This window comes from Mucilaginibacter antarcticus, from assembly GCF_042686155.1.
Taxonomy (GTDB): Bacteria; Bacteroidota; Bacteroidia; order Sphingobacteriales; family Sphingobacteriaceae; genus Mucilaginibacter; species Mucilaginibacter antarcticus.
Genome location: NZ_JBHUON010000005.1, coordinates 1 through 52695 on the forward strand (window position 1 = coordinate 1; position 52695 = coordinate 52695).

At 42.7% G+C, this 52695-nt stretch carries 60 protein-coding genes and 1 tRNA gene; 50 read left to right on the forward strand and 11 right to left on the reverse strand.

Annotated elements, in window-relative coordinates; translation table 11 throughout:
* The coding region (locus ACFSYC_RS05695) for a helix-turn-helix domain-containing protein (RefSeq protein WP_377124442.1) at nucleotides 1-466 on the reverse strand (466 nt) is incomplete at its 3' end.
* A 201-nt stretch (nucleotides 467-667) separates the two neighbouring features.
* Here ACFSYC_RS05695 and ACFSYC_RS05700 point away from each other — a divergent pair.
* The 9 genes from ACFSYC_RS05700 to ACFSYC_RS05740 all read left to right on the forward strand — a co-directional run bounded on the left by ACFSYC_RS05700 (nucleotide 668) and on the right by ACFSYC_RS05740 (nucleotide 5648).
* Nucleotides 668-1279 carry an efflux RND transporter permease subunit gene (locus ACFSYC_RS05700; RefSeq protein WP_377124810.1) on the forward strand — a complete coding sequence of 204 codons (612 nt, stop codon included), beginning with the start codon at nucleotides 668-670 and terminating at the stop codon, nucleotides 1277-1279.
* Nucleotides 1276-1581, forward strand: a complete 306-nt coding sequence (locus ACFSYC_RS05705) for a hypothetical protein (RefSeq protein WP_377124444.1) — start codon at nucleotides 1276-1278, stop codon at nucleotides 1579-1581. Before ACFSYC_RS05700 ends, ACFSYC_RS05705 begins: the two co-directional genes overlap by 4 nt.
* A gap of 18 nt (nucleotides 1582-1599) precedes the next feature.
* Nucleotides 1600-1797, forward strand: coding sequence for a YgaP family membrane protein (locus ACFSYC_RS05710; RefSeq protein ID WP_377124446.1), 198 nt, complete (start codon nucleotides 1600-1602; stop codon nucleotides 1795-1797).
* 84 nt (nucleotides 1798-1881) lie between these two features.
* The gene (locus ACFSYC_RS05715) at nucleotides 1882-2118 is read left to right on the forward strand and encodes a hypothetical protein (RefSeq protein WP_377124448.1); all 237 of its coding nucleotides are present in this window, start codon (nucleotides 1882-1884) and stop codon (nucleotides 2116-2118) included.
* Nucleotides 2119-2175: 57 nt separating this feature from the next.
* Nucleotides 2176-2487 (forward strand): rhodanese-like domain-containing protein, encoded by a 312-nt coding sequence (locus ACFSYC_RS05720; protein ID WP_377124450.1) that lies wholly within the window; start codon nucleotides 2176-2178, stop codon nucleotides 2485-2487.
* A gap of 77 nt (nucleotides 2488-2564) precedes the next feature.
* Nucleotides 2565-3200, forward strand: coding sequence for a Crp/Fnr family transcriptional regulator (locus ACFSYC_RS05725; RefSeq protein WP_377124452.1), 636 nt, complete (start codon nucleotides 2565-2567; stop codon nucleotides 3198-3200).
* 454 nt (nucleotides 3201-3654) lie between these two features.
* Entirely contained in the window at nucleotides 3655-4101 is a 447-nt protein-coding gene (locus tag ACFSYC_RS05730) for an OsmC family protein (RefSeq protein ID WP_377124454.1), read from the forward strand.
* 11 nt (nucleotides 4102-4112) lie between these two features.
* Nucleotides 4113-5378, forward strand: a complete 1266-nt coding sequence (locus ACFSYC_RS05735) for an NAD(P)/FAD-dependent oxidoreductase (RefSeq protein ID WP_377124456.1) — start codon at nucleotides 4113-4115, stop codon at nucleotides 5376-5378.
* 60 nt (nucleotides 5379-5438) lie between these two features.
* Nucleotides 5439-5648 carry a YgaP family membrane protein gene (locus tag ACFSYC_RS05740; protein ID WP_377124458.1) on the forward strand — a complete coding sequence of 70 codons (210 nt, stop codon included), beginning with the start codon at nucleotides 5439-5441 and terminating at the stop codon, nucleotides 5646-5648.
* Here the strand turns inward: ACFSYC_RS05740 and ACFSYC_RS05745 are convergent.
* The 3 genes from ACFSYC_RS05745 to ACFSYC_RS05755 all read right to left on the reverse strand — a co-directional run bounded on the left by ACFSYC_RS05745 (nucleotide 5550) and on the right by ACFSYC_RS05755 (nucleotide 7832).
* Nucleotides 5550-6164, reverse strand: a complete 615-nt coding sequence (locus tag ACFSYC_RS05745) for a DUF1016 N-terminal domain-containing protein (RefSeq protein WP_377124460.1) — start codon at nucleotides 6162-6164, stop codon at nucleotides 5550-5552. The two genes, ACFSYC_RS05740 and ACFSYC_RS05745, sit on opposite strands and share 99 nt — an antisense overlap.
* The gene (locus ACFSYC_RS05750; protein WP_377124462.1) at nucleotides 6152-7453 is read right to left on the reverse strand and encodes a site-specific integrase; all 1302 of its coding nucleotides are present in this window, start codon (nucleotides 7451-7453) and stop codon (nucleotides 6152-6154) included. The genes ACFSYC_RS05745 and ACFSYC_RS05750 overlap by 13 nt, the downstream gene beginning before the upstream one ends.
* 305 nt (nucleotides 7454-7758) lie before the next feature.
* Nucleotides 7759-7832 (reverse strand) — tRNA-Ile (locus tag ACFSYC_RS05755).
* A 122-nt stretch (nucleotides 7833-7954) separates the two neighbouring features.
* Here ACFSYC_RS05755 and ACFSYC_RS05760 point away from each other — a divergent pair.
* The 3 genes from ACFSYC_RS05760 to ACFSYC_RS05770 are packed head-to-tail and all read left to right on the forward strand — an operon-like array spanning nucleotide 7955 to nucleotide 9971.
* Nucleotides 7955-8899 (forward strand): sugar phosphate isomerase/epimerase family protein, encoded by a 945-nt coding sequence (locus ACFSYC_RS05760; protein ID WP_377124464.1) that lies wholly within the window; start codon nucleotides 7955-7957, stop codon nucleotides 8897-8899.
* Nucleotides 8900-8902: 3 nt separating this feature from the next.
* The gene (locus tag ACFSYC_RS05765) at nucleotides 8903-9535 is read left to right on the forward strand and encodes an HAD family hydrolase (RefSeq protein ID WP_377124466.1); all 633 of its coding nucleotides are present in this window, start codon (nucleotides 8903-8905) and stop codon (nucleotides 9533-9535) included.
* Between the two features lie 31 nt (nucleotides 9536-9566).
* Nucleotides 9567-9971, forward strand: coding sequence for a hypothetical protein (locus ACFSYC_RS05770; RefSeq protein ID WP_377124468.1), 405 nt, complete (start codon nucleotides 9567-9569; stop codon nucleotides 9969-9971).
* Here the strand turns inward: ACFSYC_RS05770 and ACFSYC_RS05775 are convergent, their stop codons facing one another.
* Complete coding sequence (locus ACFSYC_RS05775; RefSeq protein WP_377124470.1) at nucleotides 9972-11150, reverse strand: proline dehydrogenase family protein; 1179 nt, start codon at nucleotides 11148-11150, stop codon at nucleotides 9972-9974.
* 141 nt (nucleotides 11151-11291) lie between these two features.
* On the opposite strand from ACFSYC_RS05775, the gene ACFSYC_RS05780 reads away from it, so the two are divergent.
* The 9 genes from ACFSYC_RS05780 to ACFSYC_RS05820 all read left to right on the forward strand — a co-directional run bounded on the left by ACFSYC_RS05780 (nucleotide 11292) and on the right by ACFSYC_RS05820 (nucleotide 19482).
* Nucleotides 11292-11498 (forward strand): RNA-binding S4 domain-containing protein, encoded by a 207-nt coding sequence (locus ACFSYC_RS05780; protein ID WP_377124472.1) that lies wholly within the window; start codon nucleotides 11292-11294, stop codon nucleotides 11496-11498.
* Between the two features lie 3 nt (nucleotides 11499-11501).
* Nucleotides 11502-12605, forward strand: coding sequence for a 3-dehydroquinate synthase (gene aroB, locus ACFSYC_RS05785; protein ID WP_377124474.1), 1104 nt, complete (start codon nucleotides 11502-11504; stop codon nucleotides 12603-12605).
* A 299-nt stretch (nucleotides 12606-12904) separates the two neighbouring features.
* Entirely contained in the window at nucleotides 12905-13822 is a 918-nt protein-coding gene (locus ACFSYC_RS05790) for a prephenate dehydratase (protein WP_377124476.1), read from the forward strand.
* 37 nt (nucleotides 13823-13859) lie between these two features.
* The gene (locus tag ACFSYC_RS05795) at nucleotides 13860-14990 is read left to right on the forward strand and encodes a chorismate mutase (RefSeq protein WP_377124478.1); all 1131 of its coding nucleotides are present in this window, start codon (nucleotides 13860-13862) and stop codon (nucleotides 14988-14990) included.
* A gap of 8 nt (nucleotides 14991-14998) precedes the next feature.
* Complete coding sequence (gene aroA / locus ACFSYC_RS05800; protein WP_377124480.1) at nucleotides 14999-16279, forward strand: 3-phosphoshikimate 1-carboxyvinyltransferase; 1281 nt, start codon at nucleotides 14999-15001, stop codon at nucleotides 16277-16279.
* Between the two features lie 94 nt (nucleotides 16280-16373).
* The gene (gene aroC, locus ACFSYC_RS05805; protein ID WP_377124482.1) at nucleotides 16374-17471 is read left to right on the forward strand and encodes a chorismate synthase; all 1098 of its coding nucleotides are present in this window, start codon (nucleotides 16374-16376) and stop codon (nucleotides 17469-17471) included.
* A gap of 11 nt (nucleotides 17472-17482) precedes the next feature.
* The gene (locus tag ACFSYC_RS05810) at nucleotides 17483-18103 is read left to right on the forward strand and encodes an HAD family hydrolase (protein ID WP_377124484.1); all 621 of its coding nucleotides are present in this window, start codon (nucleotides 17483-17485) and stop codon (nucleotides 18101-18103) included.
* Nucleotides 18104-18259: 156 nt separating this feature from the next.
* Nucleotides 18260-18556: a hypothetical protein gene (locus ACFSYC_RS05815; protein WP_377124486.1), complete on the forward strand. Its 297-nt coding sequence runs from the start codon at nucleotides 18260-18262 to the stop codon at nucleotides 18554-18556.
* Nucleotides 18550-19482, forward strand: a complete 933-nt coding sequence (locus ACFSYC_RS05820; RefSeq protein WP_377124488.1) for an MFS transporter — start codon at nucleotides 18550-18552, stop codon at nucleotides 19480-19482. The genes ACFSYC_RS05815 and ACFSYC_RS05820 overlap by 7 nt, the downstream gene beginning before the upstream one ends.
* 6 nt (nucleotides 19483-19488) lie before the next feature.
* Here ACFSYC_RS05820 and ACFSYC_RS05825 read toward each other — a convergent pair whose 3' ends face one another.
* From ACFSYC_RS05825 to ACFSYC_RS05835, 3 genes are read right to left on the reverse strand one after another with little or no spacing between them, the layout of a single operon-like run.
* Nucleotides 19489-19674: a hypothetical protein gene (locus ACFSYC_RS05825; RefSeq protein ID WP_377124490.1), complete on the reverse strand. Its 186-nt coding sequence runs from the start codon at nucleotides 19672-19674 to the stop codon at nucleotides 19489-19491.
* Nucleotides 19675-19725: 51 nt separating this feature from the next.
* Complete coding sequence (locus ACFSYC_RS05830) at nucleotides 19726-20892, reverse strand: MFS transporter (protein ID WP_377124492.1); 1167 nt, start codon at nucleotides 20890-20892, stop codon at nucleotides 19726-19728.
* Nucleotides 20893-20940: 48 nt separating this feature from the next.
* On the reverse strand, nucleotides 20941-21552 hold the full coding sequence (locus tag ACFSYC_RS05835) for a phosphatase PAP2 family protein (protein WP_377124494.1): 612 nt from the start codon (nucleotides 21550-21552) through the stop codon (nucleotides 20941-20943).
* 209 nt (nucleotides 21553-21761) lie between these two features.
* Here ACFSYC_RS05835 and ACFSYC_RS05840 point away from each other — a divergent pair, with 209 nt between their 5' ends.
* The 16 genes from ACFSYC_RS05840 (at nucleotide 21762) to ACFSYC_RS05915 (ending at nucleotide 31837) form a co-directional block, all read left to right on the forward strand.
* The gene (locus ACFSYC_RS05840) at nucleotides 21762-22766 is read left to right on the forward strand and encodes a fatty acid desaturase (protein WP_377124496.1); all 1005 of its coding nucleotides are present in this window, start codon (nucleotides 21762-21764) and stop codon (nucleotides 22764-22766) included.
* Nucleotides 22767-22837: 71 nt separating this feature from the next.
* Nucleotides 22838-23020, forward strand: a complete 183-nt coding sequence (locus tag ACFSYC_RS05845) for a hypothetical protein (RefSeq protein WP_377124498.1) — start codon at nucleotides 22838-22840, stop codon at nucleotides 23018-23020.
* Between the two features lie 3 nt (nucleotides 23021-23023).
* A complete protein-coding gene (locus tag ACFSYC_RS05850; protein ID WP_377124500.1) occupies nucleotides 23024-23509 on the forward strand; it encodes a nucleotidyltransferase in 486 nt (161 codons plus the stop codon).
* Between the two features lie 62 nt (nucleotides 23510-23571).
* A complete protein-coding gene (locus ACFSYC_RS05855; RefSeq protein WP_377124502.1) occupies nucleotides 23572-24474 on the forward strand; it encodes a hypothetical protein in 903 nt (300 codons plus the stop codon).
* 59 nt (nucleotides 24475-24533) lie between these two features.
* Complete coding sequence (locus ACFSYC_RS05860; RefSeq protein WP_377124504.1) at nucleotides 24534-24899, forward strand: hypothetical protein; 366 nt, start codon at nucleotides 24534-24536, stop codon at nucleotides 24897-24899.
* A gap of 127 nt (nucleotides 24900-25026) precedes the next feature.
* Entirely contained in the window at nucleotides 25027-25392 is a 366-nt protein-coding gene (locus ACFSYC_RS05865) for a hypothetical protein (protein WP_377124506.1), read from the forward strand.
* Between the two features lie 148 nt (nucleotides 25393-25540).
* A complete protein-coding gene (locus tag ACFSYC_RS05870; RefSeq protein ID WP_377124508.1) occupies nucleotides 25541-26245 on the forward strand; it encodes a DsbA family oxidoreductase in 705 nt (234 codons plus the stop codon).
* A 199-nt stretch (nucleotides 26246-26444) separates the two neighbouring features.
* Nucleotides 26445-27245, forward strand: a complete 801-nt coding sequence (locus tag ACFSYC_RS05875) for an MlaE family ABC transporter permease (protein ID WP_377124510.1) — start codon at nucleotides 26445-26447, stop codon at nucleotides 27243-27245.
* Between the two features lie 10 nt (nucleotides 27246-27255).
* A complete protein-coding gene (locus tag ACFSYC_RS05880) occupies nucleotides 27256-28029 on the forward strand; it encodes an ABC transporter ATP-binding protein (protein WP_377124512.1) in 774 nt (257 codons plus the stop codon).
* Between the two features lie 18 nt (nucleotides 28030-28047).
* Entirely contained in the window at nucleotides 28048-29043 is a 996-nt protein-coding gene (locus ACFSYC_RS05885) for an MlaD family protein (protein WP_377124514.1), read from the forward strand.
* 178 nt (nucleotides 29044-29221) lie between these two features.
* Nucleotides 29222-29383, forward strand: coding sequence for a hypothetical protein (locus ACFSYC_RS05890; RefSeq protein ID WP_377124516.1), 162 nt, complete (start codon nucleotides 29222-29224; stop codon nucleotides 29381-29383).
* A 51-nt stretch (nucleotides 29384-29434) separates the two neighbouring features.
* Nucleotides 29435-29827 carry a hypothetical protein gene (locus ACFSYC_RS05895; RefSeq protein ID WP_377124518.1) on the forward strand — a complete coding sequence of 131 codons (393 nt, stop codon included), beginning with the start codon at nucleotides 29435-29437 and terminating at the stop codon, nucleotides 29825-29827.
* A 4-nt stretch (nucleotides 29828-29831) separates the two neighbouring features.
* A complete protein-coding gene (locus tag ACFSYC_RS05900) occupies nucleotides 29832-30263 on the forward strand; it encodes a (R)-mandelonitrile lyase (protein WP_377124520.1) in 432 nt (143 codons plus the stop codon).
* A 91-nt stretch (nucleotides 30264-30354) separates the two neighbouring features.
* A complete protein-coding gene (locus ACFSYC_RS05905; protein WP_377124522.1) occupies nucleotides 30355-30888 on the forward strand; it encodes an RNA polymerase sigma factor in 534 nt (177 codons plus the stop codon).
* Nucleotides 30869-31141, forward strand: a complete 273-nt coding sequence (locus tag ACFSYC_RS05910) for a hypothetical protein (RefSeq protein WP_377124524.1) — start codon at nucleotides 30869-30871, stop codon at nucleotides 31139-31141. The genes ACFSYC_RS05905 and ACFSYC_RS05910 overlap by 20 nt, the downstream gene beginning before the upstream one ends.
* 12 nt (nucleotides 31142-31153) lie before the next feature.
* A complete protein-coding gene (locus tag ACFSYC_RS05915) occupies nucleotides 31154-31837 on the forward strand; it encodes an ATP-dependent Clp protease proteolytic subunit (protein WP_377124526.1) in 684 nt (227 codons plus the stop codon).
* A gap of 41 nt (nucleotides 31838-31878) precedes the next feature.
* On the opposite strand, the gene ACFSYC_RS05920 is transcribed toward ACFSYC_RS05915, so the two are convergent.
* Nucleotides 31879-33105, reverse strand: a complete 1227-nt coding sequence (locus ACFSYC_RS05920; RefSeq protein ID WP_377124528.1) for a multidrug effflux MFS transporter — start codon at nucleotides 33103-33105, stop codon at nucleotides 31879-31881.
* A gap of 193 nt (nucleotides 33106-33298) precedes the next feature.
* Here ACFSYC_RS05920 and ACFSYC_RS05925 point away from each other — a divergent pair, with 193 nt between their 5' ends.
* The 4 genes from ACFSYC_RS05925 (at nucleotide 33299) to ACFSYC_RS05940 (ending at nucleotide 36192) form a co-directional block, all read left to right on the forward strand.
* On the forward strand, nucleotides 33299-33631 hold the full coding sequence (locus ACFSYC_RS05925; protein ID WP_377124530.1) for a YMGG-like glycine zipper-containing protein: 333 nt from the start codon (nucleotides 33299-33301) through the stop codon (nucleotides 33629-33631).
* 98 nt (nucleotides 33632-33729) lie between these two features.
* On the forward strand, nucleotides 33730-34950 hold the full coding sequence (locus ACFSYC_RS05930; RefSeq protein ID WP_377124532.1) for a hypothetical protein: 1221 nt from the start codon (nucleotides 33730-33732) through the stop codon (nucleotides 34948-34950).
* Nucleotides 34951-35151: 201 nt separating this feature from the next.
* Entirely contained in the window at nucleotides 35152-35511 is a 360-nt protein-coding gene (locus ACFSYC_RS05935) for a response regulator (protein WP_377124534.1), read from the forward strand.
* A gap of 168 nt (nucleotides 35512-35679) precedes the next feature.
* Nucleotides 35680-36192: an RNA recognition motif domain-containing protein gene (locus tag ACFSYC_RS05940; RefSeq protein ID WP_377124536.1), complete on the forward strand. Its 513-nt coding sequence runs from the start codon at nucleotides 35680-35682 to the stop codon at nucleotides 36190-36192.
* 62 nt (nucleotides 36193-36254) lie between these two features.
* Here ACFSYC_RS05940 and ACFSYC_RS05945 read toward each other — a convergent pair whose 3' ends face one another.
* Nucleotides 36255-36917, reverse strand: coding sequence for a porin family protein (locus ACFSYC_RS05945; RefSeq protein WP_377124538.1), 663 nt, complete (start codon nucleotides 36915-36917; stop codon nucleotides 36255-36257).
* Between the two features lie 225 nt (nucleotides 36918-37142).
* On the opposite strand from ACFSYC_RS05945, the gene ACFSYC_RS05950 reads away from it, so the two are divergent.
* The 8 genes from ACFSYC_RS05950 to ACFSYC_RS05985 all read left to right on the forward strand — a co-directional run bounded on the left by ACFSYC_RS05950 (nucleotide 37143) and on the right by ACFSYC_RS05985 (nucleotide 49489).
* Nucleotides 37143-40079 carry a M16 family metallopeptidase gene (locus ACFSYC_RS05950; RefSeq protein ID WP_377124540.1) on the forward strand — a complete coding sequence of 979 codons (2937 nt, stop codon included), beginning with the start codon at nucleotides 37143-37145 and terminating at the stop codon, nucleotides 40077-40079.
* A 180-nt stretch (nucleotides 40080-40259) separates the two neighbouring features.
* Complete coding sequence (locus ACFSYC_RS05955) at nucleotides 40260-40622, forward strand: response regulator (protein ID WP_377124542.1); 363 nt, start codon at nucleotides 40260-40262, stop codon at nucleotides 40620-40622.
* Between the two features lie 261 nt (nucleotides 40623-40883).
* On the forward strand, nucleotides 40884-43982 hold the full coding sequence (locus ACFSYC_RS05960) for a tetratricopeptide repeat protein (protein ID WP_377124544.1): 3099 nt from the start codon (nucleotides 40884-40886) through the stop codon (nucleotides 43980-43982).
* A 25-nt stretch (nucleotides 43983-44007) separates the two neighbouring features.
* Nucleotides 44008-45867 carry a hypothetical protein gene (locus ACFSYC_RS05965; protein ID WP_377124546.1) on the forward strand — a complete coding sequence of 620 codons (1860 nt, stop codon included), beginning with the start codon at nucleotides 44008-44010 and terminating at the stop codon, nucleotides 45865-45867.
* A gap of 132 nt (nucleotides 45868-45999) precedes the next feature.
* Nucleotides 46000-47481, forward strand: a complete 1482-nt coding sequence (locus tag ACFSYC_RS05970; protein ID WP_377124548.1) for an SPOR domain-containing protein — start codon at nucleotides 46000-46002, stop codon at nucleotides 47479-47481.
* 15 nt (nucleotides 47482-47496) lie between these two features.
* Nucleotides 47497-48198, forward strand: a complete 702-nt coding sequence (locus ACFSYC_RS05975) for a MotA/TolQ/ExbB proton channel family protein (protein ID WP_377124550.1) — start codon at nucleotides 47497-47499, stop codon at nucleotides 48196-48198.
* Nucleotides 48198-48599, forward strand: coding sequence for an ExbD/TolR family protein (locus ACFSYC_RS05980; protein WP_377124552.1), 402 nt, complete (start codon nucleotides 48198-48200; stop codon nucleotides 48597-48599). The genes ACFSYC_RS05975 and ACFSYC_RS05980 overlap by 1 nt, the downstream gene beginning before the upstream one ends.
* Before the next feature lie 80 nt (nucleotides 48600-48679).
* The gene (locus tag ACFSYC_RS05985) at nucleotides 48680-49489 is read left to right on the forward strand and encodes an energy transducer TonB (RefSeq protein ID WP_377124554.1); all 810 of its coding nucleotides are present in this window, start codon (nucleotides 48680-48682) and stop codon (nucleotides 49487-49489) included.
* A 479-nt stretch (nucleotides 49490-49968) separates the two neighbouring features.
* Here the strand turns inward: ACFSYC_RS05985 and ACFSYC_RS05990 are convergent, their stop codons facing one another.
* Entirely contained in the window at nucleotides 49969-51903 is a 1935-nt protein-coding gene (locus tag ACFSYC_RS05990) for a glycosyl hydrolase family 95 catalytic domain-containing protein (RefSeq protein WP_377124556.1), read from the reverse strand.
* Nucleotides 51904-52180: 277 nt separating this feature from the next.
* Between ACFSYC_RS05990 and ACFSYC_RS05995 the strand changes: the two genes are divergently transcribed.
* On the forward strand, nucleotides 52181-52695 hold a 515-nt coding region (locus ACFSYC_RS05995; RefSeq protein WP_377124558.1), incomplete at its 3' end, for an REP-associated tyrosine transposase.

A 52695-nucleotide genomic window follows, 5' to 3' on the forward strand; every position in this document is an offset into this window, starting at 1 on the left:
CGCCGGTCTCCTTATCGGTAATGCTAAGCTTTTGCCCTGCAAAGTCCACATACAGCTTATCACCTGCTTTGTGATCCATATGCATGGTCGGGTTGACCCGAGCCTTCCACTGAGTATAATAGAAGCAAAACTGGCTGTACTGATAGCCATCAGGGAACTCTTTATAATACTCTCCCCATAATATATGGCGGTTTACACCGGTACGCTTAAGTTCTTTATCTACGTGTGGAAAGCACCGCAGCATAGATTGCATACGGCCTGTAGGAGGCATCTCCCTGCTTTTTCCAAAGAAGTCCTCCAGTTCCTTATCGTTCAGCGCGTCAACCTCCTCAAACGTAAAGCCACTATCCTTAAACGAGGCCAGGTACTTCTTAACGGTATTCCGGGACGTATCAGCCTGGGCAGCTATCGACATGATACTGCGCCCATTGGTGTACATCCTTATTATCTTTCTGATCTTACTCATGCTAATCGTAGTGTTGGCCATGCTTTTGGAGGTTATGTTAAACCTCGTAAAGATGGGTGCTTCTACAGCATTAGCTGATCGTTCGGGGTGGTCAATTTGGCCCGGAATGCCTGGTCAGTTTGCCCCGGAATGGGGTGGTCAATTTGACGCGGAATCAATGGTCACATTCCGCCGGAATCAGGTGGTCAATATCAGCGGTATATCCAGCCCAAGGGGTTCTCTTTAAAAGAAGAATATACCCATCAGCCCGAACTGGAAGATAATTACAGTTTAAAGTGGGACGGCGAATGGCAGATCACTTTCGAGGTTTTCCGCGATTTGGGTATCGCCTTTGCGGTGGTGATTATTATGATCTACATCCTGATCGTTGGCTGGTTCCAGAATTTTATCGTGCCGTTGGTGATGCTGGCTGCCATACCCCTATCCTTGATCGGTATCGTGTTGGGGCATTGGATGCTGCACGCTTATTTTACAGCCACTTCCATGATCGGCTTTATCGCCCTCGCGGGTGTCATGGTCAGGAATTCAGTCTTACTGATCGATTTTATCAATATTCGTCTAAGAGAAGGCATTCCGTTAAAGCAGGCCATTATTGAAGCCGGTGCGGTACGAACAACCCCAATTTTACTAACCGCAGGCGCAGTGGCCCTGGGGGCTGTGATCATTTTGTTTGACCCGATCTTCCAGGGATTGGCTATCTCGTTGATGGGCGGGACGATAACTTCCACCTTCCTAACGCTTATAGTTGTGCCTTTGCTGTACTTTAAAATGATGCGGAAAAATGGCATTGAATCTTTAAAATCTAAATCATGAAACTATTAGTAATAACATGTTTAAAAGAATATTTAAGTGATGTCGCTGAAATATTCAAACAGGGAAATATCGAGGTATTCAGCACTTCTGATATCATTGGTCACCGTAACGGTGCATCGCACAACATTTTGGAGGATTGGTTTGTAAGCGGAGGTGAAAAGGCCGAGTCGATCATCATCTTCACTTTCACGAGCGAGGAGAACGTTGCCATTGGGCTAAAGTTGGTCAAACAATATAATGAAACAACGAAGTCTGACTTCCCGATAAGAGCATTTATAATGCCGGTAGATCAATCTGTTTAACACTTAAAATCATAAATCATGAAAGAAAGAATAGTACGAGCCGTTGCCGGCACTATAGTATTAGTTAGCATCGGTCTTGCTTATTTTGTAAATATCCAATGGCTTTGGTTGGGTGTTTTTGTTGGCGCTAATCTTTTACAGTCATCCTTTACTAAATTCTGTCCGCTGGAAATGATATTGGATTATTTCGGTGTGAAGAGTAACAAAACTGTTTGAGCTTTACAAAAATTGTGTTGGTCTGAATGTAACCTTTGTTACACATGAAGCCCCTGGCCGTAGTTACCTTTGAAAAAGTACAATATGAAAAATAGGATATTTAATAACTGGTCATTTCCGCGTATCATTCGATTGATTATCGGAATAATAATAATTATTGACGCAATTTATTCCAAGGATGTTCTTATTGGGGTATTAGGATTTTTTTTTACTAGTATGGCTGTTTTTAGTCTTGGCTGTTGCGCGGTTGGCGGTTGTTATTCGCCAACAAAAAATGGTTTGGGAAGTGCTGAAAATGTCAACTATGACGAGGTCCATTAAAATAAAGTGGAAAATACGATAAGAGTATTAAAGACTAATTAAGAACATAAACAAAAAATGAACATATTTAAGCAATTATTCGGCAGTGCAGAAACTGTAGATTTGGGAAGCATTATTAAAGAAGGTGCATATTTGGTAGATGTAAGAACAGCGGGCGAATTTGCAGGCGGTCATGTCAAAGGTTCGGTGAATATCCCCTTAGACAGGGTCAATTATGACCTTGCCAAATTCAAGAATAAAAAGAACATCATTGTATTTTGTCAAAGTGGTGCCAGGGCCGGCCAGGCAAAAACGATACTTCAACAAAATGGATTTACAAACGTTGTGAACGGTGGAGGTTGGAATAGTGTAAGCCAGCTTGTAAAATAGGGCAATTAATATTTAATAATCGGGTTAAATAACTCTTTATCTTAGGTTGAATATACATTTTCAGCTAAATTAATAATATGGATATACTGCCCCAATTTGAATCAATATTTGAGCCTGCGCTGATGAAAGAAATTCAGGAATTTGGCGTATTGAAGCCTTTTAAGGAAGGCGACATCATTATGGATTATGGTAGGTATATTAAGATGATGCCTTTGGTTATCCGCGGATCATTAAAGGTGCTAAAAAAAGATGAGCGTGGTAAAGAGATCTTGCTGTATTACCTTTCCAGCAGTGAAAGTTGTTCTATGGCTTATAGCTGTTGCCTTGAGGCCAAAAAAAGTGAGGTAAAAGCTATTGCGGAAGAGGATGGTGAACTAATCGCTATCCCGCATGATAAACTGGACGAATGGCTGTGCAAATACCCCAGCTGGAAAAACTACATCATGCGCAGTTTTAATGAGCGGATGTCTGAACTTTTAAAATCTATCGAAAGCATCGCATTTCACAAACTGGACGACAGGTTGATTGCCTACCTCAAAGAAAAGCAGCGGGTTTCCGGTTCCAGCTTAATAAAAAGCTCTCATTACCAAATCGCGGATGAGCTTGCAACCTCCAGAGTGGTCATATCCCGACTACTTAAACAGCTGGAAAATGACGGAAAGATTCTGTTGTATAGAAATGAGATAAAACTCTTGAATGAGTTCGATCATTAGCGCAAATTAATTCCCACATGGTCACTTATTCTTAAAATAATTCCTCTGGTTTCTGATAATCCGGTATGACCTGAAGTGGCGTACCAGCATAAAATTTGCACTTTCATTATGCCTTCCTACGGTGCCGCACAGTTTATAAATATAGCCTGACTGAGTTTTACTTAAAGTTGGGCCATCCCACGCTGCTCTTCGGGCAAAAAGTTAGAGCATATCTTACAAGATTTGGATATTGATAAGCGTCATATATTTTACTGACCGTAATCATACCCTATCTGATCTATTGTCGGCACCTTGCCAAATATAAACCAGGATGTGCGCCGTATGAATTATCAATCAATTATAGAGAAAATAGAGGAATGATATCTATCGCTGAATAGTTCAAATAAAGGATGAAGGCAAAGCATAGTAGCCTTCGTAACCCCGAATAGGCAAATGGAAACAGAAAACAATCAATATGGAAGAAATACATCAATATGAAGTTAATCTTCAATGGAACCACGACAGGAAAGGTACTTTAAGCTCGTCGGATCTACCCCAACAGATCGAGGTGGTTACGCCGCCGGATTTTTATAAGGGCATCCCTGGATTTTGGTCACCTGAACACTTATTTGTGGCCTCAGTTGTCAGTTGTTTTATGACCACTTTTTTAGGTATCGCTGAAAACTCCAAACTGGAATGCACTAATCTCGAAATACAAGCGAGCGGTGTAGTAGACAAGGTAGAAGGCAAGTTCCAGGTAACAGAGATCATACTCAAACCGACCGCAACCATACCTTCTAATATGAGCACCGAAAAGGCAACACGGGTAATTGAAATGGCGGAGAAGAACTGCCTGATTGCCAATTCCGTCAAAACTATCATTCACCTGCAATCTAAGGTTGTTATGGCCCAGATCGCTTAAAAATTTACGTTATGGCCAAGCCCCATATACTTATTCTCGGTTGTAATTTTGCAGGCCTCACTACTGCAAGATATATTCATGCATCAGTAATGGATGAAGCGACTATTACCATTATTGATCGCAAATCTTTGCTCACTTTCGTGCCAAATATTCCTTTGCAGGTTTTAGCCAATATTAATCCGGCCATCGACCTCCAGTTCAAATTTATGTCGTTTTTAGAACACGACGGCAGCGATTTTATACAGGCCGAGGTGATCACTATAGATCCGGAAACCAACGTCGTTTTTTACCAGCCCAATGAAAGGCTTGGGCATCCGGTGCGTAAAATAAAATACGACTACTTGGTGATTGCATTAGGTAATCGCTTGGCTTATGATCAAATTGATGGCTTTGCAGAAAACGGGCATAGCGTTACCGATGTGTTTTTAGGGAACCGGTTGAGGAAATACCTGCATAACGAATACAAGGGCGGCCCCATTGCCATCAGTTCAGCCGTGTTTCACCAGGGGAAAAGCGATAAACTCCCTACTGGTCTGCCTGTGGCCCTGACCGCTTGCGAAGGCCCGCCAGTTGAAATGTCATTCTCACTGGCTCACTGGTTGGGAAAAAATCATAAAGGCACCGCTTCCACTATCTACCTATCTACACCGGCAAAAGTAATTGCCGAAGATGCAGGGGAAACCATTTTACATCAGTTGTTACCAATGATGCAAGGCATGGGCTATCATTATCAGGCAGAAACCCTGGGTATCAAAAAAGTTTATGGTGGGGGTATAGAGTTTAATGACGGAACGAGCCAGGAAGCAGAGTTAGCCATACTTTTCCCGGACTGGCAGCCGCATACTTTTTTAAAAGAAATGCCATTCACCGATGATCAGGGATTTGTAATTACTGACTTTTATATGCGAAATCCTGACTATAAAAACATATTCGCTGTGGGTGACGCAGCATCTATCACAGTTCCTAAGATCGGCTCGTTAGGGCACATGGAAGCCGAAGTTTTAGCCAATACATTAGCAAAAGACCTGGGAATAATTTCAGGCGACGTGAAACCTATGGAGTTTGAACTGCTTTGCATGGGAGATATGGGCGGTATAAAAGGCTTCTACATGCGCACGAACGAATGGTGGGGTGGAAAGGAAAGTCATTTGAAAATGGGTGTTACACCCTATGCCCTCAAAATGGGCTTTAAACAAATGTATTATACGCTGGAAGGGAAAATACCACATTGGGGCCTGGCACTAAGTGAGATCGTAGGCGATCACACTGTTTTATAGGGTTTGATCTATAATATAATCAAAGAAACAACATATCATTTTAACAAAAAACTTAATCATATGAAAAAGAACATGGGAATAACTGACAGGGTTTTAAGGGTTATCGCCGCTGTCGCCATAATTGTTTTATACTACACGAGCGTAATTTCAGGCATATTGGCTATAATTTTATTAATTGTTGCTGCCATATTTATAGTAACCAGCTTTATTAGCTTTTGTCCGTTGTATTATCCTTTCGGCATTAAAACCGTTAAAACGAATGCTCATTAATATGCTTTCTGTACATAAAAGTAAGAAACCGGCTTTCATATTCATTCCATTTACCGGGATTTTAGTCAATGCAATGTGATTACGATCATACTTCAAGTTGACTTGATCGACCTTCATCAGCAAGAGGTAATGTGACCAGCCAACCTTGAACTGTTCTGCGAAAACCGTTAATACACTTGCCAGCGGAAGGCCCTCTGCCTTCCTTTCGAATTGTGCAAACAGTGTTTGCACAATTCGCTCCCGGTAGCACAAATAGAACTGTTTGAAATAATCAAGGTTTCGTTTGGAAAAACCTTTCCCATAAGTAGCGGTCAACGATATATTGAGGTCTTTGACTACCGTTTCGGCGTAGCCGGCACGATCACTTCCTTGCTGTTCTTCTTCAACGATCATTTGACTAATGGTGTAATTCGTATAAAGCATGGTCGTGTTGACATTCCTGACGACTTGGGTTCGCGCATTTTCGATCAGTTCCCTGACTGACCGAAAAAGTTTATCATTGTTTATTGGTCCCATTGGCTTACTCTTTTAAGATGGTTCTTGGGTACGCCCTTACGACCTGCGGCTCTTTTTGGCTGCTGTTCGAATTTTTCTTTAAGCATGCTCATATCCTCGCTGATCTTTTTGAGTAAAACCCGCGCATAGATCTGGGTAGTGGCGATCTTGGTATGGCCCATCATTTTGCTGACCGTTTCGATAGGTACGTTATTGGCCAGGGTGATGGTCGTGGCGAACGTATGCCGGGCAACCCCAAAGGTGAGTTTCTTTTTGATGCCGATGATCTTGGCGACCTCTTTAAGGTGCATATTAACCTTTTGGTTGGTGATGGTCGGAAAGACTGTGCCCAAATAATTTGCCCTCGGGTTATCCTTATATTTTTCCATGAGCGCAAGTGCCGGAGCCAGCAAAGGAATATTGGTCGCCTCATTACTTTTCTGGCGGAAAAGCTTGAGCCATTTCCCGCCGTCCTCGCCGTTCACTACATTGCGCTCCGTCAAATTCATCAGATCAACAAAAGAAAGCCCGGTATAACAGGCATAGACAAAAAGGTCGCGGATCATGATCAGCGAGTCGGACGCGAACTCATGATTTTGGATAAGCGCCAGTTCTGCGGTCGACAGGAAAGCGGTCTCGACTTTCTTATAGCGGAATTTATAGCTTTTAAAAGGGTCTTTATTGATCCATTGCAGTTTGAATGCCAGGGTGGTCATTTTACGCAGGCGGATCAGGTGTTTCATCACCCCGTTGTTATTCAGTGGCTGGAAATGGTCTGCCGGTTTGTGGTTACGGAGATAGGTTTCGAAGTCGATGATGAATTTATAGTCGATCTCATGGATATGGATATCGCTCGTTTTCCGTTTCTCTTTCAAAAATTTTTCCAGGTAACGACGGGTAACTGCATAGTGTTTAAGTGTACTCCAGGTCAGTGCCGCCGAAGCAACTTCGTGATGATAGTCCATCAGTTTACTGAGGTTGTAGGTCTCTTCAATAGCTTCTCCGAGGAAATGAGACTTGAGCAGTTGCGGGCTGATCTCTTTGCCCGCGATCTGTAGTTGTTGGTAATAAGTGGTAATAGTGAATTTAACTTCTTCGAGATAGGCGTTTGTTTCTTTAGCATCCAGCGCTTTGACTTTCACGCTTCCACGACCATAATCCCAGCTTTCCACCTCGACCTGGTGCTTGAGGGCGATAAAGCATTTTTCTTTGTTGACAATGATACAGGCATAGACGTTTGTCCTGCCGTCCTTGTTAGCCTTTTGTTTTTTGATGGTGAAGTTGACACCAAATGACTGCGATGTTTTCATCTTTTAACAGTTTTTAAATGAATAAATGATTAATTAACATCCTGAGATCACCTAATTTTAGGTATCCGGATTTCAGGCTAAATCTGTTTTTTTGAGTTTTTTCCGATCTTTTTGAATTTACTCAAATAGCTGTATAACAAACAGTTAAGCCACTTTTGGATACCAAATGTAAAAAATGAAAACAGGTAGCCAGATTGGTATTCTACCAGGTGTACTTTTAAGGATTGAAAAGGATTGCAATAAAACAAAAAACCCTGTAAATCAACGATTTACAGGGTACAAATAAACGCCACTCGGTGCATTTGTGCGCCCACCTGGGCTCGAACCAGGGACCAAAAGATTATGAGTCTTCTACTCTAACCAACTGAGCTATAGGCGCGCAGAAATCTTGTTAAATTTCAGGCTGCAATGTTACAACTTTGTCTTCAATTTACAAAGCCCGATCTTAAGAAAATAACATATTTTTGATGACGGCTCTTTAAACCAGTTCGTTAAAACTCAATGGACCTATCATCTCAAAACCGTCGACAGGTGTTGCAAACATTAGGCATCGCCACGGGTGCAGCGCTGTTAAGCAATACAGTATCAGCCAAAAACGCCGTGCTTAAAGCAGGCCCTGCCTTTAAATACGCGCTAAATATGAGCACGATACGCGGCCACAGGCTGGGCTTTATAAAAGAGCTTGAGGTGGCAGCCAAAGCCGGCTTCACATCTGTGGAGATCTGGATAGATATCTTTCAAACCTACCTGAAAAATGGCGGCACAACCGCCGAAGCCAAAAAGATTATCAACGGACTGGGCCTTACTATAGAGAACGCCATTGGCTTTGCCAAGTGGATTGCAGATGATGACACCACCCGCAAGGCTGCGCTTAAACAACTGCAAACAGAAATGGACCAACTGGCACAGATAGACTGCCATCGGGTTGCTGCTCCGCCATTTGGCGCTACGGGCTTGCCCCTACTCAATTTGGATATTTTGGCCGACCGTTACCATGCTATCCTGAAAATGGGCGAACAAAGCGGCGTAATCCCTATGGTTGAAATGTGGGGAGGGTCTGAAAACCTGAAGACCATTAGCCAGGTGTTGTATGTCGCCGCTGCCAGTGGCAACAAGAATGCGCTGGTGCTGCTGGATTCGTTCCATATCTACAAGGGCGGTTCGAGTGTAGAGAGTCTGGCTCTGGTGAACAAAAACGCCATAAAGGTATTCCACGTTAATGATTATCCCGCGGGCATATCGCCTCAAAAAATATCAGAGCCCGATAGGATCTACACCGGCGATGGGGTTACACCGCTTAAACAAATATTGCAACTCATTAAAAATCCTGACCAACCTGTTGTACTTTCGCTGGAGGTATTCAACGAAAGCTATTACAAACAAGACGCGCTAACCGTAGCCAAAACCGGCTTAGCCAAAATGAAAGCGGTAACCGCTGGTATATAACTTATGAAACAGATAAAGAACATAATTTTTGATTACGGCAACGTAATATTCCACATAGATTTTAAAAAAGTAGCTCAAGCCTGGAAAGACCTTGGCATTACTAACGCTGACGAGTTTTACGGCCATCGCCAGCAGGACGATGTGTTTGACGCCCTTGAGCGCGGACAGATCAGCCCAGAAGCATTTTGCGACCGGATCCGTGAGCTGACCCACAAACCCGAGCTTACCGACCAGCAAATTAACAATGCCTGGAACGCCATATTTGTAGACATCCCGAAAGGTAATCACGAAGTGCTGCTAAAAGTTAAGGAAAAGTACCGCACCTTTTTGCTGAGCAACATCAACGCCATACATTACGATTATGTGCACGATTATCTGCAACGTGAGTATGATATAGCAGATAACTCGGGCTTTTTTGAAAAAACCTATTACTCGCACCTAATGGGTAAACGCAAGCCCGATGCCGAGATTTTTGAACAGGTACTTACCGAGAATAACCTTGACCCTGCCGAGACCTTATTTATTGACGATAGCCCACAGCACTTAGCTACCGCTAAAAAGCTTGGCCTGCAAACCTATTTGATGACGGCGCCTGATAATATTCAGCAATATTTTGAAACAAACGGGTTACTTTAATTTGCTATATTGCAGCATTACAAAACTGATTATGAAACCATTACCTATATTCGTCCTGGCACTATTGGCGCTTTGCTGCACGTCGTGCAGCAATAATGATATTAAAGATTTGTCGCGGCTTAACCCCGCATCAAACGAATATAAACAGGAGCTGGTTAAGATCATTGCCGAGCACGGCGACGAGCTGACCTTCACCTTCAATAAATACCTTACAACAGCAGGTAAAGATTATTTAGATGTGACGGTAGATGGCCGTGGCGGCCTGCATGCCAATGCCCTAATTTTGGTTACCAATTGGGCCAAATTGGAAGGTATTAGACGCACTAAAGGCATTGGCTACCGCGGCGCCGAGTTAAGGAACCTTCAAGTAGCCTTAATTGATGCTGACACCCACCCCGTTATGGTTTACCGCGGATTGGATAGCGTGGCAGATTAGTTATAGCTTTCTTCGCTGTTTTTCTCTTACAATCAGCCCCAGCTCGCGGCTCATTTGGCCTGCTATAGCAGTATTTTCTTGCGCACGGCGAAACAAGTACGGTAACACCGCTCTAATTGGGCCGTAAGGCACATATTTAGCCACGTTGTAGCCAGCGTCGGCAAGGTTAAAGCTCAGGTTATCGCTCATACCCAACAACTGCGAAAAGTACACATGCGGTGCTTTACGTTCTATGTCTTTTTTGGCCAGTAGCTCGGTCAACAGCTTGCAGCTGTCTTCGTTATGAGTCCCTGCTACAAAAGCAATACTGGTAATGTTATCTGTACAGTAATCTAAGGCAAGGTCATAGTCTTTGTCGCTATCCTCTTTAGTAGCTTGTATGGGCGACGGGTAGCCTCTTTCCTCGGCACGTTTACGCTCTTTTTCCATATAGGCGCCGCGCACCAGTTTGGCACCCAGTATAAACTTTTCTTTAACGGCTGCTTCGTTATCATCCATTAAAGAGTGTAACTTATCATGCCTGTAAAGTTGGTAGGTGTTATAAACTATGCACTGCTTTTCATTAAACCTGCGCATCATATCATGGGCAAGCATATCTATCGTGTCCTGTATCCAGGTTTCCTCTGCATCTATCATCACCGGTACGGCGGCAGCATAAGCTTTCTGGCAAATTGCCAGCACCCTGTCCTGCACCCTTTGCCATTCTTGCTGCTCAGCGTCGGTTAAAGTTACCCTGGCATCCAGCTTCTCCAGCAAACCAAAACGGCCTACGCCGGTAACTTTAAATACCGTAATGGGTATAGCTCTGTCTTTAGCAGCGCGTTTTATGGTGCGGATGATTTCGTCGCGGGTTTCGTCAAATACCAGTTCATCTTCTTCGCCCTCTACAGAGTAATCCAAAATGATACCCACCCCGCCCCTTTCCAGGCTTTTAACGGTGTCTTCGCATTCGCGGATAGTTTCCCCGCCGCAGAAATGTTTAAATATGGTGGCTTTGATGATGCCTTTAATCGGCAGGCCTATGTTAACCGCAAAATTGGTTATTGGAGGGCCTATCTTTACTAAAAAGTTTACGTTGATGATCTTGAACAACCAAAAGGCGCGGTTCAAATCTTTATTAGATGCATGGCGGAAAGCTATTTCCGTATTTTCAAAAGAAAGGCTTTGTTTGTCAGTCATATTATATTTCAGGGTTAATAGTTTTATTCGCTGCTCTTTAAGCTTAAGCGATGTGCTATTAACCGTGTAGCGTAGCGCAAAATTATAAAATGATAGTTAGATAACTCATTATTCTGCAATTAGTTTATTTTTGCTGCCCAGATGATAGAGTTTAAAGTAACGGGAGACTATATCCCCATGATTCAATTGTTAAAAGCAACTAACCTGGTATCAACAGGCGGTGAGGCGCAAATAGTGGTAGATGAGGGCGAAGTAACCTACAATGGCGAGGTTGACTACCGCAAACGGCTAAAGGTTAAGGCCGGCGACGTGGTGGAGTTTAGAGGTGAGACGATTAAAGTGATTTAACACATGATGAGTACAACAGATACTGAAACCTACACGGTTGACGCGATTATGGATACGATAGAAAGCAATAATTACCATATATATTTTGAAGATAGTTTAACAGCACTGCGCACGTTTGTAGCCAACGGCAACTACTCGCGTTTTTTTGTTTTAACTGATGAGAACACCGCTCAATACTGCCTGCCTTTATTGAGAGAGAAACTGGGCGACCCTGAAAACTTCGACCTGATAGAGATCCCTGCCGGCGAAGAAAGCAAAGATATTGACTTTTGCATAGGCGTTTGGAAAATGCTGATTGATTTTGGCGCCGATCGTCAGAGCTTATTAATTAACCTGGGTGGCGGCGTTATCAGCGATCTTGGTGGTTTTGCAGCTTCGACCTTTAAACGCGGTATTGATTTTGTGCATGTGCCAACTACCCTGCTGTCGCAAGTTGATGCTTCGGTTGGTGGCAAAACAGGTATTGATATTGATAGCATTAAAAATATCATCGGCACGTTTACGCAGCCCAAGGCGGTATTTATTGAGCAGCAGTTTTTAAAGACATTGCCTGCGCGCCAAATCCTATCCGGCAACGCCGAAATGTTAAAACATGGTTTGATATGCGATGAAGAATATTGGAACCTGCTAAAAACAAGCGATCTGGAAAATCCAACTGCAGCATTGGTGTATAAATCTGTACAGATCAAAAACAAAATTGTCCTTGAAGATCCGCACGAAAAAAATATCCGCAAAGCTTTAAACTTCGGGCATACAATCGGTCACGCTGTAGAAACATGGTCGTTGATCAACGATAAAGATTCGCTATCACATGGGGAAGCTATTGCTATCGGTATGATCTGCGAGGCGTACCTGGCCCACAAAAAAACAGGCCTAAGTGCTGCCGAACTGGAAGAGATTACCCGCACGCTTACTAACCTTTACCCACGCTACGAGCTTAAAATGGAGCATAGCGCAACGTTGCTAGAGTACATGCTTAAAGATAAGAAGAATCAAAACGGTAAAATTAACTGTACTTTGTTAAGTACCATCGGTCAGTTTAATATCGACAATGTTTGTACTAATGATGAGTTGTTAGAGGGTTTGAATTATTACGCCAGTTTGTAACGTAGCTTAAGTTTTAATCGCCAAACCGAATAAACTACCATCAATTGAGTATTTACAGTATAAAATTTGCTTAACATCAATTATTTTCAAATAATTAAAATAATCTATTGACAAATCAAATTTAACTGCTAAATTTACGGCGTAATAAAAAAACAGAAATGAAATTATCAACTGCATATTTTTTTGGTTACTATTTTTACTTTACAAAGTAAGAACCGGGACTGATATGCAATAACAAACATATAAAGAAACTTAAAAGTCCCGGCCAACCAGCCGGGACTTTTTGTTTTAATGCAATTATGAAGAAAGATAAACCAAGAGTAGCTATACAGGGCATCCGCGCTTCGTTTCACGAGGAGGCTGCTTTCAAGTATTTTGGCGACAAGATCCAGACTATTGAGTGCAACTCTTTTAAACGTACTTTTGACGCACTTGAGGCGGGCGAAGCCGATTATGTGGTAATGGCTATAGAGAACAGTATAGCAGGGAGCATTCTGCCAAACTATTCTTTACTGCTAAACTACAATTTCCCTGTTATTGGCGAGGTTTATTTGCCGATACAATTACATTTAATGGCGTTGCCGGGTGTAAGTTTTGATCAGATAAAATATGTAACCTCGCACCCTATCGCTATCCGTCAATGCATTGACTTTTTTGACGAATATCCGCACCTTAAGGTAGTTGAAAGCAGTGATACCGCGGCTTGTGCAAAACGCATCCACGATGAAAAATTGACTGATACTGTTGCTGTAGCCAACAGTTTAGCTGCCAAATTATATGGTTTGAATATTTTGGAGCGCAGGATAGAATCAAACAAGAAAAATTTTACCCGCTTTTTGATACTAACTACGCACGAAAATGCTACCAAGCAGCCATCTAACAAGGCATCGCTTTGTTTCCAGGTAAGCAATCAGGTTGGTGCTTTAGCCAAAGTGCTTAATATTTTTGCTAATCAGGGCGTTAATATGAGCAAAATACAGAGCATGCCAGTTTTAGGTAAACGCAACGAGTACAATTTTTATGTGGATGTTGAGTGGGAAGAAACCAAACAATACGATAGCGCGGTAAAACAGATTTTGAAATACACCCACAACTTTAACATCCTTGGCGAATATAAACGCTACGAAGATGAAAGTACTGAAAAGATGGCCGCACCGGTAAAGCCTGAGCGTAAGTACATCAGCATAAAAAAGAAAGAAATTAACACCGATAAATAGTTAACAACAAATATTAAGATACTACAACAACAATACAATGAAACTTAACTTAGACATCCAACCATTAAGCAGCTGGATAACCCCAGTAAATCAGCCGTTATTAATTGCCGGTCCGTGCAGTGCAGAAACTGAAGATCAGTTAGTAGCTACAGCTCATTTATTAAAAGCAACAGGCAAAGTTACTGCCCTACGTGCAGGTATCTGGAAACCACGTACCCGTCCGGGCGAGTTTGAAGGCATTGGCAGCATTGGCTTAGAGTGGTTAAAACGCGCTAAGGCAGAAACAGGCTTGCCTACGGCCGTTGAGGTTGCGACCGCAAAACACGTTGAAGAAGCGTTAGCAGCAGGTGTTGATATCCTTTGGGTAGGCGCACGTTCAACTGCTAACCCTTTTACCGTACAAGAAATTGCCGACGCTTTAAAAGGTGTTGATATACCGGTAATGGTTAAAAACCCGGTAAACCCTGACATTTCATTATGGATTGGCGCTTTAGAGCGTATTAACAATGCAGGTGTAAAAAAATTGGCTGCTATCCACCGCGGCTTTTCATCTTACGAGAAATCAGCTTTCCGTAACGAGCCAATGTGGGATATCGCTATCCACATGAAAACTTTGGCACCTCACCTGCCTATCATTTGTGATCCGAGCCACATCTCTGGCAACCGTGATCTGATCCCTTACATATCTCAAAAAGCGCTTGATCTTGATATGCAAGGTTTGATGATCGAGTCGCATATTGACCCGAGTGTAGCCTGGACAGATGCAAAACAACAAGTTACCCCGGCTGCTTTGGCAACTTTGGTTAGCAACTTAACGCTACGTAAACCAGAGACCAGCAACGCGCAGGTTAATGATAAACTAAGCGAGCTGCGTAGCAACATTGACAAAATTGATGATCTGTTGATCCAAAAAATTGCTGAGCGCATGACAATTGCCGAGCAAATTGGCACCTACAAAAAAGATAACAACATTACCATTTTACAGGTAAACCGTTGGGACGAAATCTTAACCAAAACTGTTAACTATGGCAAGGCTTTAAAATTGAATCCGGATTTTACCGAAAAATTGTTAGAGCTTATTCATACAGAGTCAATCCGCAGACAAACTGAAGTAATGAACGCAGGCCAGGCAGCAGCCCAGCAGGCAGAAAAATTGACGCACGTTTAATTTTTATAATGAGTCAGAATATTCTGCTTAGTAAAAAAAGCAAAACTGTTAACGGCGAGGTGCACCTTACCGGCTCAAAAAGCGAATGTAACCGTGCTTTGGTTATTGAGGCTTTAAGTGGCGACAAGGTGCGCGTTGAAAATATATCAGACGCTGCCGACGCGGTAACGTTATCAAAAGTATTGGGCCTGACTTTGCAAACCGTAGGTTACGAGTCATCGCCCATTACGCCTGAGCTTGATCATAAAATAGTAAACATTGGCCCTGCCGGTACAGCCATGCGGTTTTTAACAGCATACTATACCCTGCAGGACGACGAAGTTGTACTTACCGGCAGCGAGCGCATGAAACAAAGGCCGATAGGCATTTTGGTTGATGCCTTGCGTAAGCTAGGTGCAGAGATCAGTTATGAAGAGAATGAGGGCTACCCCCCTATCCGCATAAAAGGTAACATACAGCAGGCCACTAACAGCATCAGCATAAAAGGCAATATCAGCAGCCAGTATATTACTGCGCTGTTGCTAATTGCCCCTAAACTTGAGCAGGGTTTAGAGCTCCATATCGAGGGCGATTTAACCTCTCGGCCATACGTAGAGATGACTTTAGCCATGCTGAAACAGGCAGGTATTGAGCATGTATGGAACGATAACGTGATCAGCATTGCGCACCAAGAATTTAAGGAAACCGTTTTACCGGTCGAACCTGATTGGAGCGCGGCATCATACTGGTATGCTATTGCAGCACTTGCTGAAGATGCCGACCTGTTTTTACATGGCTTAACCGCGTATAGCTTACAGGGCGACAGCGTTATAGCCGAGATCATGGCAAACTTTGGTATAACATCGCAGTTTAGAGATGGTGGCGTGCATTTAAAGAAAGAAGCAAAAACGATAACCCGCAAAAACTTCGATCTTAAGAAATGCCCTGACCTTGCGCAAACGGTTGTTGTTGTATGCGCGGCTTTAGGGCACGAAGCTACCTTTACCGGCTTGGAAACTTTGAAGATCAAAGAAACCGACCGTGTTAAAGCATTGCAAAACGAGCTGGCCAAAATTGGTGTTAAACTGATAGAGGATAACGAAACCTACACGCTTGATTGCAGCGGCAAATTTATTCCAGACCGTATCTTTATTAATACTTACGACGACCACAGGATGGCTATGGCATTTGCCCCGCTGGCGCTGGTAGTACCCGAAATTGAGTTTGAAGACGCACCGGTAGTAGAAAAATCATACCCCGCTTTCTGGACTGATCTGGAAAAAGTTGGCTTTGACGTAAAGGAGGTGTAGACCCCTCCCAACCCTCCCCGGTAGGGAGGGCTTTTAGATAAATTGACAAATTAATATAAGTCTCCCCTACCGGGGGAGATTTAAAGGGGGCTTTATGGCAGGCAATTCATTCGGACAATTATTCAGGATAACCACATTTGGCGAGTCGCATGGCGAAGCTATAGGCGTAATTATTGACGGTTGCCCGTCCCAGTTGCCGGTGGATATGGAGTACATTCAAGGCGAATTGGATAAACGTAAACCCGGCCAGTCTAAAATTACCACACAACGTAAAGAGAGCGATACCGTGCGCATCCTTTCGGGCGTGTTTGAGGGCAAAACTACCGGTACGCCTATCATGATGCTGATACCGAATGAAGATCAGCGCAGTAAGGATTACAACCACAATACAGACGTATTCCGCCCATCGCATGCCGACTATACTTATCAAACTAAGTATGGCATCCGTGATCACCGTGGTGGCGGACGCTCATCCGCACGCGAAACCGCGGCGCGGGTTGCGGCAGGTGCTTTAGCCAAACTATTTTTAAAGACCCAGGGAATTGAAATTGTTGCCCACGTAAGCAGCGTAGGCAAGATTAATGCCCCTAATGTAGAGATCAAAACCGCTCAGGAATTTATTGCTCAACGCGAACTTAATATTGTACGCTGCGCGGATCCGGCGACGGCCGAAGAAATGATTGAGTTTATTGACTCGGTACGATTGGATGGCGATACTGTCGGCGGTAAGGTGAGCTGCCATATACTTAACTGCCCGGTTGGCTTAGGCGAACCCGTTTTTGATAAACTACACGCCGAATTAGGCAAAGCTATGTTAAGCATTAATGCCGTGCACGGTTTTGAATTTGGATCAGGCTTTGAAGGTAGCGAAATGCGCGGATCAGAACATAACGACATCTTTGTTAAAACGCATTTAGGCGACGTTAAAACCATTACTAACTACTCGGGCGGTATACAAGGTGGCATCAGCAATGGCATGCCTATAGACCTTAAAGTAGCCTTTAAACCGGTTGCTACCATTATGCATAACCAGGCAACTGTCGACGCAAACGGAGATGCCGCCGAAATATCAGGTAAGGGCCGTCATGATCCTTGCGTGGTGCCACGTGCTGTACCTATTGTTGAAGCTATGGCTGCGCTGGTTATTGCAGATCATTGGTTGAGAAATAGGAATACGCAATTGCCGCTGTAACCGTAATTTACATGAAGAAAGCGCTGATATTAGATCTCGACAATACAATTTATCCGGTAAGTTCAATTGCTGATAATCTGTTTGCGCAATTCTTCAATATGCTTGATCAGGATCCTGATATTGATTCGTCCTTAATTCATGCAGCAAAATTTGAAATTGCCCGCAGACCATTTCAGCAAGTGGCTGATGATTTTAACTTTAGCACCGAACTTAAAAACAAAGGCATCCAACTTTTAAAGAGCATTACTTATAATGAACCGATGCAGCCTTATGGCGACTATCATCATATCCAAAAAATTGATCTCCCAAAATTCCTGGTTACTACGGGCTTTACCAACCTGCAAAATAGCAAGGTAAAGCAATTGGGGTTAACTAAAGATTTTAAAGAAATACACATCGTCGACCCAGAAATAAGTCCAAAAACTAAAAAGGATGTTTTTAAAGAGCTGATGGGAAAGTATAACTATACCCCTGCCGACCTGTTGGTTATTGGCGACGACCCCCAATCTGAAATTAAAGCCGCACAGGCCCTGGATATCGACACCTTTTTATACGACCTAAACAACCACCATCCCGATGCCACCAGCACAAATCGCGGCAATAATATGGAGCAGGTTTTAAGGTTAATTTAAATTATTCCGACTCAACACTTTATACCCTGTTATTTCGAACGGCGTATGATAATATTTTGTCGCCCTAAATTATTTTCAATTTGGGTTACCTTTAAGATCAAAAAGTATAAAGATTAGGGCCTAAACTAAAAACAATCCTATAATTTATAGCTTATCATGCTATCTTATACCTTCAACCTATACCGAAACGCTTACACAGGCCTCTCAAAAAACAGCTGGTACTTGGGTGTTGTAATGCTCATCAATCGCAGCGGTACAATGGTGGTGCCGTTTTTAAGCATTTACTGTATCCAGCAATTACATTTTAGCATTGTACAGGCAGGCATTATTATGGCGCTGTTTGGTGCTGGGGCATTAGCAGGTGCTTTTTTAGGTGGCAAGCTGGTTGATAAGATTGGATTTTATGATTTGCAGGTTGGCGCGTTGCTAAGCGGTGGGCTATTTTTATGTTGATTGGCTTCCTTCACAGTTTTGCCATCCTGGCAATCGGCACGTTTGTGTTAAGCTTGTGTAACGAATCGTTCAGACCCGCAAACTCTACTGCGGTTGCGCACTATAGTGATGGCACTAATCAAACCCGCTCCTACTCTTTAAACCGCCTGGCTATTAACCTGGGTTGGGCCGTTGGCGGTGGCTTGGGTGGCTTTTTGGCGTCAGTTAATTATCATTTATTGTTTTGGGTTGATGGGTGCAGCAACATATTGGCTGCCATATTATTACTTACGCTGATGCGACGCTCCTCGGTTAAAAAGACCATTAAAAAGCCGGATACAACGATCGTAAAAACATCAGCTTATAAAGACAAAACTTACCTGTTGTTTATTGTATTTGCCACTATGTTTGCCATGTGCTTTTACCAGTTCATGATCATGCAGCCCGTATTCTTTAAAATAGACTGGCATTTTAGCGAGCGTTTTATCGGTTTCCTGATGGCATTGAACGGTTTGCTTATAGTTGCCATAGAAATGGTTATGATACACAAATTGGAAGGTAAACGCCCGGGCTTGGTATACATTTATTGCGGTGTGGCCTTGGGTAGCATAGGTTATGTGTTGCTAAATATACTGCCGCCATCCATGACAACTGCAGTGATCGTAGTATTGCTGATTACTTTTAGCGAGATGTTTGCTATGCCGTTTATGAACGCCTTTTGGATAAACCGCACAACACCTCATAATCGCGGCGAATATGCCGCACTTTACAGCATGTCATGGTCGGCAGCACAAATTATTGCGCCCTTTTTTGGCAGTAATTTAATTTACTATGGTGGCTTTGAGCTGCTTTGGTGGGTATTGGGCGGCGTGAGTTTTCTAAGCGCTGTGGGGTATTATTTTATGCACCTGGCAGACAAACGGCAGGCGGTAATTCACTCGGTATAATTAGCCTTATTTATCCTCTAGCCAATAAATAGTATCCAGAAATACACCATTGCTGGTAGCTACATCGGCTTTAACGCGCTCAAGTTCGGCTTTAAGGTCAGCCTCCGGCAAATCAGCCTTTACGGTGTGATGAAAAATCACGTATCCTGTTTTGCTGTTTATAAATTTGAAATGTTTTGTTTCGGGTTTCATACAAAGGTTTGTGTATAAGGTCAACGCTGTTACCGCCGGATTGTTTTCTACTTATTGGTTATCGTCCTTTATGTTGTACACCAAAACAACAATCAAGGCGCCTAATAAAGCAATCAACCCGAACGACCACCGTAAGCCTGCCACCTGCGCTATAAAGCCAATAAAAGGCGGCACAAGCAAAAACCCAAGGTAACCAATTGATGAGATAGACGCCAAAGCAGTACCACTGCTCATGGTGGTAGACCGGCCCGCCATCTGGAAAACCATTGGCACAACACAGGCCACCCCTAAGCCAACCATCACAAAACCAGTTAAAGCCGGGATTGGATAAGGAAATAATGCCGCGAGCAACAGTCCGCAAAAAATAAAAATGCCGCTGTACCTGAGCAATGCTTTTATTCCAAAACGGTTAACTACGGCATCGCCAACAAAACGCCCTACGGTCATGGCAATCATATAGGCCACAAAGCCTTGCGTTGCCTTTGCTTTAGGTACAAATACGGCTTTTTCAAAATAGATACCGCTCCAGTCATACATCGTATTCTCGCAAGCCATGCAGGCAAAGCATATCAGCGCGAAGATGATGAGCGGTTTCTCGGGCAGGGTGAAAAACTTCTTTTTAGGTTGGGGGACCGGCGCTTCATAGATGGTACTTTTTATAAACCATACAGATATAGCTATTAACGCGATGCTAACCCAAAGCAGGTGTAAGGCTGTGCTTATGTTATGATAAACCATAAAATATCCGCAGGCAGCCCCGGCGAAGCCTGCCAGGCTCCATATGCCATGAAAGTTTGCCATGATAGACCTATTATACAAAGCCTGCACCGCTACGGCCTGCGCATTGGTCGAAATATTGAATAAATTGCGCGATACGCCGAAACAAAATAGCGCCAAACATAATTGCCAAACACTTTCAGAAAAACCAATAAAGGCCAGCACCACGCTGAAAAACAATCCGCCAAAAAACATAATACGGCGGCTGCTATACTTACTTAAAAGCTGCCCGGTAATTGGCAAAGTGACAAGCAACCCAATAGGCATTGCGAAGAGTATCCCACCCAATTGAGCCTCATTTAAATGCAGTTTGCCTTGTATAGTAGGTATCCGCGACGCCCAGGACGCGTAGCCAAATCCCGACAGAAAAAAGAAGACCATGTTGGCAATTCTGAGCTGTCTTGGTGTACGTGAGGCCGATGTTTGAGTTAGCGTTGTCAAGCTGCAAATTTACGCACAAATGTTGCTCCGTTAAAATAACCTTCCTTTTTACACTCTCTTGCGCCTAAAATAAAGCGCGCTTAAAATATAAAGGCAAACCAAGCCAAGCATGAAGCCTGCAATAACGTCCGTAAACCAATGCGCGCCTAAATACACGCGCGAATATGGTACCGTGAAAATCAGAAATAAGCACAGCGCTACCACGGGTATTTTAACATACTTAGGGATATTTTTGATCACAAACATTAGTAGGGTTAAATAGCCAAAGAACACTACATAAAACAGCACATGCCCGCTCGGGAAGCTTTGCTGCTGGGTTTTGAGCATAATCTTTACCAACGGTTCTGACGGCCGCGGCCGGTTTATAAAAAACTTTACGAGGGTGCTTACCAATCCTGAAAGTGAGGTTAGCGCAATAAAAAGCGCTTCCGTTTTATACTTAAAAATCAAAAATATAATAGCCACAGCCGCTATCATAATCGGCGTATTTGGCATATAGCCGGGCCAGCTGATGGCTTTCATCAACCAATCCAGCGTAGGGTTGTGATAACGTTGCACCCTTACAGAAAACGCATGGTCTATCACCGAATCGGGAAAGAAAAATACAAATACGGTTAGCAGCACAAAACCCAATGCTATGGCACCTATTAAATATTGCATTATTTTACGCCTTTTACTTATGGCAGAGGTCTTCATAGAAATTAAACTTTGTTTACATCAAAAATCAAGCTTCAAAAAGCCAACATTAACACAGATAACAACAATAACACTTTTATAACTAATATTTAATTTTTATAATTATTTTTGAGGAATTAAGTTATATTATGGCATATCCCTTTTATAACTAAATTAAAAGATTAATAACATATATGGCTAAAAGAACAGATTTTGTTTATTCTGAGGTTTCAGAACCACATCGCGTACGGACTAAAAAAATTTTAAAGCAATTTCCTGGTTTACGTAACCTGATAGGCAAAAACCCCAATACGATATTTGCAATTATTGGACTGGTAGCTTTCCAGGTAGTACTTGCCTGGTTCCTTCGCGACCAATCGTGGTGGTTAGTATTTGGTGCCGCTTATCTGCTTGGTGCTTTTGCAGATCACGCTTTGTTTGTAATGATACATGAGTGTGCACACCAATTGTTGTTTAAAAACCGCTCGGCAAACCGTTGGGCAGGCATGTTTGCCAATATGCCGCAAATTTTTCCAAGTTCTATCTCGTTTGAACGTTATCATATTAAACACCACTCTTTTCAGGGTGTGCATGAGTTAGATGCTGATTTGCCAAACCGTTGGGAAGCTAAATTAATCAACAACTCCTTTTTAGGTAAAGCGTTGTGGTTATTATTCTACCCGGTTTTCCAGATTTTCCGTTTGTCAAGATTAAGAGAGATCCAAACATTTGATATCTGGATACTGGCAAACATATTGGTGCAGGTAGCATTTACCGCAGCCATCTATTACTTTATGGGCTGGCACGCGTTAGCATTCTTGCTATTAAGCTTCTCTTTCTCGGTTGGCTTACACCCACTTGGCGCACGCTGGATCCAGGAGCATTACCTTACGCACAGTGTTGAGCAAGAAACTTACAGCTATTATGGTGGTTTAAACACGGTGGCTTTTAACGTAGGCTACCATAATGAGCACCATGACTTTCCTTCTATCCCTTGGAATAAATTACCGGAGATAAAAAAAACGGCCCCAGAGCATTACGAAACTTTGTACTACCATACGTCATGGACCAAGCTATTCTTCCGCTTTTTGTTTGATAAAGAAATATCGCTATTTAACCGTATCCTACGCAGAGAGCGCGGTAAAGTCGCCCTTACTGACGTATCAAAACCAGATGCTGAGATGCCCGTAAATGTATAATACAGAGGCCCCGATTTAGGGGCCTTTGTTGTTTAGACGATAAGTATTATATTGCATTGTATTAAGTCCGCATGTCATCAGAAGAGAATAAAGTAAAAACCGAAAAACCTAAACAGATCATTTTGGTAAATGAGTCTGACGACGAACGTCTGATAAAGAAATTAAACCGGCCCGACATTGAAAAATTTCGCGCTTTTACTCAAATGCTGCGTACCAACGCGATGCTGAAACAAGCCAGAATAACCCATAAATAACCGATGGACGTATTTGACGATGAGATACTGGACCTTTGGCAATCCTTAAGCACTTATAATGTTCGTTACATCATGGTGGGCGGCTTTGCCACATTTTTAAATGGCTTTGAACGCACTACCAATGATTTGGATATTTGGCTAGAAGACACAGTTGTTAATCGTCAAAATTTACGAAAAAGTTTAAACGCTTTAGATTACCCTGATTACCCCGCCATAGAAACAATGCAGTTTGTAGCTGGATGGAGTAGTTTGCGAATGGGGCAAAACATTGAATTGGATATCATGACTGAAATGAAGGGGCTGGAAAATTTGACTTTTGACGAATGTTTGAACCAGGCTTCAATAGCTGACATCAATGGCATCATAATTCCTTTTTTGCATATTAACCAACTCATCTCTAATAAAAAGGCAGTAAATCGCCTAAAAGATCAAATAGATGTAATTGAACTGGAAAAGATCAAACACTTGCGCAATCAAAGCCCGTCGTAATAATATCCCAACCGCCACGTTATATTAGTTAACTATTTTTGCAGAAACTGTAAGTCCCCCGAATGAGTCGCGCTAAAAAATTAAATATTCTCGTCCCTGCTGTTTTTCTGTTGTTTGTTGGGGCTTATGCAAGGCATCGCCACGTGGTCAATCAAATTATTATCACCGGCACTTTGCAAGTTAAAGAGATGAATGAGATCTCTGGTATAGCGGCATCGTCTATCAATAAAAACATATTTTACGTGCACAATGACAGTGGCGACACCAGCAGGTTTTTCGCTATATCGTCAGCTGGTAAGCTTCTTAGTACAATTTATTACAATGGCGATCCTACGGAAGGTAAGGGGGTAAACGACGTAGAGGATATTGCTGTCGGCCCCGGCCCTGATAGCAAAAAGAGTTATGTTTATTTAGGCGACATTGGAGATAATGGGTCAGTCAGACCCTGCATAAATATTTACCGCCTGGCCGAACAAGCTGCATCGATAAAGGAGAAAAATGTGAATAGCACTGCCACCGCGATGCATTTAAAATACCCTGACGGACCGGATGATGCCGAAGCTATGATGATAGACCCGCTGGAAAAGCTGATCTACATTATCACTAAAAGATCCGACTCGGTAAGTGTTTTTACCACCCCGCTTGCTTTTAAAAGCAAGGATACGGTGGTGATGACATTCAGAACCAAACTCTTTTTTAAGGGATTCAAACCCTTTAACTGGATAACCGCTGCCGATATATCTAAAGACGGTAAACAGGTGTTGGTAAAAAGCTACGAGAAGATTTACCATTGGACACGCGATGGGAAAGAATCAATATGGCAAACCTTAAAACGGATGCCGCAAGAACCGAACTATCAGCAAGAAAAACAAGGCGAGGCTATTGGTTTTGGCGCTGATGGCAGCAAATTTTACACCGTAAGCGAGGGTGTTTTTGCACCCATATATGCTTACAAAACTCATTAACACTATCTGCTTTCTTTCAATTATATTTATGTAATTTAGGGTTAATTAAACGCTGAATAATGAAAAGAAAAATATTTATTACCGCTATGCTGTTAAGCGCTGCGATGATTTGCTTTGCCGCCCTTGCCGACCTTACCGGAAAATGGAAAGGCAACATAAAAATGAGCGATGGGACTAATTTCCCTGTTACTTACCAGTTTAAAGCTGACGGCGAAAAACTTACCGGCACCGTTGTAACCCCACAAGATGAGCTGGAGATATATGACGGTAAGATAAAAGACAAAGACTTTACTTTTAAGGTTGATGTTAACGATAATGCTGTGCCTTGCGAGGGCAAATTTTATGGCGACTCTGTTGTTGTATCGGCCTTGCTAAACGGCGCCAAGTTAAAATCGACATTGAAACGGGTCGTAGCTAAACAATAGCTTGACATTAATGCAACCTATAATTAATAATATCAGATAACTTTAAGTTAACTTATTGGTTATTTAACAGGTTGATAATTTTCTGTTTACAAGGGCTGAGTAATTTTAAATAAAACTACTTAGCATTATGAAAACAAAAGTTTTAACAACCGCCGCACTGGTATTATGTAGTTTAGTGGTATGCTTTGCTGCTGCCGCAGGTTTAAACGGTAAATGGACCGGATCGGTTATGATTAACCGTGAAGACGAGATTGACTTGGTTTACAACTTTAAGGTTAACGGAGAAAAGCTTTCGGGTACGGTAGAGTCGCCGGGTGGAAATGAGTTGGCAATTGCTGATGGCATATTGGCCGGTAACGAGTTTGCCTTTACAGTTAAAGCCGGTAAGTACATTATCTATCATACCGGTAAATATTACAAAGACTCGGTAACGGTTACTGCCAACGTTGAAGGCAAGGCACTACATGCAACTTTAAAGCGCAACAACAAATAGTTATCCATCAATTTAAATAAAATACGGGCTAGCACTTAATTAGTGCTGGCCTTTTTGTTTAACCGATGTTACGGAGCGATGACACGGGTACGTGTTATTTTACTTTAAGCTTACGCCGGGTCGAAAGCAGAAAATTAAATTTGCCCCCATGAAAATACAGATCTGGAGTGATGTAATGTGCCCGTTTTGCTACATAGGCAAACGCAGGTTTGAACTGGCTTTACAACAATTTGAGCATAAAGATGCCATTGAGATTGAATGGAAAAGCTTTCAGTTAAACCCCAATCTGGTTACTGATACCACCATAAATATCAACCAATACCTGGCAGATATCAAGGGCATTACTTTAGATCATGCTAAACAGATGAATGAGCAGGTAACCCAAATGGCTGCCCAGGTTGGCTTGGCTTACGATTTTGATAGAGCCATTGTTGCTAATAGTTTCGATGCGCACCGTTTTGCGCACCTTGCGAAACAAAACAGCCTTGGCAATGAAGTTGAAGAAGCCTTGTTCAACGCTTACTTTACGCAAGGTAAAAACATATCAGACCACGATACTTTGGCTGAATTGGGCAAACAAATTGGCTTGGATAAAGCAGAAGTATATCACACGCTTAGCGGCAATAAATACGCCGTTAACGTACAGCAAGACATTGCGCAGGCGCAGCAACTAGGCGTACGTGGTGTCCCGTTTTTTGTGATGGATAATAAATACGGTATATCAGGTGCACAGGAAGTACCTACCTTTGTGCAAACTATTGAAAAAGCTTATACCGAATGGGTAGCAGCTAACCCGCAAACCAAACCTGAGGTTATTGAAGGCGACAGCTGCGAACCAGGCGGCAGCTGTTAATATGTTGCGCTCCAAGGCGGATGATCTTATAAGCTGGCCATTAACCTGTCATTTTGTGACTTTGAGCTAACACAAACAAATGTACATTTGGCATGTTAATCATTTGATTAATTTTATAGGGAACAACTAAGTGCTTTATTAACTTTTTACACAAAACAGTCAGGAATTATCTTGCATATTGATACCTTTACCACAATTAATGGACACCGAAATAAGCACCACTCCTCCACTCAAAAAGGCTAGAAAAGGCAAAATCAGTGTTTTTTTAGTAAGTCTTTATAATATACACAAGTTTATTATCCGGTTTTTTAAGGAAGCATTTGTGCAACCTTTTGAATTTAAAGAGATAGTAAGGCAGTGTTATGAGGTTGGTGTGCGCTCATTTACGCTGATAACTTTGACCGGTTTTATCGTAGGGTTGATATTCACCAAACAATCTCGCCCTTCATTGGGGCAGTTTGGGGCTACGTCATGGCTGCCATCATTGGTTTCGATAGCTATTATGCGTGCCCTGGCACCATTGGTTACTGCGCTAATTGCTGCCGGCAAGGTTGGCTCAAGCATAGGCGCCGAGCTTGGCTCAATGCGCGTTACCGAACAGATTGACGCCATGGAAGTATCGGGCACCAAGCCCTTTAAATTTTTGGTATGTACCCGCGTTATTGCCACTACCCTAACCATACCCATATTAGCTACCTATACCGCTTTCGTTGCTATGTTTGGTGGATACATTAATGTAGCGGTTAACGAGGGAACCAGTTTAAACACTTTTGTACAAGGCTTTTTTGACCCCTTGACGTTTACAGATTTCACCTCATCGCTGGCTAAGTCCATAGTTTTTGGTTTTACTATAGGTATTGTAGGCTCATACCAGGGCTATTACTCTACCAAAGGAACTGAAGGTGTAGGTAAAGCAGCCAATGGCGCAGTGGTAACGGCTATGTTTTTAATATTTATTGAAGAGATTGTTATTGTACAAATAACCAGTTGGTTTAGATAAGATATAGCACATGCACAAACCAAAGGCACCCATAGATTACAATAACCCGGTTATCACAATCAAAGGCTTAAAAAAATCCTTTGACGATTACCACGTGCTGCGCGGTGTCGACCTTGAACTTTTTCAGGGCGAAAACCTGGTTGTATTGGGCAGATCAGGCACCGGTAAATCGGTGTTGATAAAGGTGATATCTGGCCTGTTGGATGCCGACGCTGGTTCTGTAAATGTATTGGGCCAGAATATTGACCACATAAGTGAGGAAGAACTGCAAAAGCTTCGTATCCGCATAGGTTTTTCGTTTCAAAACAGCGCGTTGTACGATAGTATGACGGTTCGTAAAAATCTGGAGTTTCCGCTGGTACGTAACCGTAAGGGAATTACAAAAGGCGAAATAGACGACGCGGTTGAAAGCGTACTTGAAGCAGTTGGCTTAAGCCAAACTATCAACCAAATGCCGTCAGAATTATCGGGCGGACAGCGTAAGCGAATTGGCATTGCCCGCACGTTGATATTAAACCCCGAGATTATGTTATATGATGAGCCTACAGCGGGGCTTGATCCTATAACGTGTATAGAAATCAATGAACTGATTAACGAGGTGCAAGAAAAATATAAAACGTCGTCCATCATCATTACGCATGATCTTACCTGTGCTAAGCAAACCGGCGACCGCATAGCCATGTTGCTTGACGGGCAGTTTCAGCGCCAGGGTACGTTTGATGAAGTTTTTGATACAAATGATGCAAGGGTAAAACCATTTTTTGATTACAATTTTATAAAATAGATTTACAACAATATTACAATGGATACAACAGAAAATAAACGCGCGATAAAGGTGGGCCTATTTTTAGGCCTGGGCCTCATCGTATTTATCGTTGGCGTTTTCACGTTGGGCAGTCAGTCTAAAACTTTCTCAAAAAGCATACACATCAGCGCGGTGTTTGATGACGTTTCCGGATTGAAAACCGGTAACAGCGTTTGGTTTTCGGGTGTTAAAGTGGGCAGCATCAGCAAGATACGTTTTATCGGCCCCGGCCAGGTAGACGTAGGCATGAGCATTGACGAAAAGTCGCAGCAATATGTTCACCGTAATGCAGGCGTGCACATGGGGTCAGACGGTTTAATAGGTAACAAAATTATTGTTATTGATGGCGGTAGCCCACAGGCACCAATCATTCAGGAAGGCGATGTATTACAAACCGAAAAAATAACCTCAACCGATGATATGCTAAAAGTACTGCAGCAAAACAACCAAAACCTTTTATCAATAACCGGCGACTTTAAACTTTTAAGCCGCAAGATATTAAAAGGCGAGGGCACGGTAGGTACATTGATGGCCGATAGCGTTGTAGGTAACCAGTTTAAAAACGCTATGAGTAACTTTGAAAAAAGCAGCCAGAGTGCAGCCCGTTTAGCGGCGCAATTAGAGCGTTTTACCACGAAAATGAACAGCAAAGGCGGCCTTGCAGACAAGTTACTAACCGATACAGCAACTTTCGCGTCTATTAGATCTGCAGCTACTAAATTAGAGCAAGCCGCTAACAGCGGTGCAGATGCAGCCCAAAGTTTAAAAACAGCTACAGACAAATTTAACCGTACAGATAACGCAATCGGCGTATTGTTAAATGACCAGGAAACCGCAGCCAAATTAAAAAGCACCGTTGGCAATTTACAACAGGCATCGGTTAAAGCAAATGATGACCTGGAAGCTCTACAACACAACTTTTTCCTTAAAGGCTTTTTTAAAGACAAAGCAAAAGCTAAGGCCGACAGCATTAAGAAAGCTAATAAGAACTAGAGCAGGATTGAAAGATCAAAATATTTTTTTAAGCCGATGAGTTCAACTCATCGGCTTTTTTTGTAAAGTGCTGTAATCCTGCAGTAGTTAAGTCCTGTGGATCTTAGTTGAAACAAGTTTTAATTTCATAGGTTAATATAATGTTACCCCATTTAGGGCGACATTAAACTTAACCACAATGACGACCGAAAAATCAACGACAGACAGCGAGGCTTCAGTTAAAAAGCCTGAAGATAAAACTGCTATCGAAGTCCATACAGATTATCCCCTCAGCGAAAAGGACGAAGTAAAAAAGGCCGAAGAAAACTTACAGCAAGCCCAGAAAAAGTCCGACAAGTAAATTTTATACCAACGCTGGTTGCAAAACCATTTTGCATTGTAAATTAGCAGGATGAAGAATTTACTATTGCTTGTTCTGGCTTCGCTAGTTCTGGCATCATGTGGCGCATCTATAACACCCGAAACCTTGCACGGCAAGTGGAAATATACCAGGGTGCGTAATCCAAAAGCCAGTCCGCCGGATAGTGTAAGCTCAGTTACTTTAGGCATTGAGAAGCCTTATATCGAGTTTACAAACAAAGACAGCCTGATTATCCATTGGGACGGCCGGGTGCTGTCGCATGGCACGTATAAGCTGGAGGGGCGCAATATTATCTACAAAGAAGTTCTGGCAGATAACAGCACTCGCGAGTTTCCGTTTTACATCGAGAACGTAGACGGCAAACAAATGATGTTTACTACTAAAGGCGAAGATGGATCAGAAGTTACAGCGGTTAAACAATAACAATATGAGTCACTCAGAAAATCAACAGATCAATCCAATATTTCCAAAAGGCCAGCCCGTTCCTGCCGAATATTTTACAGGTGAGGCATGGTTAACCCCATTAGTGCCGCTTGATTCGGTTTTCAATACCGTTATAGGCAATGTAGTGTTTGCGCCGGGTGCACGTAACAACTGGCACACCCACCCGGGCGGCCAAATTTTAATTGTAACTGATGGCTTAGGCTATTATCAGGAAGTAGTTAAACCGATACAGTTACTTAAAAAGGGAGATGTGATTACCATACCACCGGCAATTAAACATTGGCATGGTGCATCGCCTGATAGTGCGTTTACCCATATAGCTATAAGTACAAACGCGCAAACTGGCGTAGTAGACTGGCTAGAACCTGTCACTGACGAAGAATACAATAGTTTTGATAGCCCATTCAATAGCTAGCCATCGCAGACCGGTAAATTGGCTTTAATAAAATCTAAGATAAAAGGTGATACTTACCAGGTTTTAGGCACATAGTATAAAAGACCTTGATATGCCAAACAGCAATAGTCAAAATAAAATCATACAACGGCAGCACCTTTTTGTCAGCTTATATAAAAGCGCGTTTCCTGTGGTGGCCAAATATATCAGCCGCATGGGCGGCAGTTTTGACGAAGCTAAAGACGTTTTTCAGGATGCGTTAGTGGTTTATTATGAGCGATTAGTTAATCCGTCAGCAACTTTAGATAATGACATTGCTTACCTGGTTGGCACGGCAAAAAATCTTTGGCTTAAAAGGTATCGCCAAAATAACCAAAATGTACCGCTGGGTGACATTGAACTATGGGACGAAGATCAAGAACATCCATCAAATAAACGCCTCATGCGCTTTTTAGGAACTGCAGGGCAAAAGTGTATGGAACTGCTGAAAGGCTTTTATTATGATAAACTTTCACCCGCCGAAATAGCCGAAGGCTTTGGCTACTCGGGCATCCGCAGCGCTACGGTGCAGAAATATAAGTGTTTGGAAAAAGTTAGAGAAACCGTTAAACAAAAAGCATTGGTGTATGACGACTTCATGGAATGAAACCAAACAGATAGAGGCGCACCTGCAAGGCACCACTCACCCCGGCGACGCGCTGTTATTTGAAGCACGCCTGGTGCTGGACAATACCCTTGCCGATAAAGTAATGTGGCAGCAAAAAGCTTACGGCGTTATACAACAATATGGCCGTCGCCAGTTAAAAAAAGAGATTGAACAGGTGCATCAGCAACTGTTTATACAGCCCGCTCACGTCAGCTTTGCTGAAAAAATAAGGCAGCTGTTTAGTATAAAGTAAACCACAAATTTTATGAATATTGACAAAAACGAGTTCCGCAAATTTGCGGTAGGGCATTGCTATGTCCAAAAAGACAGGGTTGACAACTATATCAACGGTATAACGCAATCCGCCATACCAACCGCTATGACACCTTACATTACCGAGGAACGCGAGTTACGGGTATCGCAAATGGATGTATTTTCAAGGTTAATGATGGACCGTATCATCTTTATGGGTGCGCCTGTCGAGGCTAACATTGCCAATATTGTGCAGGCACAGTTGCTGTTCCTGCAATCAACCGACCCGAAGAAGGATATTCATATGTATATTAATTCGCCGGGTGGCGAAGTTTATGCCGGTTTTGGAATTTACGATACTATGCAGCTTATCAGTCCGGATGTGGCAACCATTTGCACCGGCATGGCGCTATCATTTGGGGCGATATTACTGTGTGGTGGCGCCAAAGGCAAGCGTAGCGCCCTGCCCCACTCGCGCGTAATGCTGCATCAACCGCTGGGCGGCGTACAAGGCCAGGCATCGGACATTGAGATAACCGCCAACCAAATCTTAAAAGTAAAAAAAGAGCTTTGCGACATTGTGGCCAAACACAGCGGCCAGGACCATAAACGTGTTTTAGAAGTAAGCGACCGCGACCACTGGATGATTGCCAGTGAAGCCAAAGAGTTTGGGGTGATTGATGAAGTGTTAGCGTAAGTAAGTTTTGTGAGCCCGACCGGCAGGCCGGCAGCTTTTACTTAATGCCCCACCATCCCCGCACTCCCACTCGCTTCCACCTTATGCACTATCCGCTTACGCCCTATTACCAAAATCAACAACCCCATAAACGCCGTGGATGCCATGATAGCCGACATAGGAATTGAAGAATGGCTATCAAATATGCCGATGCCCAAGGTGGTTAATGAGCCTAAGCCTAACTGTAAAGCGCCCAATAAAGCCGATGCTGTACCTGCGTTCTTTTCAAATGGAGCGAGTGATAATGCCGAAGCATTAGGGCTAACCGTACCTACGCAGCACAGCATAACAAATATTAAGGCTATGGTGCTGTATAAACCGTACCACTGGTAAAGGCTGCCTACTAAAAATAGTACCGACACAATAACCTGCACAGTTAAAGCAACAAAGACGATCTGCTCGCTTTTAAATTTCTTTAACAGCAGGTTATTTACCTGGCTTGAGCCTATAAAACCTACTGAAAGTATTGCGAAGATCCATCCGTACATTTTGGCGCTTACTTTAAACACCTCCATAAATACTATTGGCGATGCCGAAACATAAACAAACAATCCAGCGAATGCGAAAGCACCAGTAAAGGCATAAGTGTAAAACTGAGGCTCTTTAATAACTGATAAAAAGCTATTGATGATTGGTGCCGGCTTAAGCGAGTAGTCAGGGTCGGGTTTGTAGCTTTCGGGCAGAAAGAATATAACCGCCAGCAGTATTGCCAAAGCCATTAAGCCCAATATGACAAATATTTCATGCCATCCCCAAGCTTCGGTAACATAACCGCCGATAGTTGGCGCCAACATGGGCGATGCACCCAATATCAGTATCAGCAAAGCAAATATCTTAGCGTTTTGATCAAGCGGAAAAATATCCCGCACCATAGCCATAGCCGCCACACCGGCAGCACAAGCGCCAATAGCTTGTATTAGCCGCACCCATATCAGCATTTCAATACTTGTTGATAAAAAACAGCCCACAGATGCCACCATATAAAGTACCAAGCCAAAGTATAAAGGTTTTTTGCGGCCATACTTATCCAACAAAGGGCCATACAATAGCTGCCCCGCCGCCAAGCCTATAAAAAAGCTGGATAACGAAAGCGAAACTTGCGCCGTAGTAGTATGAAGTGATTTAGCTATAGCGGGGAAACCCGGAAGATACATATCAATTGAGAACGGCCCTAACGCTGTGAGAGACCCTAAAATGAGTACCGTGAAAAAATAACGCCGCTTAGTCATAAAGTAACTTTAAAAGCTTGCAAAGATCGCTTTAATGTATTACGCTGGGGTAATTTTAAGGTAATTATTTAAACTAAAACTGTATAGAATAAAATACATATTTATAAAGTTATAACCTGTAAAATTAGTTTTATAGTAGCTTTAAACTTTGGCGTGTTATTTGAGTCTATGCATATAACTAAACATAATAGAAATGAAAAAGTTAATTATATATAGCGGCTTAATAGGTTCAGTTTTACTGTCATCAGTAAACCTTACTAAAGCACAAGAAAAAAGCGGAATAAGCGAACAAGGTAAAGGCGCCATCATTGGAGGTGCCGGTGGCGCCGTAGTTGGCGGTATTATAGGTAAAAATGCAGGTGGCGCTTTAATTGGCGCAGGGCTTGGCGCCGGTACCGGTTATATTATTGGTAACGAGAGTGCTAAGGCAAAAGAGAAAAAACGTAAAGCCGCTTATCGTGCAGCTTACTTTAAAAAACATGGCCATTACCCAAATGCCTATGTATACAAGAAATCAAAGCAATAACTATTGATGCTTAAATAAAGCCCGTCTATGCTACTGCAAAGACGGGCTTTTGTGTTTTATTATTATATTAAAGCTCATTTAACAACGTTATCTTTTAAATGATAAAAGGTTTATTTACAGGTATTTTTTGTTTTATTCCCTACTTACTTTGGGCGCAGATTGATAGCGGAGCTGTAAGTTATGGGCAAGTAGACACGGTAAATAAGCTGGATTTGATTGACATTGGCCGCTCAATTATTGATATCCCCAGCCGGAAGATAACTGACGACGACAATAAAAAGATCTTTTTTTCTTTTCTGCCTATATCTTCAGCAGGAGCTACTGATGGTAGGATGCTGGTAACCTCTACCACGGCGGGCTTTTACCTGGGCAGTAAAAAAACTACTTACTTGTCATCCCTTAATTTTACGCCTTATTTGAACTTCACAGGACGTTACGGCTTACCTATTCGCTCAAATATTTGGCTAAGAGACAACAGTTTTAACATTGTAGGCGATACCCGTCTGCTGGTGTATCCACAATATACCTGGGGATTGGGTGGCGGACAGTCGTCTAACAATAAATATTTGGTTGATTATAAATATGTGCGCTTTTATCAAAGTGCGCTTAAACGCATTACCCCGTACTTTTTTGCAGGTATTGGCTATTATTTAGATTACTATATTGATATGGAAAGCGACAACGGATCCGGCTCAAATTTGAAAGCTTTCACCAATTATCAGTTTGGAACCGAGGCTAAGAAAAACTCGTTCTCATCAGGCCCTGTCATAAATTTAATGTACGATACCCGTAATAACTCCATTAACCCACTACCCGGCTGGTTTGCTAACATTATTTACCGTTATAACATGAAGGCGCTGGGCAGCAATGATAATTGGCAGTCGTTATATGTTGATGTGCGTAAATACCAGTCGCTCACTAATACCCCACGTAAAAATATGCTGGCATTTTGGTTTTACTACTGGTCGTCGCTTTCGTCGGGGACGCCATACTTAAATTTGCCGGCTATTGGCATGGACCCCTACCAACGCTCAGGTCGTGGTATTGAGCAAAATCGTTACCGCGGGCAAAACCTTTTATATTTTGAAACGGAGTATCGATACGACCTCACCAATAATGGCCTGCTGGGTTTTGTTGCCTTTGCAAATATTAACTCGGCCAGTCAGCCTAACAGCAGGCAGTTTAGATATTTTAACCCGGCGGCGGGCGCAGGATTACGTATCAAATTCAACAAAAAATCAGACACAAATATTGGTATCGACTATGGTTTTAGCCGTGATTACTCCTCGATTCGCATAAACCTGGGCGAGACTTTTTAACAAAAAGCAGCTCTATTGCATGGAATGGCTGTTTTTAATTAATTATTAAGTATCCTAATTATTACGATAGCGGGGTTGGAATTCTCGTTTGATCAAAGTATATTTGACTATAATTTCGAAAACATTACGCAGTCACAACGAGCTTAATTTCGGATTACCTTTATACTACATTTGTTGTTTTCGAAGCATTAATACCTATTCATGTCAAAACGTATTTTAATCTTAGACGACAATCAGGATATCCTGGAAATTGTTCACGAAACCCTTGCTTACGAGAAGTTTGATGTTAAAAGTACGTCTAACGGCGAAGACGTAATGCCCTTGGTGGCTGAATTTAACCCTAATTTGGTAATACTGGATTACCGGGTAGCAGGCATAAATGGCGGGGACCTGTGTAAGCAGATCAAATGCCATCCACAGTACAAAGACATACCTGTTATTATTTTCTCGGCATACATTAACCACGATGACGAGTTGATGGGCTATGGTTGCGATGCCATTATAAATAAACCTTTTGACCTTACCGAACTTGTAGATAAAGTTAACGGCCTTATTTCTTAATATCCTTAATTTTTTTGGTAATATTTTATATTCGGCTCAAAACAATATTTACATAGGCACGTTGTGATGATAGTTGCGTAAGTAATCTTTTTAGTTGCAAACTATTTAATTGATTATTAATGCTTACTATTGTTATAACTAAATACTACTCATTAACTTATTTTTTAGATGAAGATTTTTATTGCAAAGCTACCTTACCAATACGAGGCTGCTGACCTTACCGAACTTTTTGCACCATTTGGCGAAGTAGGCTCTGCTAACGTAATTATGGATCGCGAAACAGGCCGCAGCAAATGCTACGCCTTTGTTGAAATGCCAAACGATGAAGAAGCGCAAAGTGCGATTACCGCGCTTGACGGAAAAGAAATTTTAGACAAGGCTATAGCAGTTAGCGAAGCCAAAGAAAAAACCGACAGACCAGCTGGCGGCGGTGGTTACCGCGGCGGCAGTGGTGGTGGCGGCGGTGGCTACAACCGTGGCGGTAACAGCGGTGGTGGTGGCTACGGCGGCGGCGGCGGTGGCGGCTACAACAAAGACCGCAGCAGCGGCGGTGGTGGCGGTGGCTACAATAAAGATCGCAGCAGTGGCGGTGGTGGCGGCGGTAGCTACAATCGCGATCGTGGTGGTAATGGCGGCGGTGGCGGTTATAATAAAGACCGTGGCGGCAATTCAGACTACTAATCTGTAAAAAACATATATAAAAGGCCTGATCATGATAAATGATCAGGCCTTTTTAGTTCAATTTAATTCAATTTAAACCCAAGCCCAAACTGCCAAACCTGGTTTCGGTAGTTAGGCGCATAAGTATTGCCGCGATAATCCGTTTTCTGCAGGTCAATCGTATATCGGGCGTGCACATCAACCGACCTGTTGATGTCAAAGCTTATACCCACTACCCCACCCAGGTATGATTTGTGTCCGGCGTTATCTTCATAGTAATGTTCTGTAGAAGTAACGAACCCATCATCATAAGTGTTAGTAGTAGATACCAGATAGGACAATTGAGGGCCGACAACCACATTAAACGTCGGGGCTACCTTAATTTTTGCCAGCAATGGCACATCAATATAATGAGTGCGTTCTGTGTAGATGCCGTTAACAGTGGTTGCCTCATAACCTTTTTGAGAATACAAAACCTCAGGTGCAAACGACAACGGATAGATAATGGGCAGATCAAGCGTTAAACCCGCGTTAAGCCCTAAAATACTGCCGGTGCTGTAATTGTTATAGCCCGAACTGGTTTGATTGGCAACACTCGCCCCTATCTTCAAACCAATTTTAGGCCCATAAAAATCTGTGTATGACCGCGAGTTATTGTTTCTTGGCGCGCGGGCATATCTGCGCTGCGCGCTGACGGAACCTGCTACGAGCAGCAGGCATATCGCTGAAAGGAAAATCTTTTTCATAATGATGTTTTATAATGTTAATTATGGTTTTTAGAGCAGGCGTATCGGCGAAGGTTTATTTGCACGGCGATATTTTTAAACCGCACAGCAAAAACCTGTAACCATTTGACGCATTTTACGTCAGAAGCATTGTTTGGCAAGCCAAATAGCCACCTGCATTTTTAAGCAGCACAACGTTTTCCAATTCAATTTTTATAGATATATTAGGTCCTTATTCTCGCTAACATGAAACACAAATTATTTTTCATCGGCCTGGCGCTGTCTTTAATGGTAACAGACACGTACGCGCAGACCGCTATTACCTGGAAACAAGCAACAGCTGCAGGGTACACCTACAAATATGTAACCGGCGACCCTACCCACTCTCGATTCTACACCTTAAAAAACGGACTTACCGTTATATTAAGTCCAACCAACAAACAGCCACGCATTCAGGCCTATATTGCTGTAAAAGCCGGCAGCAAAACAGACCCTGCGACACATACCGGCCTTGCCCACTACCTGGAGCACATGATGTTTAAGGGCACAGACAAGTACGGCACGCAAGATTGGACCAAAGAAAAACCGCTGTTAGATAAAATCGACGCTTTATATGAGCAATACAACTCAACTACCGACGAGGCTAAGCGAAAACAGATTTACAAAGAGATAGACAAAACATCCGGCGAGGCCGCTAAATTTTCCATTGCTAACGAATATGATAAAATGATGGCAGCCATGGGCGGCCAGGGCACCAATGCCTTTACATCATTTGAGCAAACCGTTTATACAGACGATATTCCAAGTGCGTCGCTTGACAAGTTTTTGGCTTTGCAAGGCGAGCGTTTCCGCAGCCCGGTGTTGCGCATCTTCCATACTGAATTAGAAGCTGTTTACGAAGAGAAGAACCGTACGCTTGACGACGATGGCCGTAAGGTTATTGAAACTACTTTCGAAAAATTATTTCCTAATAACAACTACGGCAAGCAAACTACAATTGGTACGGTTGAGCATTTAAAAAATCCGTCGCTAAATGCTATCCGCAATTACTACTATACCTACTACGTGCCTAACAACATGGGCGTAATTTTTTCGGGTGATTTTAATCCTGATGTGGTAATTAAAAAAATTGATCAAACCTTCAGTTTCATGAAAGCTAAGCCGGTACCGGCTTACACTTTTAAACCGGAGGTGCCAATTACCAGCCCTATCAAGGCAGATGTTTACGGACCCAATCCCGAGAATCTAACTATCACTTTCCGTTTCCCGGGTGCCAGCACACGCGACGCCCGTTTATTGAACCTGATGGGATCAATGCTAACGAATGGTAAAGCAGGTTTATTTGATCTCGATTTGGTGAAGAAACAAAAGTTACTGAGCGCTAGCGCCGGATCATACAACCTGAAAGACTACAGTGTGTTGTTGATGCGAGGTAACCCAGTTAAAGGACAGTCATTAGATGATGTACGCACATTAATGCTTAGCGAATTAGCTAAATTACGCAGGGGAGAGTTCTCTGACGATTTGATTAAATCCATCGTAAATAATACCAAAAAAGAAATTATTGAAGGGAACGAAAGCTATAGCAACCGCGCTAATAACCTGCAAAACGATTTTACCACAGGCATCGATTGGCGAACAGAAATAGCTACTGTAAACGAACTTTCAACAATCACTAAAGCCCAAATTGTTGAGTTTGCTAATAAGTATCTAAATGAAAACAACTATGTTATAGTTTACAAACACCAGGGCGAGGATAAAAACATTCAGAAGATAGATAAACCGGCCATTACCCCGGTTGATGTTAATAATACCGCTCAGTCAACATTTTTACAACACATTGGCAGCATACCGGCCAATACGGTTAAGCCCGTTTGGCTTGATTTCCAGAAGGATATTCAACGTGCAAAAGCAGGCAGCGCGCAATTGCTGGCCGTGCAAAATAAAGACAACAGCATTTTCCGCCTATACTTCCGCTATGAAATGGGAAGCTGGAACAATAAGCTGTTACCTATTGCTGCCCAATACATACAGTACCTGGGTACAAAAACCAAAACTGCCGAAGACTTTAGCAAAGGTTTTTACAAAATTGCATCGTCTTTCAATATAGGTACCGCTTCCGAGTCGACTACGGTGAGCTTTACCGGTTTGCAAGAAAACTTTGCTGCTACGGTTAAACTTTATGAGGACCTGTTGGCTAATTGCCAGCCTGATGAAGAAGCGCTTACAGCACTAAAAGGGCGACTAAAAAAATCGCGCGAAAACGCTAAACTGAACAAAGGCGCGATAGCGCAGGCCTTGATCAGCTATGCGCAGTATGGCGAATCAAATCCGTTTAACAATGTATTAACTGACGCCGAGATAGATGCCATCACCAGCGACGACCTGATCAAAATTCTGCATAGCCTGAACAGCTACAAACATACCGAGTTATACTACGGCCCGCTAACCGCGCAAGCAGCTGCAACCAGCTTAGCGGCATTGCACAAAACACCGACCATGTTTGCAGCATACCCCGCTAAGAAAGATTTTAAACGTATTAATACTGATGCTAACCGCGTATTATTCGCCAATTACGATATGGTGCAGGCTGAGATTTACTGGATCCGTAACGAAGGCGCGTATGATGCTGCCCAGGCACCAAAAATTGAATTGTTTAACAACTACTTTGGTACCGGTGGTATGAGCTCGGTTGTTTTCCAAACCATCCGCGAATCAAAAGCTTTGGCTTACAGCACCGGCGCGGTTTATTCATCGCCAAGCAAAAAAGAGGATCAGTATTACTTTATGAGCTACGTTGGTACCCAGGCTGATAAGTTAAATGAATCAATAGTTAGCATGAACGAATTATTGAACATCATGCCTGAATCTGAAAAAGCAGTGATTGATGCTAAGGAGAACATGCGTAAATCTATCGAAACGGAGCGGATCACGCAGGATGGCATATTATTTAGTTTCCTGGCAGCGCAACGGTTAGGCTTAGATTACGACGCACGTAAAACAACCTTTGAGAGCCTTGATAAATTAAGCTTTGCCCAGATAAACGCTTTCCACGACCAAACGTTAAAAGGCAAACCGTACACCTATTGTATAGTAGCATCAGATAAACGTGTAAGCGACAAAGACCTTAAACAATATGGCGAACTAATAAAACCTGATATGAAATTACTGTTTGGGTATTAACCGCAAGTGTACTGCATAAAATACGTAGGTAAAATAATTTAAGCCTCAATTAAATTATTTTACCTACGTTTTAAGCTAGTAGAAATTTATTAATATTTATTTGCAATAATTGGTATAGGAATTGTACAAGTCAATACATATTCCTGTACCTTTTTATTTATAGGAGATTTAATGATGGAGATGCAAAAGATATTAGCAGTTGATGACGATAAAGACATATTAGAGATCATCCAATTAATTTTAGAAGACTCTGGTTATGAGGTGGAAACACTGGCAGATGGGCAGCACCTATTTGAAAAAATAAACGAAGTGCACCCGGACTTGATTATCCTGGATATAATGTTGGGTAATTTGGACGGCAGAGATCTTTGTCGTAAGGTTAAAGCTAAGATGGAAACACACGATATACCAGTTATAATGTTGTCTGCAAGCCATACTATTACAGAAGGTTTTACCAAAAATGGCAACCCCGATGATTTTATAGCAAAGCCCTTTGATATAGAGGTTTTGATACAAACTGTAGAAAAAAGATTAGCAGCATAATTTAGTCATTAGGTAACTAATCAAATGAGGCCAGGCGTTTTGCCTGGCCTTTTTCTTTTATGTCCTGATTGATTCGCGATGTCAAAAACTAATGACCAATGAACCAGAGAGTAACGAACTAATAGCTAAATAACTTGTCAACACGCATACCATCCTCTGTAATATTTACGTTTAACAGATGTTTTCCACAAAATGTTAATTACTTATGTGGATTGCCTTTTTACGATTAGCTAATTTAGCGACCACTATTTTACGCGTCTTATGATCAACTTGAAATACGGCATACTACTTTTACTTTTCTTCATTACCACAAACACCTTTGCACAGCAAAATCCATCGTTCCAGGTTTACCGTTACTATCACACCGGTACGGATCTGTTAGAGCGCAACATGTTTGCCGCTGCCTCGGCGCAATACAAGCTGGTAATGAATTATAAATTAAAAACCAGCAATCAGCCTCAGTTTGAAACCGAACTATCGCTGCTTAAAGAAAATGCGCAATACTATATTGCTCTTTGCGCGCTTGAGCTGGGTAATGACGATGCGGAGAACATGTTTCTGCGTTTTATCCGCGAGCATCCGGAAAATCCTTTAGCTAAATTGTCTATCTACCAGATAGGCCGCACCTACTCGAAACAAGGCAAGTATAAAGAGAGCCTGGTTTGGTTTGATAAGATAACTGCCGGCCAATTGAGCGGACGCGATAATACCGAATACAAATTTCGCAAAGGTTACGCCTATTTTACCCTTAATGATTTTACCAACGCGCAGGTCTTGTTCGGCGAGGTTAAAAACAAACGCTCGCAGTTTACAGACGATGCTATTTATTATTTTGCTTACATAGCCTACCTGAATAAAGATTATCAATTGGCTTTGGTAAACTTTGAGAAGCTTAAAAACTCAAAAAAATACATTAACAGCTACCCCTACTACATTAGCGCCGTTTACTTTTTAGATAAGCGTTATGATGATGTTTTGGCCTACGCTATCCCTATACTTAATACTACCAAGCAGCAAAACGAGACAGAGATGTTACGCATTATCGGCGCGTCTTACTTTGCTAAACAAGATTACGACAATGCGGTAAAGTACTATGATCGTTTTGAAACGCGCGACCAGGGGAAAACCCAAAACACGCAAGACAGCTACCAAATGGGTTACGCCTACTACAAGGTAGGCAACAACGCCAAAGCGGCACAAGAGCTTGAAAAACTAATTGAAAGACAAGATATTTATAGCCAAAGCGGTAGTTATACATTAGGCGAAGTTTTCCTGAAGATGAACAACAAGCAAAGCGCACGCAATGCGTTCTTCAATGCTTCGAGACTATCTTTTGACAAGCAATTGCAGGAAGATGGCTTATTTCAATACGCTAAACTATCTTACGAACTTGATTTTAACAGCCAGGCGCTTGATGCTACCCGTACTTACCTTAAAAACTATCCAAACTCGGCGCGCCTTAACGAAGCCAAAGTGCTATTAGGCGAGGTTTTACTAAATGCTAAAAACTATAAGGAAGCGGTTGAGATATTGGAGCCTATTCAAAATAAATCGCAAAGCGCGCTGATAGCTTACCAAAAGGTAACTTATTTCCGCGGTTTAGAATATTATAACGAGCGTGCATTTGAGAACGCTATAGGTATATTTTTACGTTCGCTAAAAAATCCCACCGACAAAAAAATAAAGGCCCTTACCACCTACTGGATGGCCGAGTCGATGTACGAAGTACGTAAGTATACCGAGTCGGTACAAACTTTCCAGGACTTTTTAGATATGCCACAAGCGCCGGAGACACCGGTGTTTAATTATGCTAACTATGCCCTGGCTTATGCCGCTTTTTATGGCGAAAAATATCGTACGGCTGCTACCTACTTTCAACGCTTTTTAAATGGCGAAGAGAAAGATCGTAATACCATTAATGATGCCACTACCCGCCTGGGCGATAGTTATTTTGTTTTGAAAAGCTATGACAAATCGCTGGAGTATTATAACCGCATTATTGATAACCACATTAAGGGCGAGGATTACGCATTGTTTCAGCGTGCTATGATACAGGGTTTGCAGGGCACCCCTGATACCAAGATAAATACTTTAAAAGCGTTGCTGTTCACGTTCCCTAATTCTGATTACTCTGATGATGCAGATTTCGAAATAGCTTACACCTATTTTGTTAAAAATGACGGTGACAACGCTAAAGCTCTGCTGCAAGCCATGGTACAAAAATACCCGCGTAGCAGCTATATACCACGTGCATTGGTTACCATTGGCTTGATAGACTACAACGCAGGTAATGATGACCTGGCTGTTGAATCATTTAAACAGGTGGTAAAAGATTATGCATCAACAGATGAAGCTAAACAGGCGCTTAAGCAGGTAGAAAAGATCTATACCGATAAAGGCGACGCGCAAACCTTTATTACCTACGCTACCGGCACTTCTATTGGCAATTACACATCTGCCGAGCAGGAAAACATTATGTACACTGCAATTAACAACGTGTACCTGCGCGGCGATTGGCAGGGTACGGTTAGCGCGGTGAACGCATACTTTGATAAGTTCCCGGGCAAGCCCATTTACGAGAAAGAGTCGCGCTTTAGGCGTGCGGAAGCACTTGTAGGCTTAAAACGCGATGATGAAGCGGTGATGGATTATAATGTAATATTAAACGACTGGACCAGCGGCGCTACCGAGAAATCATTGATCAGTATGGCTAAGTTGTATATCAACAAAAAGAAATATAATGACGCTATCCCGTTCCTGAAAAAGCTGGAGATCAACTCTGAATATAAAGCAGATTATACTTTTGCGGTTAACAACTTATTGCTGAGTTACTCAAAGCTCAACGCTGCAGACGATGTGTTGAAATATGTTAACCTGGTACGTGCTAACGAGAAAACCGCGCAGGAAGACAAGTTTAAAACAGGCCTTTACGCCGGTTTAGCATACCTGCAAAAAGGGGATACCACCGCCGCGGTTAACGAGTTTGACTACACCGTATCAAACACCAAGACAATTGCTGCTGCCGAGGCTAAATACAACTTGGCTAACATACAATACTTAAAACGTCAGTACAAAACATCTATCAAAACTTGTTTAGAAATTGCTAAAGAGATGTCTAACTATGATTACTGGGTAGCTAAAACGTTTATATTATTAGCTGACAACTATGTAGGCACTAAAGAAACTTACCAGGCAAAAGCAACACTGCAAAGTGTATTAGACAATTACAAAGGCGATGACGACATACTGGCTATAGCCCAGCAAAAAATGGATCGGCTATCTCCGGGTAGCAAAGCTAAAGCGCTTGTACCTGCAACCGGCACTGAAATGCAACAAGACAGTACCAATAAAAAACCGTAATAGAGGATAAAAGGACGACAAGCACATGAAATTGAAATACACCTACACGCTGTTTACTTTGATCATGGTATTATACTTTGTTCCGGTTAACGCGCAAAAGAAAACTACCACCAAAAAGACTACAGTTAAACCTGCGGCAAAAGCGCCCGCTAAGCCTGCTATAACACCGGCTAAAAAAGCCACCGAAGCTAAGACCCTAGGCGAAGCAGCAGCTAAAGTAAACGCTACCGATACCACCAAAAAAGGCGGTACGGGCGGCACTAACCAAGCCACACAAGGCGGTAGCTTGGCCGAAGAGATCATCATCACTACAGCCTACAAACCATTGCTGGCTGATGCGGTAAAGATTCGTCGTAACCCTGATCTGGAAGATAAGACACCATATAAAGCACCCTTAATTTACGCCCCGGTTGACAAACGTTTAGAGCAAAACTCTGAAATTAAACAACTGGATGCCATGCAGCTTCCCGTAACGGCAGATAGCATTCCGTATAACAACATCGTTCGCGCCGGTTTGGGTAACCTTAAAACAACATTTGTAGAGGGCTACTTTGGCAACGGCAAAGACGAGGCTTTACAGGTTAGTGGCTGGGTTAGGCATTTGGCACAATCGGGCTCTTTAGAACAACAAAAAAGCAACCGCGAAGAACTTGGGGTATTTGGTAAAAGCATTGGCGCCGAGCAAACTTTGAGTGGCAGCTTATCATACACCAACAATGGTTACTACTTTTATGGCACGCCGGTGTTCCCTAAACCTGCGTTTTTAGACCGCGCCCACCAATCCTTTAACACCTTGCAAGGCGAGGGCGAACTGGTAAAAAACTACAAAGATGTAGAGAATGATTTTACTTACGCGCTTAAGTTAAAAGGTTATTTATTTGGCGACAGATTTAAAGCGCGCGAGAATAACGTTGTTGTATCGGGCTTTATTAATAAAACCATTAACGAGTTTTATACCGGCTTAGGTGTGTCTTTAGATCTGAGCTCGCAAAAAGACTCTTTGTACTCTTTCAGCAATAACGTTGTAAGGTTAAACCCATACATTAAGTTTCAGGGCGAAAATTATAAGATTGACGCGGGTGTAAATATTGTTAATGAGTTTGGCTTCGCCGGACGTTTTAACATTTTGCCGGCTGCCAAGGCAGAATACCAGATCATTCCTAAATATGTACGTTTGTTTGTTGAGGCCAAAGGCGATGTAAACAAATCGAGCTTGCGCGATTTTTATGGCATCAACCCTTTTCTGGGCAAAAACCTGCGTATAAAAAACTCGGTAGACAGGCTTGACGTTAGCGCAGGCCTTAAAGGTACACTTGCACCTGGCTTAGGCTTTAAAGCCGATGTGTTTAGAAACATTGTAAAAGATATGCCGCTAATGGTGAGTAACTTTAACTTTGCTGCCGGCCAAAACCGGTTTGGCATTATCTATGATAATGGCGATGCTACCGTTACCGGTATTAATGCCGAGCTAGACTATAAGCTTGCTGAAGACTTCAATATTTTTGGCCGTGCCGAATTTAAAGATTACAAAATGGCGTCGGAAGCAAAAGCCTGGAACTTGCCTTCGTTAAGGCTAACCGCAGGTACATCTATCACCATAAACGAAAAGTTGAAAATCAATGGCACATTGGTATTCAGAGGATCGACAACTGATAAGCAAAACGACGCGTTGTTTACAGCGACTTACAAAACCGCCCCGCCGGCGCCTATCACTTCACAGATCGGGTCGTTTGCAGATTTAAGCGGTGGTGTTGAGTATAAGATCAACAAACAGTTTTCTGTATTTGGCCGGGTGAATAATTTATTAAACGGAACAAATCAAACCTGGCTATATTATCCTGACTACGGATTCAATATCTTTGGCGGCGCTAGTTATAGCTTTTAAGGTGAGTGGTGAATAGTGAGTGGTGAATGGTTAATTGCTTTACTTACTGCTCACCACTGACCACTCACTATCCATCACTCACTACCTTATACTATAATTTGAACTTTTACAATTAACTGTTACTTTTAGCAAATGGATGTAGGCTTTTATTTAGGCGAATTGCTAATGCAACAGGGCGAAGTGAGTGTGCCCGGGTTGGGTTACTTTGTGCAAGTACGCGGAAGCGGTTACTACAATGATGAGGAACGTAAATTTTACCCTCCTTATCACCAGGCGCAGTTTGACGCGCAATCTATAGATGATGATGCGCTGGCCGAATACATTGCCAATAAAAAGAATATTTCGGTAGCGTCTGCACGCTACTTTTGCGAAAAGTACATTACCAACTTAAAGCAACAAGCTATCATAAGCGAGGTGCAGCTTGGTAACCTGGGCTGGTTTTATACCGAACTTAGCCAACTAACCTTTAAACCTGCCGACAAGATCATTGACGATACCATATTTTATGGTTTTGAGCCTGTCAGTATAAATAAAGATAAAGTCATAACACCCGTAGAAGAGCGGCCCAAGGTTGAGCTTAACTTCCCTCCCAAATTTACACAAACGCCGCCGCCTGTACCTGAAACACCAAGGGTAGATGAGCCGGTATTTACCGATTCGGCCGTTGGTACTTATGAAACTACCCTGCCGGGGCAACCATCGGTTGCAGATCCGGATGCGGCTACCCAATTTATCAGCAACGACAGTTATCAATCTGCCGAACCTGGTATTTCTAACGAGTTTTTTGAGCCCGTTGAAGATGAGGAAGAAGAACGAAAAAGCCCATTATTGCTCATAACAGTGATTGTGTTGTTTATTGTGTTTGTAGGTCTTGCTGTTTTTGCACTTTACCGTTTCAGGCCGGATACGTTTGCTAAGGTCACGTTCTGGAAAAAAGAAGTAATTGACACCATCGTCGTTAAACCAAAACCAGTCATAGCTGCTAAGATAGATACAACTGCGATAGATACGACGGTGATAGATACAACGCGTTTTGTAGACACCGCCGTTAACAGGGTTGATACCATTGTGAGTACACCGGCGTCGGGATCAACCAAAATAAAAGCGATAACCCAACCTACAATTGCCCAGCCGGCCCCTACAACTAAAGCTGTTGTTGTTATCAAGCCGGCCCCTACAAAGGTTGTTACTACAACGACAGCAAAAAAAGCACCTGCTTTTACCCCGCAAGCAATCACTAAAACCACTATAATTACCCCGCCAAAGGCATCAGCATCCATAAATATAGTGCCTATGCACCCTGCTAAAGCCTCCGTTGCCAGAACAGTGTCTACCAAAATTCGCTCGTCTGACGCTACCGGTACACGCCGTTTTGAGGTTTATGTGAGCCCGGCTTGTAAAGATATGGCACAGGCTAATCGTTTAATAACCAAATTGAAAAGCAGGGGCCTTGACCCACGCATGGTTACAGATGGTGCCGGCCCGTTGATCCATATATCTATAGGTCATTTTAAAACCGCGCAGGAGGCTAAAAACTTTGCCATAAAATCACAAGAGTCGGGCAAGGTGCTTGGCGACGCTTATCCAAATGAAATTATCCCACCACTACAATAATAACCCAATACATTAATGCAAGCAGTTACAGACACCGTAAAACAAGTAATAGACACGGCCAACCAGGCCACACAGCAATTAGCTGCCCTGCCGCAGCAAGAACTGCGCTTTGGCGAATTGATGCTAAAGGGTGGCGTGGTAATGATACCGATTGCCATACTGGCGGTACTGGCCCTGGTCATATTTTTTGAACGATACTTTACCATCCGCAAAGCATCAAAAAACGAGAACAACTTAATGCAGCAGGTGCGCAGCAGCATAATATCCGGCCAGTTAGATTCGGCTGTGGCTATCTGCCGTAACAACAATTCGCCGCTGGGCCGTATGTTACAAAAAGGTTTATTGCGTATCGGCAGACCCATTAAAGACATTGAAGGCGCTATTGAGAACATTGGTAAGCTTGAAGTATCAAAGCTGGAGAAGAACATAGGCATACTAGGCATTGTTGCCGGTATAGCACCGATGTTTGGTTTCCTGGGTACTATTGCCGGCGTAATTAAAATCTTTTATGATATATCATTAACTGATAACATTAGCATGGGTGTAATATCAGGCGGTTTGTATGTAAAAATGGTAACATCGGCAGCTGGTTTATTCGTGGGCCTTATAGCTTATGTGGGCTACCACGTTTTAAATATGATGGTTGACAGAGTGATCTTAAAATTAGAGACCGACGCCATTGAGTTTATTGACCTGTTAGAAGAACCAAGCAAATAATGAATTTAAGAAAGAGACACAAGGGCGCATCGGCCGAGGTACATACTTCGGCGATGAACGATATCATGTTCTTCCTGCTTTTGTTTTTCCTGATCGCGTCTACGGTTACAAATCCAAACGTTATAAAGCTGATACTGCCCAAAGCCGCCAGCGGACAGGCCGTATCTAAAAAAACCATCAACGTATCTGTAACCAATGATCTGCGTTATTACGTAGAGAAAAAAGAGATACAGGTGGCCGATCTGGAAACTATACTGCAAGGCTATAAATCAAAAACAGCAGAGCTTACCATTATGCTTTACTCTGATAAAGATGTAACCATACAGAATGTAGTAGACATAATGGATATAGCCCAAAAGTTAAACATAAAATTAGCACTGGCTACAGATAAGAGGAAGTAGATTTTAGAGGTTGAAGATTAGTTTATAGGCTCGGTAACGTCCAATGACTTACTGACTAATGAATCAATGACAAACAAAGAATGAATTACACGCAACAAGAAAATAATTATCCAAAAGCATTTGGGGCAACCGGGGTTATCCTGTTGCTTATAGCTGCTTTATGTTATTTTCTGGTGTTTGGGCCGCCACCGGCGATAGAAGATGGCACGGGTGGCATACTAGTAAACTACGGTACTACCGAAGAAGGTATGGGCAGCGACTATATGAATACCCAGGAACCATCGATGGCCGAAAAAGCCAACAATACCAGGCCCGACAAAGTTACACCTACCCCACCCACCGAAGAAAAAAGCGAGTCGGAAAGTAGCGACCGTGATATTGTTACCCAAAATACTGAAGATGCGCCCGAAGTGGCCGCGCCGACAAAGAAACCCAGTACAGCTGTAGCTAAAGAGAATACTAAGGTAACGCCTAATCCTAAAGTAAACACCAACGCGCTGTATCAAGGCAAGACAAATAACGCTACCGGCGAAGGTGACGGCACTACCGGAAAACCCGGCAACCAGGGTAAAACAACAGGTAGCACCCTTGCCACCAATTATGATGGCACAGGCTCCGGTAATGGTGGTAGTTTAAATATGACCCAGCGCAGCTTTACAAGCAGGCCTAAAATTGAAGATAATGGCCGCCACACCGGCAAAGTTGTGGTTGAGCTGCGTGTTGATAAAAACGGTAACGTGGTTTATGCACGTGCCGGCGCCCGCGGAACTACTATAGTTGATGCCGCCCTGTTACAAAAATGCGAGGATGCTGTTAAAAACTCGCGCCTTACCGCAGCTGATACCGAATTGCAGAGTGGCAATGTGGTGTTTGTGTTTAAGGTCAATTAAACTTTTTCCATTTGTTACCGCGTCATTGCGGGGAACGAAGCAATCTCTATGCAGGACATTCACCGTCCTTGATCTTATTTGGCAAGACCCAGCAGGTAATCTTAACGCCACGCACCAAGGGCTCTTTGTCTGAACCATGATTTGTAGGATTAAATGATTATAGGATTTTTGTTGGTATGACGTAACTACAAGCCTGTCAGTAAAAGATCTGAGGCAGCTATTGAGCGACAGGCCTGAAGCAAACCTATAAACCCCTCAATTCAATCACCTCACCCACCCCTGTCGTGAACGACAAGCTAACACCAGACAATGTCTCCGCGTCTTTCCCGTTCCTAATCAACTGAACCTGCTTACCGTTCCATGGATTGATAATGGTGCACGGTCGCCCTTTTTCACTCTTTATTACAACGTTTGATATTACGCTGGTTGATAATCTTGCCGATACCAAAAATGCTCCCCAGGCCCTTAGATCCTCAAAATTAGCGTGCGACAACCTTGGGCCACACGCGAAAAAGCCTGATAACATTGTCCACGCTCATACACATCATCTCGGCCAGCGCATTGGCCACCGTACAGCTATTTTCAACCCCATGTGGGTTATCAAACTTAAAACCGTTAGGATAAGTATCCAATGCATAACGTTCCAGGTTTTTTATAACATCCACAGAATCATATCCGGCCCGTATTGCTGCCATATAATAGCTGTTGGTATAATTATAATCCTGCCAGCGTTGCATGGCAAACAGCGTGTTTCGGGCCGTCACCAGTTGCGCAGTACTGCTGTTAAGCGTAACACCATTACCCGGGTATATCAACTCAAAACTTGCATTGTAAACCTGCCGCCCTAAATTATCCTCCTCGGCAGCGCGGAACAAATTTATCCCACTGGCTTTGTAAGTAGGGTAATCGCTCATCCGCGCAAGCATGTCTTTCCATTTAGCCTGACGGTTAACGTCCTGCTTTAAATTAGCACTTAGGTCTATGATCAGATCTAACGCGTTACGCAACATGGCAATGGTTTTGGCCGGATTTTTACTAAAGTTTGAACGCTCGCCTTCCGCGTCTTTATAAATAACGTAGCGGCCATCTTTTAGCGTTAAATAATCTTCCCAAAATTCAATCACCCCTAACACATACGGATAGATTTTTTTGCCATAGTCCACATCATACGTAGTGCGCCAGTATTGCGCCATGTTAAGGGTGCCAAACAAGGCGTTTGAGCGTTGGCGATAAAACAGGCCGCCTGCTTCTACATCAGCAGCAATGGTATAACCACCGTCAGACATTACCGGGAAATCACGGCTCACCTCTATACCGGCCGGGCCAATACCAACCGGAATTAACAGTCCACGGGTGTGGGTAACCTCTTTAGCGTACCAATTGGCGCGGGGCATAAAATCAAGCAACGGCGCATCATGCACACGGGCCTGTTGCAGCCGGTTATTGGTAGCCAGGGCATAAAAAGGCGCCGAAAAGTTATAATTCATGTGATAGTCGCCATTCCAAAAAGGGGTGTCGCTGGTGTTCCAACCAAATAAGGCCGGTGGAAATTTCTCATCGCGTGCACAGGCCGCCATGGTATAAAGCCCCTGGTAATAGGCCTTCATCAATATATGATCGCCAACGTATAACGACGACATTTGCCAGTACTTTTGCCACCAGTTATTATGTTCTGCCCATAGCTTTGCGTGGGCAAGTGTATCAATACCCTTTACTTTGGCCGCCACATAACCCAGCGGGTCGCGTTGTTTAAACAGGCTCTCCATAGCAATCACCACGGTAACCTTTTTGCCGGGCATTAAGGTTAAATCGCTACTGTTATGGCCCAGAACTTTAAAAGCAGTTGACACCCTTGTAGGGATATCTACATTGTCTTTAAACTGACGGCTCAGGTATGATACATCCTCAGCTTTACCTTTGCTATTTTGAACCATACGATTTTCCGGCGCATTAAGCCTGAGGGATATGGTAAAGGGTTTATCAAACACACCCATTTCAATGAATATTAAGTTATCTGTGGCAGCCACCCATGATTTGACCTCAAGGCCGCCGTCCTGGTTTTGCAGGGTGACGGTGGTAACCCCATTACTAAGCAACTGCTTGGCGCTAAACTGTGGGTTTTTAAAATCGGCAATCTGAATATCGAAAAAGCCGGCAACCCGCGGGCCGGATAACTTATCAGCCTTAGAAACTAAACGCCAGAAATCATTTTTCGACAAATAAAAACGCAAACCCTCCTGGCCAAAGCCTATGCTGGTAAGCACATCGCCATTACCTAATAAAGGTGCATCAACAGAGACATTATTGGGGATGCGTTGAGGAACCGCGTTCCAGATATTCTGATAGGCCGATACTTGCGCGCTAACGCAATGTATACTCAACAACAGTGCGACGCAGAAAAGCAGTCTTTTCATTTAGGTGTGATATCAGATTACGATTGGACACACCAAACAGATCAGTTGAGGTTTACCGCGTTTAGTGTATATCCAAATGTAATAAAACTATCTAAAACATCACCGCCGCGTTATTACGGGGATCGAATGATCTAAACCGAAAAATAAAAAGAAATCATCGCCTCTAAACCAAGCAATACCCACGCTGTCGCAAGGCTCCTGCTTGTGGCCCGCCTGCAGGGTATAGGCATGCAAATCCACGATCTACATTTCATCCGGTATTTTGTATTTTTAGCACATGAGCCGTAATTATAAATTCAGAAATCCCGAAGGATTATATTTTGTAAGTTTCGCAACGGTTTTTTGGATAGATGTTTTTGTAAGGATGGAATATTTTGATTGCCTGATTAAAAATCTTAACTTTTGTGTAGATAATAAAGGCATGGAAATTTATAGCTGGTGTATAATGCCGAGTCATGTGCATTTGGTTTTTAAATCAACTGTTCAAAAACCCGAAGAGTTAATAAGAGATTTTAAATCGCTTACATCAAAAAGAATGATAGCTTTAATAAAAGACAATAATCAGGAAAGTCGGCAGGAGTGGCTGTTAAACTCATTCAAAAAAGCCGGGCAAGCCAACAGTAACAATAATAATAACCAGTTTTGGCAACAACATAACAAACCCATAGAATTGTGGAGTGCAGCAGTTATTGAACACAAAATTGACTATACACATAACAACCCGGTAGTAGCCGGCTTTGTAGAAAACGATTACGAATATCTGCATAGCAGTGCGCGTGATTATGCAGGCAT

Bases quoted from the DNA above. Each gene is read 5' to 3' on its own strand.
- ACFSYC_RS05825 (WP_377124490.1), bottom strand. From the start codon at position 19,674: ATGAAACCCGAAACAAAACATTTCAAATTTATAAACAGCAAAACAGGA.
- ACFSYC_RS05795 (WP_377124478.1), top strand. From the start codon at position 13,860: ATGAAACTTAACTTAGACATCCAACCATTAAGCAGCTGGATAACCCCA.
- ACFSYC_RS05850 (WP_377124500.1), top strand. From the start codon at position 23,024: ATGGACGTATTTGACGATGAGATACTGGACCTTTGGCAATCCTTAAGC.
- ACFSYC_RS05875 (WP_377124510.1), top strand. From the start codon at position 26,445: ATGGACACCGAAATAAGCACCACTCCTCCACTCAAAAAGGCTAGAAAA.
- ACFSYC_RS05740 (WP_377124458.1), top strand. From the start codon at position 5,439: ATGAAAAAGAACATGGGAATAACTGACAGGGTTTTAAGGGTTATCGCC.
- ACFSYC_RS05940 (WP_377124536.1), top strand. From the start codon at position 35,680: ATGAAGATTTTTATTGCAAAGCTACCTTACCAATACGAGGCTGCTGAC.
- ACFSYC_RS05900 (WP_377124520.1), top strand. From the start codon at position 29,832: ATGAGTCACTCAGAAAATCAACAGATCAATCCAATATTTCCAAAAGGC.
- ACFSYC_RS05760 (WP_377124464.1), top strand. From the start codon at position 7,955: ATGGACCTATCATCTCAAAACCGTCGACAGGTGTTGCAAACATTAGGC.
- ACFSYC_RS05845 (WP_377124498.1), top strand. From the start codon at position 22,838: ATGTCATCAGAAGAGAATAAAGTAAAAACCGAAAAACCTAAACAGATC.
- ACFSYC_RS05910 (WP_377124524.1), top strand. From the start codon at position 30,869: ATGACGACTTCATGGAATGAAACCAAACAGATAGAGGCGCACCTGCAA.
- ACFSYC_RS05865 (WP_377124506.1), top strand. From the start codon at position 25,027: ATGAAAACAAAAGTTTTAACAACCGCCGCACTGGTATTATGTAGTTTA.
- ACFSYC_RS05775 (WP_377124470.1), bottom strand. From the start codon at position 11,150: ATGACTGACAAACAAAGCCTTTCTTTTGAAAATACGGAAATAGCTTTC.
- ACFSYC_RS05725 (WP_377124452.1), top strand. From the start codon at position 2,565: ATGGATATACTGCCCCAATTTGAATCAATATTTGAGCCTGCGCTGATG.
- ACFSYC_RS05765 (WP_377124466.1), top strand. From the start codon at position 8,903: ATGAAACAGATAAAGAACATAATTTTTGATTACGGCAACGTAATATTC.
- ACFSYC_RS05705 (WP_377124444.1), top strand. From the start codon at position 1,276: ATGAAACTATTAGTAATAACATGTTTAAAAGAATATTTAAGTGATGTC.
- ACFSYC_RS05745 (WP_377124460.1), bottom strand. From the start codon at position 6,164: ATGGGACCAATAAACAATGATAAACTTTTTCGGTCAGTCAGGGAACTG.
- ACFSYC_RS05730 (WP_377124454.1), top strand. From the start codon at position 3,655: ATGGAAGAAATACATCAATATGAAGTTAATCTTCAATGGAACCACGAC.
- ACFSYC_RS05855 (WP_377124502.1), top strand. From the start codon at position 23,572: ATGAGTCGCGCTAAAAAATTAAATATTCTCGTCCCTGCTGTTTTTCTG.
- ACFSYC_RS05815 (WP_377124486.1), top strand. From the start codon at position 18,260: ATGCTATCTTATACCTTCAACCTATACCGAAACGCTTACACAGGCCTC.
- ACFSYC_RS05975 (WP_377124550.1), top strand. From the start codon at position 47,497: ATGCAAGCAGTTACAGACACCGTAAAACAAGTAATAGACACGGCCAAC.
- aroB (WP_377124474.1), top strand. From the start codon at position 11,502: ATGATGAGTACAACAGATACTGAAACCTACACGGTTGACGCGATTATG.
- ACFSYC_RS05715 (WP_377124448.1), top strand. From the start codon at position 1,882: ATGAAAAATAGGATATTTAATAACTGGTCATTTCCGCGTATCATTCGA.
- ACFSYC_RS05860 (WP_377124504.1), top strand. From the start codon at position 24,534: ATGAAAAGAAAAATATTTATTACCGCTATGCTGTTAAGCGCTGCGATG.
- ACFSYC_RS05870 (WP_377124508.1), top strand. From the start codon at position 25,541: ATGAAAATACAGATCTGGAGTGATGTAATGTGCCCGTTTTGCTACATA.
- ACFSYC_RS05835 (WP_377124494.1), bottom strand. From the start codon at position 21,552: ATGCAATATTTAATAGGTGCCATAGCATTGGGTTTTGTGCTGCTAACC.
- ACFSYC_RS05735 (WP_377124456.1), top strand. From the start codon at position 4,113: ATGGCCAAGCCCCATATACTTATTCTCGGTTGTAATTTTGCAGGCCTC.
- ACFSYC_RS05890 (WP_377124516.1), top strand. From the start codon at position 29,222: ATGACGACCGAAAAATCAACGACAGACAGCGAGGCTTCAGTTAAAAAG.
- ACFSYC_RS05780 (WP_377124472.1), top strand. From the start codon at position 11,292: ATGATAGAGTTTAAAGTAACGGGAGACTATATCCCCATGATTCAATTG.
- ACFSYC_RS05710 (WP_377124446.1), top strand. From the start codon at position 1,600: ATGAAAGAAAGAATAGTACGAGCCGTTGCCGGCACTATAGTATTAGTT.
- ACFSYC_RS05945 (WP_377124538.1), bottom strand. From the start codon at position 36,917: ATGAAAAAGATTTTCCTTTCAGCGATATGCCTGCTGCTCGTAGCAGGT.
- ACFSYC_RS05970 (WP_377124548.1), top strand. From the start codon at position 46,000: ATGGATGTAGGCTTTTATTTAGGCGAATTGCTAATGCAACAGGGCGAA.
- ACFSYC_RS05790 (WP_377124476.1), top strand. From the start codon at position 12,905: ATGAAGAAAGATAAACCAAGAGTAGCTATACAGGGCATCCGCGCTTCG.
- ACFSYC_RS05905 (WP_377124522.1), top strand. From the start codon at position 30,355: ATGCCAAACAGCAATAGTCAAAATAAAATCATACAACGGCAGCACCTT.
- aroA (WP_377124480.1), top strand. From the start codon at position 14,999: ATGAGTCAGAATATTCTGCTTAGTAAAAAAAGCAAAACTGTTAACGGC.
- ACFSYC_RS05990 (WP_377124556.1), bottom strand. From the start codon at position 51,903: ATGAAAAGACTGCTTTTCTGCGTCGCACTGTTGTTGAGTATACATTGC.
- ACFSYC_RS05920 (WP_377124528.1), bottom strand. From the start codon at position 33,105: ATGACTAAGCGGCGTTATTTTTTCACGGTACTCATTTTAGGGTCTCTC.
- ACFSYC_RS05720 (WP_377124450.1), top strand. From the start codon at position 2,176: ATGAACATATTTAAGCAATTATTCGGCAGTGCAGAAACTGTAGATTTG.
- ACFSYC_RS05750 (WP_377124462.1), bottom strand. From the start codon at position 7,453: ATGAAAACATCGCAGTCATTTGGTGTCAACTTCACCATCAAAAAACAA.
- ACFSYC_RS05915 (WP_377124526.1), top strand. From the start codon at position 31,154: ATGAATATTGACAAAAACGAGTTCCGCAAATTTGCGGTAGGGCATTGC.
- ACFSYC_RS05880 (WP_377124512.1), top strand. From the start codon at position 27,256: ATGCACAAACCAAAGGCACCCATAGATTACAATAACCCGGTTATCACA.
- ACFSYC_RS05925 (WP_377124530.1), top strand. From the start codon at position 33,299: ATGAAAAAGTTAATTATATATAGCGGCTTAATAGGTTCAGTTTTACTG.
- ACFSYC_RS05885 (WP_377124514.1), top strand. From the start codon at position 28,048: ATGGATACAACAGAAAATAAACGCGCGATAAAGGTGGGCCTATTTTTA.
- ACFSYC_RS05930 (WP_377124532.1), top strand. From the start codon at position 33,730: ATGATAAAAGGTTTATTTACAGGTATTTTTTGTTTTATTCCCTACTTA.
- aroC (WP_377124482.1), top strand. From the start codon at position 16,374: ATGGCAGGCAATTCATTCGGACAATTATTCAGGATAACCACATTTGGC.
- ACFSYC_RS05895 (WP_377124518.1), top strand. From the start codon at position 29,435: ATGAAGAATTTACTATTGCTTGTTCTGGCTTCGCTAGTTCTGGCATCA.
- ACFSYC_RS05770 (WP_377124468.1), top strand. From the start codon at position 9,567: ATGAAACCATTACCTATATTCGTCCTGGCACTATTGGCGCTTTGCTGC.
- ACFSYC_RS05965 (WP_377124546.1), top strand. From the start codon at position 44,008: ATGAAATTGAAATACACCTACACGCTGTTTACTTTGATCATGGTATTA.
- ACFSYC_RS05935 (WP_377124534.1), top strand. From the start codon at position 35,152: ATGTCAAAACGTATTTTAATCTTAGACGACAATCAGGATATCCTGGAA.
- ACFSYC_RS05955 (WP_377124542.1), top strand. From the start codon at position 40,260: ATGCAAAAGATATTAGCAGTTGATGACGATAAAGACATATTAGAGATC.
- ACFSYC_RS05810 (WP_377124484.1), top strand. From the start codon at position 17,483: ATGAAGAAAGCGCTGATATTAGATCTCGACAATACAATTTATCCGGTA.
- ACFSYC_RS05950 (WP_377124540.1), top strand. From the start codon at position 37,143: ATGAAACACAAATTATTTTTCATCGGCCTGGCGCTGTCTTTAATGGTA.
- ACFSYC_RS05820 (WP_377124488.1), top strand. From the start codon at position 18,550: ATGTTGATTGGCTTCCTTCACAGTTTTGCCATCCTGGCAATCGGCACG.
- ACFSYC_RS05960 (WP_377124544.1), top strand. From the start codon at position 40,884: ATGATCAACTTGAAATACGGCATACTACTTTTACTTTTCTTCATTACC.
- ACFSYC_RS05985 (WP_377124554.1), top strand. From the start codon at position 48,680: ATGAATTACACGCAACAAGAAAATAATTATCCAAAAGCATTTGGGGCA.
- ACFSYC_RS05980 (WP_377124552.1), top strand. From the start codon at position 48,198: ATGAATTTAAGAAAGAGACACAAGGGCGCATCGGCCGAGGTACATACT.
- ACFSYC_RS05840 (WP_377124496.1), top strand. From the start codon at position 21,762: ATGGCTAAAAGAACAGATTTTGTTTATTCTGAGGTTTCAGAACCACAT.